Below are 57,671 nucleotides of genomic sequence, written 5' to 3' on the forward strand. Positions count from 1 at the left end.
AATGAGTGATTTTCTAGGGCGAGGCATGGTTATGAATCAGCAGTAATAGTGAGTTTTCTATATTTGCGTGAAAGGGAAAAGAAATCTACTGAACTTGGGGATGGTTTGTGTGGGTGTTTATGGATAAAGGATTGTGGGTGTCCACGTCTAAAAAGTGGGTGTCTAATGTTTAGGGCATTTACATTAACTGTGGGGGTCCAATTTAGGGGAGAGGGGAGTAGGGAGAAGAAGCCACGCCAATTGGGTAAAAAAAGCCCCAATGGCGGGGCTGTTTTGTTTCTGTTAACTTGACTTAAATCAGTATCGGCTTGAGCTATTTTTGCTCAGGTAGCTTGTCTGGCTCACGGACAATAGGCGCTTCTACCACAGGAGCGTTAGCGGCGGTGCCTGTCAGAATCTCACTTTTACCAGTGAGTAAGTCATCAAGCGTGCCGTTTTCACTATTAACTAAACCTACTTCACGTAGCATGGCATCAACTACTGGTGCGTTAGCGCGATAGCTTAGGGCAGCTTGAGTAACCTGGTCGGCTAAACCTCCGCCTGTGGCAACGGTTTGGCCATTAACAGACTGACTATTACCCTGTCCGTAACCTTGAAGAATTTTAATACCCTCAATATTTTCAAGTGGCTTAACCGCTTGTTCAATCAGTTCAGGCAGAACTTCCATCATAGCTAACGATTTTTGAAGTTCAATTTGCTCATCTTTAAGGGTGTTTTCAGCCTCATATAAGGCTTGCTTACCCGCTGCTTCTACGGCGAGCACTTTCTCGTCGGCCTCAGCTTGCAGCATTTTTGCATCAGCACTGGCTTTTGCTTCCGTTAGAATGGCTTCAGCAGTATTCTCAGCGGCTTCTTTTTTGGCAGCAGCTTCGACGGTTATGTTCACTGCATCTCGCTCAGCTTCTTTCTGCGCGTCGATTACTTCGATTTGCTTCTTACGCTCAGCATCAGCGACTAACTTAGCGGTAATAACCGCCTCTTCTTTTTCTACTTTAGTTTTTTCAGCTTCAGCGGCTTTTGCTCGAGCAGCCGATTCTTCTTCCGACTTATTGGCAACTGCTATTTGTTTTATCTGTTCGGCAACTTCAACTTCTTGCTGCTGACGAATACGCGCTTGTTCAAGAGCTTGGCTTTTTGCAATTTCTTGAGTTTCTATCTCACGAGACTTTTCAATTTCAGCCGCTTCAATAGCACGGTTTTTAGCAATTTCAGCTTCCCGCTCTTCACGCTCTTTCATCTCTCGCTGTTTCGAAATTTCTGCTTTTTGTTCTTGGCGTTTAAATGCAAGGGTTTGCTCCTGCATCAAGCGTGCTTCTTCTTCATCGCGCTTCACTTCAAGGGACTGTTTCTCAGCAGCCAAATTACGTTGTTCAATAAGAATACGGTTTTCTTGCTGAATATCATTAGTTTCTTTACGCTTCTCTTCAATGATTTTGGCAAGACGGGCTCTACCTTCGGCATCAAATGCATTGTTTTCATTGAAAAATTCAAGGTCGGTTTGATCGAATCCCGTTAAGCTTACAGATTCCAACTCCAATCCATTTTTTTCAAGATCGTTGGCTACACTCTGTTGTACTTTTTGCACAAAATCGGCACGTTGCTCATGCATTTCAGTCATGGTCATCTCAGCTGCTACCGCGCGTAGCACGTCGACAAATTTTGACTCCATTAACTTTTTCACTTCTTCTGCTCGCGTAGTACGGGTACCAAGGGTTTGAGCAGCCATAGATATACCTGCTGAATTTGGCGCTACACGAAGATAAAAATCAGCTTTAACATCAACTCGCATGCGATCTTTCGTAATAAGCGCATCTTTCTGCGTTTTCTCTACTTCAATACGCAAGGTATTCATGTTTACGGGAATAATTTCATGTACCACGGGAAGTACAATAGCGCCGCCATCTTTGATGACTTTCTCGCCGCCAAGCCCGGTCCTAACAAACGCCGTTTCTTTTGTGGCGCGAGTGTACAATTTGGCAAATATGAGCCCAACAGTGATAAGGGCTACGACAATAATGCCTGCAATAAAAAGCATTGAGGGCAGATTAGATGTTTGAAGTGTTTCCATACTCATTCTCTTAATTATTATTGATAACGGGTTGCTAACCAGCTGTGGGTGGTTTTCTTAACAAGGATGACTTGTTCACCTTGTTTGAAAAGTTCATCGTCTTCAAAAGGTTCTACAAGCACATAGTGGGGTTGTGAATAATTGTCGGTAAATTTAGCCTCCGCCGGATTTCCTTTTGATGCGGTCCCAATTGTAATATGCGCTACAGCGCCAATAAATTCGTCGCTGTGAATTGCTGAGGTTTGAAACTTAGGAATGATGCTGGCGATAATCAGACTTACTTTTGATGTAATAAGTACACCAATTAACGCGGAAAAGGGGAGTGTTACCCAAACGGGTAAGGTGAAGCTAGCAATGGACTCGGTGGTAAAGTTCGCCGCAAAGCCAAGCAAACCGAAAGTCGTCAAAAATACTACCAACCAAATTAACAGAGGTACTCTATCTAAATTGAGCCAACTCCCTAAGCTGAGGATAGAGCTACTTTCGATATCAATATTCGAATTTGGCATATCGTCCAGCAAGCCTATTAAGCTTATGCCAAAGACAAGCCCAGCAATTTCTATGATGAATAATATGGCTACAGTAGCCAACGCAATGCTAAACCAAAAATTAGCATCACTCAGCAAAACGTCCAACATTTACACCGTCCATGATGATCTTTCTATTAACCTTTTTATATCACACTCTGTTTATATATCCAGTGAAAAAATCATTTTCGAGGGACAGTTTTAAGCAACAAAATAGGTACTTGGGTCGATGGGGAGAAAATTTTTATACGTTCGAAAACGATCACTTACGGATGCTTTCTGGAGTGAAGCCTCGTAGAGGTATGCAGATATAGTTTGGCTTTGTTTGATATTGGGTTGGCAAATTTTGTGGATACCTAGGTTTCGGCCCAGGCGTTAGCTAATTATAGGGAGCCCAAGGCATCTATTTTGACTAGGGTTGCTATTTTTTATCTAGTTTACCAGAGAGCTTAAACATTTCGGGGGAGATCTTATGGGTTAATATTCATAAGTTATTAAAATATAATTATGTTTGGAGTGAGTGTCCTATATTAAGGGGGCTATTAAGAAAGGTGGGCGGCGGCTCGAATTAGGGATATTTAATGTGGGTGGCCCATACAAGGCTGGTGTCCCATACAAGGCTATATCAGGCCCCCCATACCGAACGCTTTATTAATCATCGGACTTTACTGAGTGAATTTGTGATTTTGCAATGCAACGTCTGTACTAGACACACACAAAGTGCTGCCTTGATCATACCAATCTCCTAATACTATTCGGGTGGCTGGTTTACCGTTAGCGGTCAGAGTGTGAATGTTGGGGCGGTGTGTGTGTCCATGAATTAAGCGCTGCACTTTATGTAGTTCCATTACTTTCACCACTTCTGTGGGTGTCACATCCATAATGTCTTGCTTAAGGTGCTTTTGATTTTCTTTACTTTCTGCACGGCCATTGCGTGCAACCCGGCGTCTGTACCATAGAGGCAAGGCCAGCATTAGCCTTGGCCACCACCAACCGCGGGATTTTTTTCTGAATTTTTGATAGGCCACATCGTTGGTGCACAGCTCATCGCCATGGGTGATAAGTGTGGGTGTCCCGTATAAGTCTATTACGGTGGGTTCGTTAATGAGTGTCATGCCTGCCTTGTTCGTCCAGCCTTCGCGTATGGCGAAGTCGCGGTTACCGTGCATGAAATAAATAGGGATGTGCTGGCTTAAGGTTTTAAACGCGTCTGCAATAGCGGTATTAAACGGGGTAACGTCGTCATCACCAATCCATACTTCGAATAAGTCGCCCAGTACGTATAGCGCATCGGCATCTTTTGCATCATTTTCTAAGAACTGCATAAGGCACGATGTTATATCGGGGCGATCTGCGCTTAGGTGTAAATCTGCAATGAAGTAAGTAAAAGGCATAGAAAAGGACAACTTTGAAAGGCGTTTCGAAAAGAAGAGGCCGCTTTAAACTAATACGGCCTTTGCTTAGGATGTAGCGATAGTGAGCGTTTAAAGTTTTAAATGCTCACTTAACAGAACTAAGCTACAACTGCTTTTTCAATAATAACTGGCTCTGCTGGCACATCTTGGTGATAACCGCTCGAACCCGTTTTAACGCTTTTGATTTTCTCAACTACGTCCATACCGTCGGTAACTTTACCGAACGCACAGTAGCCCCAACCATTTACAGATTCGCTAGTGTGGTTAAGGAAGCTGTTGTTACCCACGTTAATGAAGAATTGTGCAGTTGCTGAGTGCGGATCGTTAGTACGTGCCATCGCAATAGTACCAATTTCGTTAGCAACGCCATTGTTTGCTTCATTTTCAATGGTATCTTTAGTGTCTTTCTGATCCATATCTGCAGTGAAACCACCACCTTGAATCATGAAACCGTCAATTACACGGTGAAAAATAGTGTCGTCGTAAAAACCTTCTTTAACGTAAGCTAAAAAGTTTTCTACGGTTTTAGGGGCTTTGTCTTCAAATAATTCTAGGGTGATATCACCAAAGTTTGTTTTGAGAGTAACCATTTCTTCGTGTCCTGCCTTTAAATAAGTAAATACTCGGTAATATTAACGCATAACCAGTCATGCGGGGAAGTAGCGATGCTAAAAAGCAATGCAAAATTTTACCATTTACCGACATACAGTGCTAAACTTTGCGGCCATTTTTATACTTAGGAATTCACTCTATGCTACACCTTTACAATACCCGAACCCGTGACAAGGCGAAATTCGTGCCGCTTCAAGAAGGGAAAGTGGGCTTGTATGTGTGTGGTATTACTGTGTACGACCTAAGCCATATGGGGCACGCTCGCACTTACCTTAGCTTCGATATACTCGTTCGTTACCTTCGTCATTTAGGTTTCGATGTGAAGTACGTTCGTAACATCACCGATATAGACGATAAAATTATTGCTCGTGCGAATGAAAACGGTGAAACCTTCGAAGCGTTAACTAAGCGCACCATTGGCAAAATGCACGAAGACTTTGCGGCTATTAATCTGCTTGAGCCAGATGTAGAGCCTACCGTTAGCGGCCATATGGATGAAATTATCGATATTATTAAGATATTGATGGAGAAAGGTTTTGCGTACCAAGCATCAAGCGGCGATGTGTTATTTGATGTAAGCAAATTCCCAGATTACGGCAAGTTGAGTAAACAAGACTTAGAGCAACTTCAATCAGGTTCGCGAGTTGAAGTGGCATCGGGCAAAGACGATCCATTAGATTTCGTATTATGGAAGCCAGCGAAAGCAGGCGAGCCAGCTTGGCAATCGCCATGGGGCGAAGGCCGCCCTGGCTGGCATATTGAATGTTCTGCCATGAATAAAAAGCACCTAGGTGCACACTTTGATATTCATGGTGGTGGTTCTGACCTTACGTTCCCGCACCATGAAAACGAAGTGGCTCAGTCATGCTGCGCCTATGATACGCCGTATGTGAATACATGGATGCACGCCGGCATGGTGCAAGTAGACGACGAAAAAATGTCTAAGTCACTGGGTAACTTTTTTACCCTTCGTGATGTGCTACAAGAGCATGATGCTGAAACCTTACGTTTCTTCTTAATGTCGGCACATTACCGCAGCCAGTTGAGTTATTCGCAAGATAACATCACCCAGGCGAAAGCGGCATTAGAACGTTTATACACTGCGTTACGAGGTGTGGTAATTGATGAGTCGACCGATCTTAGCTACGGTGGTTATTTAGCGCGCTTTGAAGCTGCTATGGATGATGACTTAAACGTGCCTGAAGCATTCTCGGTATTGTTTGATGTGGCACGTGAAATTAACCGCAATAAAGACAATGCTGAAGAAGCTAGCAAGCTAGCTGCGGTACTTAAAGGCTTAGGCGCTATTCTGGGCATGCTGCAAAGCAATCCAGATACTTACCTAAAAGGCGGCAGTGAGAACGACGATGAAACTGTTGAAATTGAAGCGTTGATAAAACAGCGAAATGATGCCCGTGCAGCTAAAGACTGGGCTGCCGCAGATGCTGCTCGTGACGCGCTTAATGCTAAAAATATAGTATTAGAAGATGGGCCTGCAGGCACGACTTGGCGCAGAGGCTAGGCGAATAAGCTAGGCGCAGAGTTTACGGGCCAGAGATTAGTCGAAAACGCTTTGAGATACTTTAAAGGTCAGCTAGGTAGCTGGCCTTTTTTATACCAAAGCTTCGTTCTAATAAGCTAGGCTTTAGCAAACGTTGGACTGTTATTTTAGAAATTGCAAAAGTACCCAATTATTAGCCATTTGGCACTAGTCTCTAAAAACAAAAAAGGGCTTAGTTGAAACCTTCAACTAAGCCCTTACTATCAAATAACAATCAGCTTAAAAACGCTTTTCTATACCAATTTCAAATCTACGTTGTGCACCATACCAACAGTTGTTGGTGTCGTAGCACGAACCTACGTATTCTTTATCAGTAAGGTTGCTTACGCTTCCCGTTAGTTTCAAATCGTACTGTGGCATGTCGTAAGACAGTACCGCATCAACCAAGGTGTACGACGGTACCGTGTCGGTGTTGTATTTATCTGCTTGAGTTTCGCCTACGTAGCGAACGCCAGCACCTAGCATTAAGCCATCGAGTGAATCATCGAAGAAGTAGTTAGCCCATACAGAAGCACTCTCTTCCGCTACCCATACTGGCGTTTTACCAACCACATCTGGGTCTAGCGAATCTTCGGTCACTTCCATATCTAGGAAAGTTGCGTTTGCTTGTAGTGAAAGCGCGCTAGTAACGCGGGTATTTAGTTCTAACTCGATGCCTTTAGATTCAACTTCGCCATTTTGCGTGTATTGGGCAAAATCGGACGTATTTACCACTACGTTTTGTTTAGTCAGTACGAAGTAAGCGCCCGTAAATGTGGTTGCACCATCACCGCTGATATACTTAGTTCCAATTTCAACTTGGTCAGCCGTAGTCGGTTTAAAGGCTTCTCCAGTAACCGAATCGGTACCTGAAACAGGTTCGAAAGACTCTGAGTAATTCGCATACATACGCCAGCCTGAATCGAATGTGTACATAGCGGCCACACGGCCTGAAAACTCATTCTGGTCAATTTCTGTGGTGCTACCATACTCAAATCCAGCATATACATTTTCAGCTACATCGGTACTTTCAAATTGATCGTAGCGACCATTTAATAAGAAGGTGAAATTATCGATGCGAATTTCGTCTTGAAGATAGAAACCGATTTGCTCTATATCGATAACATGGTCTTCTTGATAAAAATCCAGTGGAAGCGAATCGACATCGAAAAGGTCGTTATCAACATTGCTTAAATCAAGTACCGGCGTGTCTGTCGTTAATGTGTCGCGATACGCTACCGTTGAATCAGAATTTTGATAATCTATACCAAACAATAGGTTATGCGCTATATCACCGGTTTGCACAAAACCAGCCACTTGCGTATCGACAGTTACGCCGTCAATTTCTTCATCGGTAAGATAAGCAGAGCGGGTTAAATAAATACCATCTGTTGGCTCACCAGAATGATAACTGTTTTGTTGTAGCGCATCGGCATCGGTATAGCGAAACTTCTGTAATACCGACCAATTGTTATTAAATTCGTGGTTTAGCTTATAACCAAGCATAAGCACTTCACGAGAATAACTGTTCCAGTTTTCGTCACCGGCGTAAACGCTAGCGTCTAACTTTCCATAGGGCGCATCGTAAAGCGTACCCACACCAGGTAGTGGCGTAGATGGCACCATTTCAGGGTCGTCCTGATAATAGGCAGATAGGGTAAGCTCCGTTGCCTTGCTAAGATCAACAGTAACTGAAGGCGCAATGGTGTAGCGCTCGTTTTCAGTGGTATCTTGGAAGCCGTCTTGTTTTCTACCTAACGCTACCACGCGATAACGCGCGTTGTCGGTTAGTTGGCCGGTAGTATCTAAGCCGAGTTCGAATAAACTATCAGAACCCACAGCCGCACGAACCAAAGTTTCATCTTCGTCTTTCGGGTATTTGGCGACTTGGTTAACCATACCGCCTGGAGGAACTAGGCCGTAAAGTGAAGATGCAGGGCCTTTTAAAATCTCTAGTGATTCAGTGGCAAAAGAATCTACTTGAGGGTAAAGATTCCAACTGTTATTGCTTAGAAGTGGTAAACCATCGTAAAAAGTTTGATAAGTATCGAACCCTCGGATTGTGAACTGGTCAAAAATGGTGATAGTAGGGCGACTTTCAGTGGTTACCCCAGAACTATAGCGAAGCGCTTCTGATACGGTTTGTGCTTGGCGTAGCTGTAAAAGCTCTTGATCGATAACACTAATGCTAACTGGCGAATCGATTGGGCGCAAAGAAGACTTAGTTGCAGTACTTCTATACGACTGCATAGGGTTAACTTCAATGTGCTCAAGGCTTTCATCGTCTTGTTCTTGTGCAACAGGTGATGTAGCTACTGCTATCGCTAATGCGGTTAAGGAAGGGTAAAACCATCCTTTACGACCGTTCAACATTCTTTATTTCCTCAAAATGTAAGACTAACAACCATTGTTATTAGCCGGAAGTCTATCATATGAGTGTTGAAATAATAATAGTTATCATTAAGTTTTGATGTGAGAGTAATAACTTGGCTGGTGTATCTACAGATTTCTGTTTATTGGGGTTTCCTCAGTTGGCTCTGGCTTTGTTACTGGCATAGTAGCCTCTTTTTGAGCTAGCTCAGATTTCCAGCGCTGCTGTGCAATATGACCTTTTATCAATTCCAAGCATTCATTTACAACCAGTAAAACTTCTTTATCGAGTGCATCAGAGGTAGGCGTATAGTCATTCAAACCTACTGAAATAAACTCATCGATACGCTGGGCATCTATATCAGATAATAAGTTTACCAGTGACATGGTGACAATATCGGTTACCGACTCTTCAAGTGTGTTCTCAATCGTTTTTCCAATAATGGGTAAGTAATTCAAGGTTGATACTTGAGAATTTCCACGCACCGCCTTACCTACGCTTTTACGTACATGCTCGCGTATTACTTCGCCATGTTCATCGTTACTTATCGATTGCCCTAAGTGATTTATAACGCCAGCCATCCACTGCGTAATAACCGGGCGGCGTGGGGCAAGTACTTGCTCGGTAATTTCGTCTACCAGCGGCGAGCCTGCAGCAATGTCTTTTTGGGCATCGCTAAGTACTTTTACGACAATTCTGTCACTGAGTTCTTCTACAAATACATCGTAGTAAAAGGCAAAGAAACGAAATATAGCGGTACGGTTTAAATCGATAATTTGATACTTGTGCAATCGGTGCAAAATTGAAAATATGCGTAAAAAGCGGAACAAGCGTGTAGCACCAAGGGGAATAAGGCCCACTAAATCGTACCAGTGTAGAAAGGGAAAGAAGTACCAGCGCAAGTGCTCTTTACGCATGATGGCTACTATCCATCTAAAACAAAATTCGGTAAGAAAAATACCGATAAAGACTAAATCAACCAACAAGAAGTTGTGATGAATAGGGTCGTAGGCATTGATTAACGCGGGGAAGAAGGCATCAATTTGAGAGTAGATAAAATCGGTAGCATATAGGGCATCGAAAATTAGCCATGCTAGGTTTAAAAATAAAACACCTAGCATGACTAAATCTAAGATTAACCAGGGGGTTTCGTGACTATTACGTAAATTATCCCGGTTAACTCTTAGCATTGCTCTTATCCTGTGCTATCTAGCCTAGTTACGTCTACAAGCAGCTTCAGTTTTTGGCCTGGCTGCAAGTAACGAGAGGTATTGATGTTATTCCATTTACCAATATTGCTAATGCTAACATTGAATTTATTTGCAATACGCGACAGTGAATCACCATTTCTTACCGTATAGGTGACGCGCTTTGTAATAGCATCAGCATTTTTTGAGTTGCTATTGGAATTTTGCCAAACCACTAATTTTTTACCAAGACGAAGCATATCGCCAGGCGCCATGTTATTCCAACTTGCTAACTTTTTCGTGGTTACCCCATATTTACGGGCGATATCCCATAACGTATCACCCGAACGAATGGTATGGGTAATTTTATATGCACCTTGCTTCTTGTTTTGAACACTAGCTAAACGCTGACCCTGCGATAAATCGTAGTTGTCTAAGGCTTTTAAAGCCACAGGTACCATAATGGGTTGGCCAATACGAATCACATTAGAGTCGAGTTCGTTTACCTGCTTAATCACTTTCACTGTGGTGTGATATTTATTCGCAAGCTTGCCTAAACTGTCGCCAGATTTCACTGTGTGGCGTACCCAATTTAAACGGTCGGTGCGATCAATTTTAGCAAGTGCATCACTAAAATCAGCGGCTTTTGTTAACGGCAACACTAATCGGTGGGGGCCTTCGGGTGCTGTGGCCCAGCGGTTAAAGCCTGGATTTAACGCATGTAATTCTTTAAGCGTCATACCTGCAAGGTCGGCAGCAAAGGCCAAATCTACTTGTGAACCAATATCTACCACTTCGATAACTGCTACGTTTTCTACTTCAGGCCATGCAAAAGCGTATTTATCGCGGTGTTTTAAAATATCGGCTAACGCTAATAATTTCGGTACATAGGCGCGAGTTTCACGAGGTAAGTTTAACGACCAAAAATCAGTAGGCTTACCGGCTTTCTTATTCGCGCGGATGGCTTTTGACACACGACCTTCGCCACTGTTGTAGGCTGCTAGGGCATGCAACCAGTCGCCATCAAACATGTTTGATAAATAGGTTAGGTAGTCTAAAGCACCTTTGGTAGACGCTATAACGTCACGACGGCCGTCGTACCACCATGTTTGATCCATACCGAAACGTTTACCCGTGCCCGGAATGAATTGCCACATCCCAGCAGCACGACCATGAGAATAAGCGAACGGATCGAATGCACTTTCAACGATGGGCAATAAAACCAATTCCATTGGCATATCACGCTTTTCTATTTCATCGACAATGTAATAAAGGAAAGGTTTTGCGCGAGTAACGACCCGTTTCATGTACTCTGGATGTTTCAAATACCAGTTTCTTTGCACATCAAGGCGGTGGTCATCAGGTAAATATAAATTAAGCCCGTCACTAACGCGTTGCCACACGTTGGTGATAATGGCTTCGGTTTCTATAGCCGGATCATCAATAAGCTCTTCTGCTTCCGACAGTAAGTTATCTTTCGGGTGCACTACATCAATAACGCCATCACGCGCTATTTCACAGTCTTCTATTGCTTCTTGAGCCTGGTGTAATGTATTGCAAGGTTCAGCTGAAACTTCAACATTTTGAACATTCACCACGTCTTCTTTTATTTGTTCTTCGGTGATTTGACACCCACTTAGCCCTAACGCTAATAGTACGGGTGACAAAACAAACAACTTCAACTGCATGTAGAAGGGACCTCTCGAATATCTGCAAACCGCACATTCTACCTTCAGTGCGTTAGTTTTGCATTAAAACTCATCTTTCCAGCGTCGAACGGCAGCAAACACTGCTACATCGTCGACCGTGTTTTTTTCGCAATAAGCTTCGGCAGCAGTTTGTACAGAAAGTTCATGAGAACGTAAAAAAGGATTAATTTGTTTTTGCTCAGCTAAGTTCGAAGGCAGGGTAGGCATGCCCATTTCCCGCTTTTCATCTACCCAAGAAGAATAGGCTTGAAGGGCCTGGTTTTCTGGTTCTACTTCCAGCGCAAAGCGTACGTTCGATTGGGTGTATTCGTGGGTGCAATAAACCAGCGTGTTGTCGGGTAAGCGTTTAAGTTTGTTTAGGGAGTGCAGCATTTGTTCTGGCGAACCTTCGAACAACCTGCCACAGCCTGCTGAAAATAAAGTATCACCGCAAAATAATACGCCGTGGCCAAAAAACGCAATATGATCGAGTGTGTGTCCTGGTACTTCCATCACCTGAAACGCTAAATCTAATAGAGGTAGTTGTATTGTGTCGCCTTGAGAAACTGATTTAGTGATACCACGAATATGGCCGCCTCTTGGGCCGATAACAGGAAGGCCTGGCTTTGCGGAAACTAACTTGGCAATGCCGCCAGTATGGTCGTGATGATGATGCGTAATTAATACTGCTGCTAACTGTAGGTTTTCACTTTTTAAAAACGTGAGCACTGGCTCTGCATCGCCTGGATCGACAACGATTGCGTGCTCGCTATTGTGAATACACCAGATGTAATTGTCGCTAAATGCTTCGATTGGAAAAATTGAAATGCCGTGAGGAAGAACGTCAGTAGCCATGGTGCACCTGCTTGTGTAGGTATAATTATGCGATACTATAAGAACTTGTTGTACACAGAGCAACCTTAAGGCACGTTTAGCACCTATGAGATCAGCATTTCGCTCCCAAGCCCCCCGTTATCCTGAAGACTGGACCGACTTTCCAGCAGGGGAACAGATTAAGCAAGCTATCACGCAAGTGTGCGACGACTATACCCAACGCATTTTTGGGTATCATTTCGTGAAGCTGGGTAGTTTAAGTGCGCAAATACCGTTAAAGCAAAGCCCTATACGCAACATTATTAGCCAAGTCCCATTTAGTGCAATGCGTGTATCGAGTGATAATTTAAGCGACAGCGCTAGCAGCAGTGCTGAGGGGAGAGAAGGCGCTAAGCATCAGCATGGTAAGTTATCAGATGCCACATTATCGGACAGCCACACATCTACAGGCAAAGACAGTTCAGTAAGCCCTAAAGTAGTAGGACAGTCACATCAACTGCCTTTTTCAGAAAACAGCATAGACGGCTTTTTGTTAGCCAATGAATTGGACTTTGCGCAAGACCCCCACGAAATTTTACGAGAAGTAGACAGAGTTATTACCCAAAGTGGCTACGTGATAATTAGCGGGTTCAACCCGCTGAGCTTAGCCGGCATCGCTAAGTTCTTGCCGGTTAAGCGCGATAACAAGTTGCATGATGCACGCTTCTTTACCTCGTATCGCATAAAAGATTGGTTGCAGTTATTAGGGTTTGAAATTGTAGAACAGCGCCAAATTATGTTTTCTACCTTATTTTTCCAACCCCGCTGGGAGTATTCGAAAAATATTCAGCACTATTTATCTGCTTACTTTCCGTGGTGCAGCGCCATGTACGTTATTTTAGCCAGAAAGCGGGTGATGCCCATGACAGCCATTCGTCCCAAACTACAATTGAAGCGACAATTCTCACCCGTAGGCGCAGCCAGTGCCAGAACCCAGTCCTACAACAAAACCAAAAGCTGAGACACCCGTAGTTTTATCTTAAGCTGAAACTGAAACTTGGACACCCACCTTTTGTTGGCATTATTAAGGTGTTCAAACTGGACAGCCACAAAGAACTCAAAACTAGACACCCATGCTAATGACAGTTGAGTACTGGTAAGAATAGTAGGACACCCACAGCTAATGGGGTTATTTCTAACTGGATAAAACTTGGACACCCACGGCTGACCAAGCTATTTCCGAAATGGGCAGTCACACTTTCACCGTGTTAACGTGAGCCGATAACTAGACACCCACAATTCAGCTGGCCGTTCCAAAAGTGGGTGTCCACTTTTAAACTAGTGGCGTTAAAACATGAATGTCCATTTTTAAACTAGGCAGAGAAACAAGAACCCCCCATCTTTTTTCCAAAAAAAAGCCATGTTGAGATTATCAACACGGCTTTCAAATTTTATAGCGGTTAGCTTGCCTTAAAGCAGCAACCCCATATTATTTAACGCGCATACCAGGCAATGCCCCTTCGTGCGGCTCTAAGATATAAAGCTCATCGCCACCAGGGCCCGCAGCTAATACCATGCCTTCAGACATACCAAAGCGCATTTTACGTGGTGCTAGGTTAGCGACCATCACGGTATGCTTTCCAATTAACGCTTCAGGCGAGTAAGCAGACTTAATACCAGCAAATACTTGCTTCGTTTCGCCGCCTAAATCTAGCTCTAATCGTAAAAGCTTATCGGCTTTTTCAACATGCTCAGCGTTAGCAATACGCGCAATACGTAAATCTACCTTAGCGAAGTCGTCGAAAGAGATTGTTTCGCTAATAGGATCTTTACCTAGCGGGCTGTCTAGGCTAACCGCAGGTTTCGTTGGCTCTAGGTTTTCTTTTGAATCATCAACCATAGCGTCTACTTTCTCCATTTCTACACGTTGCATCATTGGCTTAAACTTGTTGATAGCGTGGCCGGTAAGCACGGTTTCAAGAGACGACCAAGTAAACTCATCGTTCAAGAAGCCTTCTGCTTTTTCTGCCAGTACTGGAAGCACAGGTTTTAAGTAAATGACCAACAGGCGGAACATATTAATACCCAACGAACATACATCGTGAGTGAACTGCTGTTTGGTTTCGTCTTTAATCGTTACCCAAGGGGCGTTGGTATCAATGAACTGGTTGGCCTTATCGGCCAATGTCATGATTTCACGTATCGCTTGGTGGTAGCGACGGCGCTCGAATAAGTCAGCAATGGTATCGGCTGCATTTTGGAACTCGGCAATAAGCTCGGGTTCTAAAACGTTGTCAGACAATTTGCCGTCAAAGCGCTTAGTAATAAAGCTGGCACAACGGCTAGCAATGTTGACTACTTTACCTACTAAATCTGAATTCACTTTTTGTGCGAAATCGGTAAAGTTTAAGTCGATATCCGTTACGCTATCGCCAAGCTTAGACGCAAAGTAATAACGTAAGTATTCTGGGTTCAAATGGTCTAAATAAGTACGACCTTTAATAAAGGTACCGCGAGACTTAGACATTTTCGCACCATTCACAGTAACAAAACCGTGAATATTCACACCAGTAGGCTTACGGTAACCCGCACCTTCTAGCATGGCAGGCCAAAATAGGCAGTGGAAGTAAGTAATATCTTTACCGATGAAGTGGTAAAGCTCGGCTTCTGAATCTGCGCCCCAGAAATCGTCGAATACCAAATTGTTTTGGTCGCAGAAGTTTTTGAAGCTGGCCATGTAACCAACTGGGGCATCTACCCACACATAGAAAAACTTGTTCGGCGCACCAGGAATTTCAAACCCAAAGTAAGGCGCATCGCGGCTGATATCCCACTGCTGCAAGCCTTCGGTAAACCACTCTTGTAGTTTATTGGCCATCTCTTCTTGCAAGGCACCAGAACGGATCCAGCTTTTAAGCATGTCTTCAAACTTAGGTAGGTCGAAAAAGAAATGTTCAGATTCTTTCAATACTGGCGTAGCACCAGATACCACACTGCGAGGGTTTTTAACTTCAGTAGGGCTGTAAGTCGCACCGCACACATCACAGCTATCGCCGTTTTGATCTTCAGCACCACAGCTAGGGCAAGTGCCCTTAACGAAGCGGTCTGGCAAAAACATTTCTTTTTGCGGATCGTATAATTGATTGATAGTGCGCTTGCTAATGTAACCAGCGTTATCTAAACGGGTGTAAATTTCTTCACACAAAGCCTTGTTTTCAGGTGAATGGGTTACATAGTAGTTGTCGTACTCTACGTGAAAATCGAGCAAGTCTTGATGATGCTCTGCACGGGTTCTTGCAACCATTTCTTCTGGCGTAATGCCGAGTTCCTGTGCTTTAAGCATAACAGGTGTACCGTGTGCATCATCGGCACAAACACTGTAACATTCGTTTCCACGCAGACGCTGAAACCGTGTCCAGATATCGGTTTGAATGTGTTCAAGCAAGTGGCCTAAGTGAATAGAGCCATTGGCGTAGGGCAACGCACTGGTTACCAGAATGCGGCGATTTTCAGACATAATAACGTATAGATTCTTCGCGTTTCAAAATGGCTGCAAATACTAGCGGAAATCCGCGTTTTTTGCATTACGAAATTCACAAAATACCCCTAGACAGGATAATTTATGTTCTTTTCCCGTAAAGCTAGGCCACTCATCGACAGAGTTGCCGCTATTTTAGCCAGCTATTTCAGTATTGAGGCCACCATTACCGCGAAATGGTGTTCAGATAAGCTAGATGCAGATAAAGCCATTGATGCAGTAAAAGTTGACGACACAAACCCTGCCAACATATTCACCATCACCTTACCGTTTTGTTATAAAACCCAGCAAGCGAACGTAAAAGCCCACGTGCTAGAAGCGCTAAAAGGCGAGCTTACCGAACAGCAATTGATTGTTACCCAGCACATAGCGTCGGGTGAAACTAAAAACCCTGCGGTAAACAATATTAAAAATATTATTGCCGTGGCCTCTGGTAAAGGCGGGGTAGGAAAGTCGACAACCAGTATTAATTTGGCCTTTGCGCTGATGCAAGAAGGGGCCAGTGTAGGCATTTTAGATGCTGATATTTACGGCCCATCGGTGCCTATTATGCTGGGTAATACCGATGCACACCCGCATAGCAGTGATAACAAACATATGCAGCCGTTAAGTGCTCATGGTTTGGTGGCAAATTCCATTGGTTATTTAGTGCCTCAAGAAGACGCTGCGGTATGGCGCGGACCAATGGCAAGCAGGGCATTAAAGCAGCTTATCGATGAAACATTGTGGCCGGTACTGGATTACTTAATTGTAGATATGCCACCGGGTACAGGTGATATTCAGCTAACCATGGCACAGCAAGTGCCGCTGACAGCTGCCGTAGTAGTAACCACACCGCAAGACTTAGCCCTAGCCGATGCCCAAAAAGGCATTAGCATGTTTGAAAAAGTGGGGGTGCCGGTATTGGGACTGGTTGAAAATATGAGTTATTACCAATGCCGCGCCTGTGGCACCAAAGACTATGTATTCTCAAAAGATGGCGGCGAAATATTGGCCGAGCGACACGGCTTGCCGTTACTAGGCCAATTGCCACTCGATATTACCGTACGCGAACACGCCGATGCGGGTACACCTTTGTTAGTAAGTGCGCCAGACAGCCCATTAAGTGAAAGCTACCGCGAAGCGGCTAGAGCGTTGTCGATGCAATTAGCGTTAACCGTTGCCCCTAGAACGCAGCAAAACAAGCATATTAAAGGCGACCCAATTGGGGTAGCCAGCAAGCTTTAGACGGTAAGCTATAAATTACAAATTTAAACAGAAATTAGTCACTTTTAACCGTTTCAGTTATTAATTTTGATATTTAAAGTAAATAGCGCTTATAGCCAGTTGATTGGCGAGTGCTACATACGCATAATACCGCACACTTTATAGTAAGGACTTACCGCTCATGCGCCTTTGCGACCGCGATATATACGAACATTTGAAAGCTGGGAAAATAAAAATAGACCCAACGCCCGACTACGAAGAAATTAGTGGGGTGACAGTAGATATTCGCCTAGGTAATAAATTTCGCGTATTTGAAGATCATCAAGCGCCTTACATCGATTTAAGTGGACCTAAAGCGCAGGTTCAAGAAGCGCTAGACCATGTAATGAGCGATGAAATTGAGTTAGAAGAAGGCAAAGCATTCTTCTTGCATCCAGGCGAACTTGCATTGGCCATTACGCATGAATCGGTTACCTTGCCTGATTATATTGTTGGCTGGTTAGATGGGCGTTCATCGCTAGCACGCTTAGGTTTAATGGTGCATGTAACTGCACACAGAATCGATCCAGGTTGGTCGGGCAATATCGTGCTGGAATTTTACAACAGTGGAAAGCTACCTTTAGCCCTTCGCCCAAAAATGAAAATTGGTGCGTTAAGTTTTGAAGTGTTATCGAACCCCGCTGAAAAGCCATATAACGCGCGAGTTGACGCCAAATATAAAGGGCAAGACGGCGCCGTAGCTAGCCGTATATCGTCAGACGATAAAAACAGCGCATAAGCTCTATAGCGCACAAACTCTATAAAGCAAAGCATGTAGCAAAACATGAAGTAAAGTATAAAAAAGGGTATGCAATGAGTGTTAATAAGCCGTTCGACAAAAGCTCGTTTATTATTCTTATTGCCCTTGTTACTTCGCTAGCGCTTGGCTCAGGTATTTATTTTTCAAATATAAGCGCTGATATTGCACTTACCGCAGGCATTACCTTGTTTGTGGCAATATTATGGGTAACGGAAGCGTTGCCCATACCCGCAACCTCCCTCATTCCATTTGCACTTTTTCCTCTAGCTGGTGTGTTAACCCACAGCGAAGCGGCTTCGTCGCTAGGTAGCCACGTTATTATCTTGCTAATGGCTGCGTTCATGCTGTCGAAAGGGTTAGAAAAAGCTAACCTGCATCAACGGTTCGCTATTTATATGCTGCGGGTAACTGGGGCAGGAAGCCCACTAAAGCTAATTTTAAGCTTTATGCTGACAACCGCTATTTTAAGCATGTGGATAAGCAACACCGCCACCATTTTGATGATGCTACCCATGGCCATGGCAATTATTAATGCTATGGAAAATCCTCGCTTTGGTGTTGCGCTTATTTTAGGTATTGCTTATGCCGCAAGCCTAGGGGGCGTGGGCACGCCCATTGGCACGCCACCCAATATTATTTTTATGAGTGTTTATGAAGAAACGCAAGGGCATGAATACAGTTTTATTGAGTGGATGAAAACTGGGGTACCCATTGTACTACTCTCTATTCCATTAATGGCGTTGTGGCTAGCGCGTGGATTAACGCAAGTGGGTAACATTGCTTTACCTGAACCGGGCAAATGGGCAGTAGCTGAAAAGCGCGTCTTAGCAATATTCGGCACTGTCGCCATGGCGTGGGTATTTAGGCCTTTTTGGAGTGCGTGGCTAGGCATTACCAACATTAGCGATAGCACCATTGCAGTAGCCGGTGTGGTCGCCATGTTCATGACCAATAACGGTGAAACAACGCCTGCCACCGAAACTCGCAAAAGCCAGCATGACAAATTACTCGACTGGAAAACCGCCAATAACATTCCGTGGGGCATGTTGTTATTGTTTGCCGGTGGAATTTGTATTGCCAAAGCGTTTAAAGCGTCAGGTTTAAGCGTGCTAATGGGGGAGTGGCTTACTGGTCTTTCAACTCTACCCGTAATCTTCCTTATTCTGGGTATCTGTTTATTTGTTACCTTCTTAACCGAGATTACATCGAATACCGCCACAGCCACGCTACTTATGCCTATATTAGCGGCAGCAGGCTTTGCGGTAGGCGTAGATCCTAAACTGCTGATGATCCCCGCTGCTATTAGTGCCAGTTGCGCCTTTATGCTGCCAGTGGCAACCGCGCCAAATGCAATAGCTTATGCCACCGAGAAGTTTGATATAAAGACCATGGCGCGAGAGGGCATAGTGTTAAACGTGATTGTTGCTTTGGTAGTAACAGCAGTGTGCTATTTAACGTTATAAAACGGCGTTCCACACCGGAATGTGCAATTTTATTTTACAAACTGATTAGCAATTAAGCGCTTAACCAAGGATTTGCACAATTGTCGTTGCATTGTGACTAAAAATAAGTAGACTTATCGGCTCTTTCGGTCGGTGTGTGGCGCAGCTTGGTAGCGCACTGTCATGGGGTGTCAGGGGTCGGAGGTTCAAATCCTCTCACACCGACCAACTTCTCTTCTTTTCAATGATTTACCCTGCTCATTGATTGTTTACCACACAAAGTCTTAAAACTAGCCCATATTCGTCGTATTCTCGACTCAATCGTAACATTTCTTGACAATTAAACTGCTTATAGAGATTTCATTTTGTGATATAAACGATAATTAATGCCGTTGTATTAATCGTTTAGGAGTAGGTAAATGGAATTAGAAACCTTATTAGGATACGTTTTTTCGTATCAAGTCATTTTACTTGTGCTTATTGTTATTGGCCTTAAATCGTCAATAAAATTCGTACCTCAGAACCGCGCGTACATTATCGAACGTTTTGGTAAGTACAACACCACCTTGGAAGCCGGTTTAAATTTTATCGTTCCCTTTATTGATACTGTTGCAGCAAATCGCTCGTTGAAAGAGCAGGCCGGTGACGTACCTGAACAGTCTGCAATTACTAAAGACAACATCACATTAAGCGTTGATGGTGTATTGTATTTTAAAGTCGTCGACCCTTATAAAGCCACTTACGGTGTAGAAGACTATACATTTGCGGTAACGCAGTTGGCGCAAACTACCATGCGTTCTGAACTCGGAAAAATGGAGTTAGATAAAACCTTTGAAGAGCGAGACTTATTAAACACGAATATAGTATCTGCGCTTAACGAAGCCGCTGCTCCGTGGGGCGTTCAGGTGTTACGTTACGAGCTAAAAGATATTAACCCGCCGAATTCAGTGCTAGATGCTATGGAACAGCAAATGAAGGCGGAGCGATTGAAACGCGCACAAATTTTAGAATCTGAAGGTGATCGTCAAGCGGCCATAAACCGTGCAGAAGGTGACAAGCAAGCTATAGTGCTTGCGGCGGAAGCTGACAGAGAAGAACAAATATTAAAAGCTGATGGTGAGGCTCAGGCTATTATTCGTGTGGCACAAGCGGATGCAGAAGCTATTGATACCGTAGGTAAAGCGGCAGCCACGGTAGAGGGCCAAAAAGCGGTGCAGCTTGAACTGGCGAAAGGCGCTATTCAAGCAAAAGAGAAAATTGCCAAAGAGTCTTCAATTGTATTGTTGCCTGACAGCGGAACAGAAATAGGCAGTGTTGTGGCACAAGCAATGACGATTGCGAACGCAATAGGTAAAAAGGCATAGCAATGGATAACATGTTTACCAACTTACCTCATTTTTTAATCGGCATAGGCTTAGCATTGCTTATTCTCGAAGTAATGATGGGGTTCACCACCATATTACTTTTGACGTTGGGCATCTCCATGATGCTCGCGTCAGGCCTTATGTATATTGGGATTTTAGATGAGGAATTGTTAGACGCATTCATAGCTATAGCTGTTATCGATTCAGTACTTACCTTTGTGCTGTGGCGGCCAATGAAGTTGCTACAACGAGATCGAGCGCCGAAAGAAGTGAAGTCAGACTGGATTGGTACCCAATTCGAATTGGAAAGTGATGTAGCGCCTGGCGAGCCTGGTAAAGCGCGCTTTTCTGGCGTGGTATGGTCGGTTAAGTCTTCGTCTATTTTGAAAAAAGGCGCAACAGCTGAAGTGGTGAAAGTGGAAGTAGGTGTTCTTCACGTTGAGCCGGTATAACAAAACCAAAAAAGGGTCAGAGTTAATTTAACGTTGAAGTACTTTGACCTTGAAGTACTCTGACCTTGTTTCCTCCTCTTATCTCTTGGCCTCTTCATATTTACCCTCCTTAACCTAATCCTTCCTTACTAACTGCCGGCAGTGGGTGTCCATAAAGTCTCCAGCAAAATTTAAATAGATTTCGACATCATTATTTACATGTTTGATGTAAAATAAGGGTATTGCACAAAATGTGCTGTCCTAGCTTTTTTCGGTGTTAAATGGGGAGGGTGGATTACCCCTATTTCAATGTTCACATTAAGCTTTGTGATTAAGCAGAAAACTTCTCCGTTACATGCCTACACATTTTGAAGCTAGTACCGCAGTAATATTGAACATACAAAATATGAGACTTATAAATGACAAAATTTGATGACCGAGTTAAAGAGTTAGTGACTAAACATCCTAACTTAACGCAAGAAGAAGCTATCAAGATCGTAACTGAAAAGAACGAGCGTAAGAAAAAGAAAAGAGCTGAGAGATCTGACAAGAAGTAATAAAGCTGTCCGCTGTTAAAAAGGCAAGACTAAGCTCGCACTACTAAGCATTTGCGCCCCATGCTGGGCGCGAAGCTTGAAGTAACTACCTCCCCCTAGCGTAACCTATATACCTCTAAAATATATAAATTCTTACACTTCTTGATTTGATTCAGGTTGAGTTCAGTAAGGTTTGAATATAGTCTTCCTCGCGTTTTCAAAAGCATCAAAAACAGTTTGAATGCTATAATATATAAGGATATTACATGTTGTTTCGTACTACAGTCGCGTGTGCTCTCGCGCTATCCGCTTCTTCTTCTTTTGCTCAAAACTCGTCTTCTCAAAACACATCTATACAACACGAAATAGGTGTTGGTATTTCTGATATTAGAGATACAGATGACAACTTCATTGGCGTAAGCTATCGCTATTATTTCGATGCCGTAAATATTGGCGAGCAACCTTGGGCTATTAGCCCTTACCTTCAACGTACTAGTAGTTTATCAGTCGATTACTTTGGCATTGATGACATCGATAGCATCAATGTAAAGGGCGAATGGTTTTATTCTGATACTTGGGTGGTAAGAGGCCGATATGGGCGTATTACTGATGATAGGGATTACTATGACGATACCCTACAACGATTTGGTGCAGATATTTCAACCTTTGCGAACGAGAATTGGGAATACGGTGCCGGTTTCGACTTTTACGATGTAGAGGAACGTTTTTATGATATCAATGGTTCATTAGATTCAAAGAGAAGCGATTCTGACTTTAGCTTTAATGTATTCGCCCGCTATACAAGCTTCGGCACCAGTATGCAGCGCTTTACGCCAGGCTGGGATATTCAACTTAAAGGCACTACGTTTGATGATGAGTTTTCAGTTGAATTAGATGCTGACTATTACTTTAAACCTAACTGGAGTGTAGGTGTAATGGTCATTCATGAAGATAGCGACTTTAACGATTCTGAGAATATTGTAGAGTTGGGTACAAATTATTGGTTCAACCCACATGCTTCAATAAGATTCGGTCTAGGCTATGATACCGATGAAAGTACGCTTGGCTCGGCCACGCTTTTAGGTACATTTAGGTTTTAATTATAAAGGCTAAGTAAACTTATTAGCTCATGATTTAGTGTTAAAAATTTGGGCTATAAGTCTTGTTGAGCTAATAAAACAATAGCTTATAGGAAAAGCCCCGAACACAACGTCTATCACATCGTGTCCGGGGCTTTTTTACACCGCTATTTCATAACAAGCGACACGCATACAGCTTAACTATCTTCGATAGGGGTATTTTGCGTAATAGGTACCGTATTAACGTCAGTGTCTAAACTCTCTACGGCATTTTTCACACCCGCAGCGTAATCTGGGTGTACTTTTTCCAGTACCGCATACCAGCGCTCTTTCACGCTATCTGAACACGGCCCCATTGCCGCAGCATAGTTTTTATACAAGCGCCCCTTTTGACCATTATCGAACATCTCATAAAGCTTGCGTGGTTGAACGTAATCAACGTCGGCATCTTCTTGATGATATTTGTCTGCATCGCCATCAATGCGCAGTGGCGGTTCTTTCACAGAGAAATCTGCCACAGGGCCTTCATACTGATTAGGCTCGTAATAAGCATCTGGATTGCCAAAATCGTTGGTAAAGAAGCGCATAGCACCATCTTTATGATAGTGATTTACCTTACTGTTTTTGGGCGCATTAGCAGGTAGTGCTTCGTAATGCGTACCTAAACGATATCTGTGTGCATCGGCATACGAAAAGATACGAGCTTGTAGCATTTTATCTGGGCTGAAACCAATTCCTGGCACAACGTTAGATGGACTGAATGCTGCATTCTCAATCATTTGGAAATAATTTTCGGGGTTTTGATTCATTTCCAACTCGCCTACTTGAATAAGCGGGTAATCATCGTGTGGCCATACTTTTGTTAAGTCGAAAGGGTTGAAGTCTTGCTTGCCAGCATCTTCTTCCGGCATTGCCTGAATATACATTGTCCATTTAGGGAAGTTTCCTTTATCGATGGCGTTGTACAGTTCTTCTTGATACTTCTCTCGCGTACTACCAATGATCTGTTCAGAGGTTTCATTGGTGTAGTTCTTAATGCCTTGCTGGGTTTTGAAGTGAAACTTGACCCAATGGCGCTTGCCATCTTTATTCCACATACTGAAGGTATGACTTCCGTAGCCATTCATGTGCATGGGCGACACTGGAATGCCCCTGTCAGACATAAGAATGGTCACTTGGTGTACACTTTCCGGCTGGCCAGCCCAAAAATCGAACATAGCTTCTGGAGAACGAAGGTTCGTTTTAGGGTGGCGTTTTTGAGTGCGAATAAAGTCTGGGAATTTGTAACCATCGCGAACGAAGAAAACGGGCGTGTTATTACCCACCATGTCCCAGTTACCTTGTTCGGTGTAAAACTTCAAACTAAATCCGCGAACATCACGTTCAGTATCGGCCGCACCCGATTCGCCCGCTACTGTCGACCATCGGCTTAGCACTTCGGTTTGCTTACCCACTTGCGAGAAAATATCTGCGCAAGAATAGTCACTAATATCATGTGTAACTGTGAATATGCCTTGAGCGCCCCAGCCTTTAGCATGAACAACTCGCTCTGGAATTCGTTCACGGTTCTGGTGAGCTAGTTTTTCTAATAATTGATAATCTTGAAGAAGAGCAGGGCCGCGCTCTCCTGCTGTTTGCGTAGTTTCGTTACTTACCACTGGCGCACCAGCTGATGTAGTTAACTGTGGTTTTTTAGCCATTTATAAATATCCTTCAAGGCTTTAAGAAAAAGCCGATGTCCATTGTAATCATGGTCGCTTGACCTTGGGCTTGGTATTGCTACGGCACAATGCGTGAAAGAGTTTATAAGAGAGATTAGAAAAGAGACTGGAAGCGATTACGTAGATATAAAATAAAAACAGAAGCAGGCGTTATAAACGTCTCGGAAGTTTTTGCTAAGGTTTCTGGCTTACCACCTTAAAAATCCGCCGTTATAATGGACTCTAGGATGGTTTGAATAATATTGGGAAAAGGTTCATTGATAACTTGCTCGGCAGCGAGCGATACTTTGTAATTGGCACTTAGCCCCTGCATAATAAGGGCTATATTGAAATCTTTCTGATAAATAGGGCTCTACAAAAGTTTGTACATCGTTCCAAGCAATATCTTTGCATTCCACCACCACCTTGTGTGATTGCAGTGCCTGCTTAGGATCAAAAGCATAGCCATCGACTGAAATTGTCATTAGTAATAGTGTAAACGCAAAGTACTTCAATGTTGGAGCCTTATGTATGAAATCACTTTTTATCAATTTACCAATGTTTTAAACAGTTAAACAGTTCGAAGTAACCCATCCCCAGTGGCAAGTCTTTTGCTTTCTCTTTAACAATAATGTTTATGAACTCAGCGTCTTGTATGAAAGCCTGAAAATAAAACAAAAAGAGAAGTGGGCATGGTAAATAAAAACCTAAAACGTCGTGAGTTTTTACAAGGTGTTGGAGCGGGAACTTTGGCTGCATCGCTTGTAGGCTGCTCTGCATCATCTAGCGGAACTTCAGGGAAAACCCTAGCGAAAACGGCATTTCAGCGCCCGTTTTCTCGCAAGCCCATGGTGGCGCCTAAAATTTCCGCCAATAATATTGTAACTGAAATTGTAGGGCATAGGCCTTATCGGCCCGAAGGCTTTGTAGTAAACAGTGAAGTATTTGGGAATAAAACCCTAGTGCACAATTACGGGCATGGTGGGGGAGGCATTTCACTATCATGGGGCTCTTCGGCACTGGCAGTGAATGAAGTTGCTAATTCTGAAATTAAAGAAGCGGCTATTATAGGTAGTGGCGTTATGGGGTTAACTACGGCGCGCTTGCTACAAGAAGCGGGTTGGAAAGTAACGCTATACACAAAAGCGATGCCGCGCTTTACTACATCGCAAGTGGCTGGTGGAGAGTGGGGGCCTTACAGTGTTCACGACCCTCTACTATCCAGCTTAGCGTTTAAATCTCAATTGCAGCAAGCCGCTAAAATCGCCCATGGTACGTTTGCTAAAATGGTAGGAAGTGATTACGGCATTCAATGGAAAGAGTTATACACCGCAGTAAATACTAAACCTGATGATGAAGGCCCTTTTAGGCAATTCTACCCCTACACTCAGGTGCTTGGGCCTAATGAACATCCATTTCCAACCAATTACTGCATCTCTTCTTTAACTATGTTGATAGAAACCACCACCTTTCTTAGGCGTCTAGTTAGCGATATTAAATTGTTTGGCGGTGAGTTTGTTATTCGTGAATTTCACGACCAAGACGATATCCATTCGTTATCTCAGTCAGTATTGTTCAACTGCACTGGTTTAGGTTCAAGAGCGTTATTTAACGATGAAGGTATTTTGCCTGCGAAAGGGCAGCTGGTATTGTTACCGCCAGACCCAGCGGTAGACTACTTAACGGTGGGTGGCGGTACAGGCTCGCTTTATATGTTCTCTCGAAATGACTACATGATTTTAGGTGGTACATTTAAACCTGGTGATTGGTCTACCGAGCCCGAGCCTATCGAAACCGCCCGAATACTTAGCGAAAGCCAAGCTTTCTTCTCTTTAATTTAATCGCTAGAACTTAATAGCAGATAATAAAAACTAGATTTGGAAACGACGTGAAATTCATAAGTACTTTACTACTTATTTTAATCGTAAGCGGCTGCCAAGCGCCTCATAAAGGTCATGACGAGCCCAAAAAGCAATTACAAACACAACTAAGCCACTCTTCCCCTGCCTTTGAAGTTGTCACCCTAGGTGATACGGGCGGCATTGAAGATGGCAATTTAAGTTCGTTTTTACTACGTAGCGTAGACGATGAAAACTTCATTGGTTTAGACGCGGGGTCGTTAGTTAATGGTATTAATGTGGCGCTTCAAAACAATGCGTTTGATAGTTTAACTACCACACCAGACGCTGCGTTAAATCCAACCGGCAATATTCTGCAGCATCATATAAAAGCCTACCTACTTAGCCATGGTCATCTCGACCACGTAGCTGGGCTTTTGATTGCATCTCCAGGTGACAGCAGCAAGCCTATTTATGGCCTTCCTTCCGTAAACCAAACTATGAGCGACACTTATTTTAACTGGCAGGCGTGGGCTAATTTTACTAACCGTGGCATAGCGCCAATGTTAAATAAGTACGACGTTATCGACTTAGCCCCTCAAAAAACGACAGAAATTAAAGATACCGCACTTACGGTAACGGCATTTAGTTTGAGTCACCCACTAGAGTCCACTGCATTCGTGATTGAGCATGATAACGATATGTTTGTGTATTTTGGTGATACGGGGCCTGATGAAGTAGAAAAGCAAGGAAAGCTAGATACAGTATGGCGTTATCTCGCGCAGCAAATGCAGCATAAAACCCTTCGCGGTATTTCGATTGAAGTGTCGTTCGATAACTCACGGCCAGATAACCTGTTATTCGGCCACCTTACACCTAAATGGTTGATGCAAGAACTCACCAAGTTTCACGGGTTAGTAGAAGACAAAGCGCAGCTTACCAACATGAAAATTATCATCAGCCACATAAAATACAGTTTAAAGAGTGGGGCTGATCCGCGCGCTGTAATTGCACAAGAATTAGAAGGTGCTAACGCATTAGGCTTTAACTTTGTACTAGCGAAACAAGGGCAGGTGCTAGCCTTATAAAGTGATTTTTTGACTAAATGGTCAATATTTTTGTGGGTGGCATTGTTGTTTCGGTTTTAACTAGGTATAAAAGAGTATTACTAGCACCTAGGTCTTAGAATTGAATCGAGTTTTTCTTACCGCAATAGCGTTCATTAGCTACATGATAATGTCGGGTTTACTTACCCAAATTGGCATTATTTTGAATGCAGTATCCTCTTCGTTAAATGCCACACCGGCAGCCACCGTTGGTGTGTTCTCATGGCTTACTGGCGGTGCGTTGTGCGGTACATTCGCATCACTATTTTTGTATGCTCGCCATTCACTGAAGCAAGTACTGATTGCAAACTACACGCTATTTTTGTTGATCATGCTGGTATTGGTTGTAGTAGCGCCTACTTCGTATTGGCCCCTTGCCGTATTGCTTTGGGGGCTTGGAGTAGGCTGTGGTTGCGGCCTCGCTGGTGGGGCGGTCATTTTATCGAAAATTTATCATGAAGCTAAAAGAGCGTCGGCATTTTTAGCTACCGACTGCGCGTTCAGTGCTGCAGGATTTATCTTCCCTTCTTTAGCGGCAGCGATTATTGCCAAGCAATTTGATTGGGTTTATAGCTATGGCGTTGTGGGTTTGTTGGCATTATTACTTTGGGCAACGCTATTCTTTGTTCACTTTCCTGCCACAGAGGCTGACGATACCAATGCTGCCTCTGCATTCTCACAATTTAAAAGGGTATTAACCCCTAGGGTATGTTTAATCGCTCTGGGCGTTTGTGCTTATTTAATTGCGCAAACGACCTTTTTAACTTGGTCTCCTAATTATTTACAATACACGTTCGGGTTAAGCGAAAAAGTATCGGCGCAGGCCGTTGGGAATTATTGGGGGATGTCGATATTTGGGTTAATTACCGCGGCTATTTTCGTAAATAAAATTCCGCAGCGGCAACTATTGATGTTGGTTACCGTTTTGGCAAGTCTGATCACCTTCACATTCATATTCGCTTCATCGGCCGAGTGGTTTTTGTTTACCAGTTATCTATTTGGATTTACCACTACCTGCATTTATAAAATTGCGATATCTGTTGGTTCCCAGCAGCTTGTATCAGCGCCCGCCGTGCTCGTCACCTTTTTGTTATTTAGTGGCAACGTAGGCAGCACTATTGCGCCCATGTTATCTGGTTGGGTAGTGCAATTATTTGGGGTACAAAGCGCAATCATAATGACTTGGGTAGGCTATACCTTTGTGGCGCTTGTGTTCGGTTTATGCTTATTTTTGGAAAAACGTGAGCTTCGCGCCCACGCTTAAGGAATAAAAAATGGAAAAGATTATTTTTGATACCGACCCTGGTATTGATGATGCGATGGCAATTTTGTTTGCACAGGCAAGCGCTAATATTGATTTGGTGGCTATAACCACCGGCTTTGGTAATGCGAATATCGACACCGCTACGCGCAATGCTTTGTATCTTAAAAAACGCTTTAATTTAAGTGCCGATGTGGCCCGCGGTGCAAAAGAGCCGCTCGTTATTCCAGTAGACGAACCTGCCGACTTTGTTCATGGCGATAACGGCTTGGGTAATATTGATATTGATGAAACCGACTTGCCGAGTGAAGTGGAATTAGCCGCCCATGATTATATTATTGAGAAGCTGAAAGCCAGCCCAGGTGAAATTACATTAGTGGCTGTTGGCCGCATGACTAACCTAGCACTGGCGCTTCGTAAATGCCCTGAAATTGTTAAGTTAGTGAAACGTGTGGTGATCATGGGCGGCGCGTTTGGTTATCATGGTAATACAGGCAACGTTACCCCGTATGCCGAAGCGAATATTATTGGCGACCCTCATGCTGCCGACGAAGTACTTACCGCTGACTGGCCGGTAACTGTAGTGGGTCTTGATGTCACTAAAAAGGTGATAATGAGTAACGATTATTTGGCAAGCCTTGCTGAATGTTCGCCTAAATATGGGCCGTTCATTTATGACATTACCCGCTTTTACGCGAACTTCCATCAACAGACCGACCAAGTTGACGGTATATACGTTCATGACTCATCAGCAATTATGCAGGTGATAGCACCTCAGTTATTTAAAACCGTAGATGGCCCAATTCGTGTTATTACAGAAGGCCCAGCCATAGGCCATACTATACAAAAGACCGTAGCAAAGCGTTTTCCTATCGATGAGTGGGCCGATTATCCAGCGCAATCTGTATGTTCAGAGGTAGGTGTAGATGCCTACTTGGCTAAGTATAAAGACATACTTAGCCAAGCGGCTTTTGAATAATGAGGGGCTAGGTTACTTATTCTAAGGGCTAAATTAACTAACGAGTTGCGCCGCCACTGCCCGGTGGCGCGCCATGAGCGTCTGGGTATCTAACCCAATAATTTGCCCTTCTTTTACCCGCCATTTTCCGCCAATCATAACCTGTTCGGCTTTATCCGCACCGCATAATAGCAGTGCAGAAATAGGGTCATGGCTACCACTAAAACGCAGCTCATCCAGTTTGAAAAAGGCAAGGTCGGCTTGTTTACCTACGGCAATCTCACCAATGTCACTTCGGCCAATAAGCGATGCAGAACCCTTAGTCGCCCAGCCTAAAATTAATTCTGGGGTAATTTTCGCTGCACCATATTTTAAGCGCTGTAAGTAAAGTGCCTGGCGAGCTTCATACATCATGTTCGATGCATCGTTAGAGGCAGAACCATCTACACCTAAGCCAATAGGCGAACCCGCTTCAATCAGTTCAAGGGTAGGGCACATGCCAGAGGCTAAGCGCATGTTAGAAACAGGGCAATGGGTAATACCTGTGCCTGCAGCGCCTAAACGGCGAATTTCATCTTCGTTAAAGTGAATCCCATGTGCCAACCAGGTTCTATCGTTTAACCAGCCCACACTTTCTAAATAATCGACGGTGCGCATGCCAAACATCTTCAAACAAAAATCTTCTTCATCTAAGGTTTCAGCTAAATGGGTATGCAAACGCACGTCTTCGTCTTTCGCTAACTGCGCGCTGTCGGCCATAATTTCTCGAGTCACCGAGAAAGGGGAACAAGGTGCCAAGGCTATTTGCATCCACGCGCCGTCACCGCGTTCGTGATAGGTACCTATTAGCCGTTGGCTGTCTTTTAGTATTGCATCACCGCTTTGTACTGTATGGCGTGGAGGTAGCCCACCTTCGTCTTCACCCAAGCTCATTGAGCCTCGAGTAAGTAGGGCGCGCATACCCATACGTTTTACCGAATCTACTTGTACGTCTATGGCATCTTCCATACCGGTAGGAAACAAATAATGATGGTCGGTAGTGGTCGTACACCCCGACAGTAACAATTCAGCTAACGCTACATCGCAGGCTAGCGACAATGCATTAGGCGTAAGTTTTGCCCACACCGGGTATAAGGTTTTAAGCCATGGAAATAGCGGCTGATTAACCACTGGCGCCCATGCACGGGTAAGGGTTTGGTAAAAGTGATGGTGAGTATTAATAAGCCCAGGAAGCATAACCAATTGAGATGCATCTTCTGTTGCATCGATAGGCGTTACTGGGGTTTGACCCGCACCCACAAGCTCTACGATTTTGCTGCCTTGCACCACAATACCACCGGCGGCATCGAGATCATTTCCCGTAAAAGCGGCTTGCGGGTTTTTAATCCATAGTGTTTTAGAGGGGGATTGCGTTTGGACATTAACGTGGTTCGACTTAACGTCAGACATAACTAGGCTCCATAAAATAATAAAATTAAAGATGCCAGCTCAGTTATGCCCTGTCTGCTGATCCAGGGAGCGTTTGTTTTACAAATCTTTGTTAATTATCACGGCAATCAACACTGTTAATTACCACTACTAATAAACAAAGACTATCAACGATTAACGCAACGTAGAATTGTAATGCTAATGCATTTTGGGGTTGAAATAAAGTACTGCTATAAAGGGACAATTGTACTGTTGTGGTATTACGCTAAACTTCATTTTAACTGTTACACTAAAAGCAGTAGCCCAATTAATAGATGGAATTCACATGCCTGATAATAAATTTAGACTAGTTACTCGAAGCGACTTTGATGGATTAGTTTGTGCAGTACTTTTGAAAGATTTAGATCTTATTGACGATATCTTATTTGTGCATCCGAAAGACATGCAAGACGGCAAGATAGACATTACCGAGAATGACATAACGACTAACCTTCCGTATGTGGCCGGCTGTCATATTGCGTTCGATCACCATCTTAGTGAAACCGTGCGAAACGCTAGCGATATTAAAAATCATGTTATTGATCCAGAGGCACCTTCAGCGGCACGTGTGGTATACGATTATTATGGCGGCGCAGAAAAGTTTCCTAATATCTCAGTTGATATGATGGATGCCGTAGATAAAGGTGATGCAGCGCAATTCTCTGAAGAAGAAATACTCGAGCCCACTGATTGGGTATTGATGAACTTCATCATGGATGCCCGTACTGGTTTAGGTCGTTTTCGTGATTTCAAAATCTCAAATTATCAGTTGATGATGAAGCTCATTGATGCCTGTAAAGATCAAAGTATTGAAGAAATATTGGAAATGGAAGATGTGGCAGAGCGGGTTACTCTTTACCATGAGCACAATGAGCTAGCAAAATTACAGATATCTAAATGCGCTACTGTTCACAAGAACCTTGTGGTGCTTGATTTAACAGAAGAAGAAACGATTTACGCGACTAACCGTTTTGTAATTTATGCCATGTACTCCGATTGTAATATCTCTATTCACAAAATGTGGGGTCTTAAGAAGCAAAATGTGGTTTTCGCTATTGGCAAATCAATCACGAATCGTAGTTCAAACACCAACGTAGGTGAACTATGCCTTAAGTATGGCGGTGGTGGCCACTTAAACGCAGGCACGTGCCAAGTAGAAACCAGTAAAGCGGAAGCAGTATTAAGTGAGCTAATTGAAACCATCACTAATGATGGTTAATTACTAACGACGGTTAATTAGTCGCGGTGGTAAATTTTCCGCCGTAAAAAAATTCTGGGGCGTTGTTACCATAATAAACAGCGCGCTCAGTACTTCGCTTCGTATACATATCTATAAAAACAAACAATCCAATATCTGCTTAGCGCTTATTGCATACCTACCTTGCGATGTTTACTCTGTTTTAACAATTTAAAGTATGAACTTAAGAATGGAGTAAGTATGAATTTTGCTGAATTTGCTGCATCACGTAAGAGTGTGCGTGGTTTTACTAAGCAAGCTGTTACAAAAGAAACCGTGGATGCGATTATTAACGCTGCGAAATGGGCACCTTCATCTTACAATACCCAAACGTGGAAAATTCATGCTGTGGCCGGTGACGTTCTTGATAAAATTCGTGCGGGCAATACAGAAAGAACGCTAGCTGGAACCCCTTATGTAAGAGACTTCCCGTATAAGGAAGATTATGACGGCGTACATAAACAGCGCCAACGTGATGTTGCTATGCAGTTATTTGATGTAATGGGCATAGCCAGAGAAGATAAAGAAAAACGCATGGATTGGATGATGCGTGGTTTTAGGCAGTTCGATGCGCCAGTATCGCTGGTATTAACCTACGATAAAGCCTTAGAGCCAGCGGGCATCACGCAATTTGGGTTAGGCTCTTTGGCTTATGGCATTGTGTTAGCAGCATGGGATTTAGGTCTTGGTTGCGTGATTAACGGCCAAGGTATTATGCAATCAGACGTTGTACACAAGCACGCACAAATTCCAGACTCTGAAGCTATTATGATTTGTATTGCGTTAGGGTACCCCGATGAAAACTTTGCTGCTAACGAGGTAAGGTCGGTACGTGCCGACAATGAAGAGTTCGTCACGTACCACGGGTTTGAATCCTAGATTAAAACTAAACTAAGCCCTGACTAATCTCCGGCGGTTAATATTTAGAAGTTAACTTTCGGAAGTTAGTCTTCGGATGTCAGTCCTCGGAAGTTAATCTTCGGAAACAATTACTCCGTAAGCCGGCGTTCCCCATAGAGGCACTGTCGATAAGCTATGTTTGTAACTTCCTGATGTTTCTTTTGTAGAATACGAAAGATACATCAGGGTTTGTGACTTAGCGTCGAATATGCGTCTCACTTTCATGTTCTTAAAGAAAATACTTTTCGATTTTCTAAAAATAATGTCGCCTGAATCTGACTTGTCGATATCTCGTAGCATTTGCGCGGTAATTTCACCGGTTTGACGACAGGCTATGGAGCTATCGGAAGGATCAGACACATCTAAGTTCGCTTCGATGCTAGAGATGTGGCAAGTTACGCCTGTAATGATAGGGTCTTGCATGGCATCTAGTTTAATATCTTTTGTGGTGAATACGCCCAACGACACATCTCCCACCTCATTGTCGGTACATGCCGTTATACTCATTGCAGCTAAAAGTGCTAACGCTATTTTCTTCACGATTTATATCCTTAAACGCTTAATTCGGTAGCGGGTACGCCAAGCTGATTCATGCCAGCCAGCGCCCCTTAATAATGACTACGTTAAATATACCGAAGTGGAGCATTGAACGTAACCGCCGTCGTTATTTCAATGTGTATTATCTGGCGGCCTTGGTATGAGCTGAGGCACTAAATATACTATTAAACAGCATTATATTTAGCCCGTCGACATACGCCCTTGTAGTTTGCTCGTAAGGAAATGCTATTACCATTCCCTTGCCTTGAGGCTGGTGAATAATGAAAGGCTTGTAAGCCAATTGTTCTTTGTTTTCTTGCCACATATAGCCGCTGGCAAGCACTTCATCTTTACCTTTGAACCACGCTAGGTTCTTTCCAGAAGCAAGACGAATTGGGGTATAAATGTCTTTGCCCCGTACTAGGCCTACCACATCTTCAGGAACACCAGCGGTTAGCCAATGTTCTTGATCTACACTTACATTCGCTAAAATACCTGCCAAATCATCTGGGCTTTCTTCTATGTTCTCACTGTCTTTCACCATCTCATCAAAGGCGCCATAAGCTTTACCCGCTACCATGGCTGCAGAGGAATCTTTCGTTACTTTCTTATCTTGCTGTTCTTTCACCGCAAGCTCGCGTTTCACGTTCAATAGTTCTACATCTGGATCGGCAGCAAATTGAGTCGCACCACCCAAGGTAATTAATACGCCGCCAGATTTCACCCACTGTTTTAAGTTTTCGCCGCCAGCTTTACCTAGGGCGCTTTTGTAATTGCCAGCAGGCAGTATAAGTACCTGATAATTGCTTAAATCGGCCTTCACTAAATGGCGAGTGCGAATAGCGGTAACTGGGTAGTTAAATTCTTGTTCTATCACAAATCGAGTATTGCCTGCACTTAGCGCTGAGGTTGGGGCATCCCATGCTATCGCAACATTCGGGGCTTTTAGCACAAACGCTTCGCCACTACCAAAACTAGGACCTTCTGTAACCCAACTGGTATTAACACCTTGAACGAGAGCACCGGTTTCTTGCGCGATAGATTGAATTTTAGTGGCAACATCTTCAATGTGTTTATTGGCCAAAACTTCAATCACTAAACTACCTGCAGGGTAGCGAGTGTTATTGTCTAGTGTGAAGGCTCTATCGAGTGTCTTTATCGCAATGCCTTGTTGTAACGCAGCAGTTAAAAAACGGCCTGCGGCCATGTCGCCCCAAGGTACGATGAATGCGACAGAGGCGTTAGGGTTGGTGACGTCGCCCTCTAAGCTATCTGTAAGTTTTACTAAGCGGTGCTCGCCCGAAACCGCCTTGCCACAGGTTTGAACGTCAAGGTTGTACATCAAAGGAAGTGACCAACCTGTTACATCGTAAATTTGATCTTTAAGTTTTTGTTCTCGTCGGCGCTCTTGTTCAGATAAAAACGACTCACTCATGTTTACTTGTTGTGTGAACGTGGTTTTAACCAGTTTTCCTCTAGGTTGCGCACTGTCAATAAAGTAGCTGCCAGCCTCATAGGTATTTCCGCACACCTTAACTTTGCTGGTGGTCTGGAAAACTTCTACACCGTGTTCGGTCATCAATTTTGCTAATTTAAAATTTCCTGCACGATCGCGCTGGTTAGGCAAAATATAAACCCGTTCTTTTTTATCAGACTTGCCGGCATCTATGGCATCAATTTGGTATTGGTAGTAATCCTTTAGGTATTTTTGGCGATTATCAGCCACCGACTCAGCGGTAGAAATCGATGCAATGAAGTGTTTGAACACAGTATCTTCGTAAGTAAAGGTAGTGCCGTTTAATCGCTTAAATTTCTCGCCACTGGCAGAGGCTACTTCATACGTAGATGTGGCCGCGCCGGTGAAGGTTGGCCAACTCACTCCGTAACCGGGATAGAAAGAATCGAAAATTTCACGGGTAAAGTAATCGATACCGTTCTTATCGAAGTGCTTCGCATTATTACGGCCAATAGCGTCGATATTATCTTTTTGTGCTTGGGATAGGTTTGGCGTAACAGGTTGTGCTGAAGGGGCAAAGTAGTAGCTCTTGTCTCCGCGCATTTCGTGCAAATCTACCACCACAATTGGGTGATATTTATTAATACTGGCAATACGACCTTTAGTTTCAGGTTGGGTTATCGGCAACCAGTCTCTGTTTAAGTCGAATAGGTAATGATTAGTTCGGCCATTTGGCCAAGGTTCATTATGCTCTGCTGATAGCCTGTCGTCGCTGTGCATTATGCCTACGGTAGAGTAGTAATGGGCGATGAAACGGCTGCGACCATCCGGGTTTTGAAGCGGGTCGATAAACACCAGATTATTTTCCATGATGTTATCGACAGTAGCATCACCTGAGCCTGCAAGCAGGTGATATGCAGTCATCATGGCAGCATCTGTACCGCTTATTTCGTTTCCATGTACGCTATATTGCAACCAAACAGAGCCAGGAAGAGTATCAATCAGGGAGTTGGCTTTACTCGATTTAATGCTGCGAGGGTCAGATAAGGCCTGCATATCACTTGTGAACTGGGTTAAATTGGCAATGTTTCTCTCGTTTCCAATTACAGCGTAAATTAGTTTGCGACCTTCCCAGCTTTCACCGTATTCAAACAGCTTAATGCGTGCTGGTTGAGCATCTTGAAGTGCTTCGAAATAGCGAAGCATGTCGGCATGGCTACTAATACGTTGGCCAATTTTGTAACCTAATTCAGCTTCTACACTTGGGACAGCATTATCGTAATTAACTTGTGGCCAGTTCGCAGAGAATCCTCCGTCTGCTGCTGCCACTGCTTCCGCATAAATTGCGCCGCTGGTGCTCAATATGCTGGTGCCCAAAATGCTGGTAAATATGAACGATTTTATTATTCTTTTAAAAAACATTGATTTCCCTTGTTGTATAAAGCGATAACTCTGAAGCTATTATTATTTTTTAGATTTCCCAAGTTTAGTGACAATGAGTTCTGCCACTTGGTCACAAAAATCGAAACCTGAATAGTCTGGGTTGAACCCACTAATATACGGTACAGCCATAACAAAGTAGCGCTCATTCAGACTACCGTTGGCTAAAATGGGTTGAAAGTCATCGTTAATAGCAAAACCACCTGTTTCTAAATAGTATTCATCGTCAGAACCTATGCACACGCTTTTGGGGTTTTCTTTTAAGTGGTGTTTACCTTGGTGTTTATCTTTAAAGCGTACCTTAGCCACTAATGGCTCGGCATCTTCAAACATAGATTTAAAGGGAAATGCGTCTATTGGCAGCGACTTTTGCCCGGTGCAATCGATAAAGGTTTTATATGTGTTTACAACCGGCTTGTTATCGCTGTCCTTATAATAAAAATGAAAATCGCAGTCGCCTTCAATCCCAAGGTGGCTGCTGCTATCTACCGCAATAATATCGAGGACGCCGCTATTGTGTAGGGCAAGCAATTGTGCCGCGGATGACTGTGGAATGTTCGCAATCATAAGGCCAATGAGCGGTAGCAGATGGTTGCGCAATCGTAAGGTATCTTCTGCACTAAAGTATTTAGCTGGGTGGTTTATGGTGAAGCTCAGCAGCGCGATGGCTTCTTTCCATTGCAATGTGTTTTCTTGTTTAATCGACTGTTCAGCTTGCAGATACTCAATTTTAAACAAGGTGAAGGGTTCATACGCTTTACGCGACTCAAGCATCCATTGGCAAAACGCTTCTATATTTTTGTTCGCTATTTTTTGATAAAAATCCGCGTCCAATTGTTTCAAAGCTCTTTTGAAATTGTGCTCAAAAATAAAATCTAAACTTAAGAAACCGTCGTTATCAGCCCTATGTTGAGCAATCTCTTGCTCACTTAGCATGCCCTCATCAGATACCAGCGGATCGTCTAAGTGAAAGCGGATATTGGGTAATAAGCCCTCTAACGAGTGCATGATTATCTTAAAATTTGGTACTTCGTCGAACAAACGATACTGCAATTGGTTTTCAGTTTGATAAAACTCGCCATTAGCTTCGCTTAGCGTTCGAATTGCATCAATAGCGGTAAGGGAGCTGCCTTTAAGCGCTATGGTATGGTTGTATTTTCGCTGCAATTTGGTGGGCGGGTAGGGAGAGTCAAAATACCCTTTTACTTTACCTTCATGGATTTTCGGCCAAATGTGGCCAGTGCACACCACCACGTTATCAAACCCAGTCACCCATCCGCTGTCGGTCAATATGTTAGTGCCTGCATGGCTATCGCCGTCTTGAGGCTCAGGGCTGTTTATAAGCTCAGAGCTGTTTTCACGCTCAGGGCTGTTTTTGCGTTCAAGGCTGTTTCCATCCCCAGCGCTGGGTTTAATATCTAACACGTTACACTGAAGGTGCACGTTAACGAGTATCCCTGCTGTACGACATTTACCAATTAGCTCGGAAAATTGTGCCTCTAAATAATCACCAAACAGCAGCCGTGGTACCACGTGTTTTTCATGCAGGTTTTCCTTGGAAATGTGATGTTTCGCGAGGTACTCGGGGCTTTGCTGGCGCAGCCATTCAAGTAAGGTTTCATCAAACGGCGCCAGCTCATCGGAGGAAACGTTGGTAATATGTTCCCACGACGCCCCATCTTTACTGTAGGGCATGCCTTTGCCAAGGGCGGTGTTTCGCTCAAAGATATCGAAGGATAAGTGGGGAGATGCTCTGCCATGTGAGCTCTTGGCATCAGAGGTCTCGCCATCAGAGCTCTCACTATCAACAAGCTGCTCGCTAAAAAAGCTCAACGCTTTTTTAAGAATAGAAAGGGCGCTGGGGCCGCCACCAATTAACGCAATCCTTGTTTTATTCATCATCATCCTACTCAAAATAAGACACGCAATTTACTAGAAACGTTTTAAAAACGGATTAAAAGCCCAGCGCTGGCGAAGTCGGTACTTAAGTCACATATCCAGACCGATTCGCGGTAGAAAACACGAGCTACCTATTTGATAAGCAGGTTATATGCCTTATTTTTAAGCTTAGCCATGCTGAATAATGTGGGTTTACCGAGGACAAAGCGAGTTTACGCAATCCAATGGGGCTTTTGATTATGATAAGTTACGGCTAACGCGCGTATTCTGCTGGAATAAGGTTGGGGTATGGTCAAGCTGGGATATGGGGAAGCTGGAATCTGGGGGGAATAGAGCCGAGCTACAACTAATTTAATCCTATTGAGAGGGGGGAGGACTAAGCCAGGCTTCCGGCCTGTGCCTTAAAAAATTACCGACTTTTACGAGGTGGACTTTTGATTCACTGGCAGCAACATTTCTACTTTCAAGCCACCATCAACCGGGCTAGACATTCGTAAGGTTCCACCATGTTTCTCAATGGCTTTTTTCGCAATACTCAAGCCTAGGCCAAAACCTGATGTATGCATTTGATTGCCTGCACGGTAGAAAGGTTGGAGTAGTTTTTCTATTTCATCACTATCAACACCAGGGCCATGGTCGCGTACGGTAATAATCACAGTGTTGTGCTGTTTTTTTGTGGTTACTTCAACAAGCTCGCCCTTAGCTGAATACTTACAAGCGTTGCCGATAATATTTTCTAATGCTTGATGCAGGGCTTCTTCATACCCTGAAATGGCTACATTTGGATCGCACTCAATATTGAGTGGTATACCAAGGTAATTTACCGCCATGTCATCAGCTATACGTTCGCAAAGGGCGTTAATATCGCAATCTTCTGGTACCGGAGTCCCTTTTTCTAGTTTTGAATAATCTAGAATTTGCTGAATAAGCGCATCCATACGCAAACAATCATTATGAATTTGCTTCACGTGCCGACTTTCAGGCGTGTGTTGCTCAATAATGGCAGCGGATGCTTGTAAACGAGCAAGCGGCGCACGAAGCTCATGAGATACATCGTGCAACAACTGTTGCTGAGTGGTAGCGGCTTGATGAGTTTTGTTTACCATAAAACTAATATCAGCAGCTAAATCTCCTAGTTCATCACCACGAGCCATGATGGCTTTAGGGGGCGTAGCAACTTCTTGTTGATTGGCATAACGGCGGCTAAATGCGCCAAGGTAGTTAATGGGACGGACAATTCCCCAGCTTAACAACGCACTTACCAAGGCAGAGGCAATAAAAATGAGCACAAATTGCAACGATTGGAATCGATACAACACCTGTTTATAAATTCGGGGTGTTTCTGGCAAGCGAGTTTCAACCCGATAAGGCAGTTCAGATAGGCCGTAAATTAATTTTACCGTGCGATCCCTTTGGGGCACTTTGTTCATGCGAAAGTGATAAATGGTTCTTCCAGTGTTATCCGAGATTGACATAGGGATAAGCTCGCTACGACGCCGGACGTTCTGATTCATCCAGTCTTTTATTTTGCCTTTGGGTACGTTCCCGCTAGCTAAATCTTGTTCATAACGCCATACAATTCGCTCGGCTTGGCTAATAACACCATTAAAATAACGCTGGTTGTATTCATCAGAAGTGTACTTGCTGACCAAGACATACCCTGTGGCAGTCATCACCAATAAACTCGCCAACCAGAATGTAAGGAATATTCGCCAAAACAAACGCTTGAAACCGAAAGTGTGTTTTATTGAATGCCAAACTTCTGCTCGCATTATTCTGCTAGCCTTATTGTTCTTGATCTGAAGGGGTTGAATGTGCAGAGCCTGACGATGCAGAACTTGAAGGCACAGTCAGCATTTGATAGCCCACACCACGCACCGACTTGATCACATCATTAATACCCGCCGCAGATAGCTTTTGACGTATACGACTTACGTGTACGTCCATGGCGCGATCATACGCTTCAAGCGGTCGGTTAAGCACTTCTTCTGTCATTTCTTGCTTAGTAATGGTTTGCCCAACGCGTTCCATTAATAGGCTTAATGCATTGAATTCTGCACCGGTAAGTGGAAGAGGTGTGTTATCTACTAACGCCGTTCTAGCGCCACTATCAAGTACAATGCCGTGAAGTTCAGCATGCACTACTGCCTGTGTTGGTGCGTTGCCATTTTGGGTACGGCGAATAATGGCGCGGATGCGTGCGCCGAGTTCTCGTGGGTTACAAGGCTTCGCCAAGTAATCATCGGCCCCCATTTCTAAACCAAGAATTCTGTCTATGTCGTCACCACGACCGGTTAGCATAAGAATAGGAGTCTGTTTTTTTGCGCGTACATTGCGCAGCACATCAAGGCCTGACATGCCGGGCATCATAATGTCTAACACTACGGTGTCGAATTCATCGCTTTGCAATAAGCGCGCAATAGCAGCATCGCCACTGTTTAAGGTTTCAACTGCAAAACCGTCGGTCTGCAGAAATTCACTCAGTAGCGCGCAGAGTTCTGCGTCGTCATCTACCAATAAGATTTTATATTTTTCATTTTCCATATATTAAAGATTAACCGTTTTATTTTAGAGGCTTTTCAACTTTACTGAACTTTACACTAGCTTAACCCTACTTATCGAATCGTTTATGCATACTTAGCTCCGTTGATGAAACAAAACGTTTCCCCCATGTCATGCAGCATCATGACCAAAACAAGTAGGAATATTAAGATGAAAAAATTAATTGCCGGTGTTTTATTGAGTGCATGTATCGCCACTACTGCTTATGCAGGTGGTAAACATTCTGATGACCGTAAAGGTTCTGATTTCTTCCCCATTCACAAAATGACGAAGGTTCTAGATTTAACTGACGAGCAGCAAGATGCGCTAAAAGCCTTGAAAGCCGAACTTAAAGCGGACCGTAAAGCAAACCGCCCAGAGAAAGGCAGCGAAGACTCTTTCAGAGCGCAATTTAAGGCAGTCGATCCATCAGACGCTAATTACGAGCAAGATCTAAACGAACTTGCAGACTTAAAAGCAGAAAAAGCGAAAGCACGCTTCCTTAAAATGGCCGATGTACGTGCAAAAGTGAGTGAAATTCTAACTGACGAACAGCTTGAAAAGTTTGAGTCGATGAAAAACAAACGTGGCAAGCGCGGCGACCACAAAGGCGACCGTGGTGACAAGCGAGAAAGAAACAGCGAGTCGTAATATAGACATTCGTTAGTCTCAAAACCCGGCGTCATTTTATGATGCCGGGTTTTTCTTTTTCAGTGTTAAAAGCGTGCGCTCTGCTGAACAAAGCACAAGACGATTAATTGTAAGTACACCAGTAGTTAACACGTCAGTAGGGTAACTTTTTCACGCGAGAGCGTGAAAGCCTTTCAACTGCCTCGCCCTATTGAACCCAGTAATAATACATCGTCAATTTGCTATAACCCAGTCTTTGCAAGGCTTCCGCGCTAGTTTTTGCTACATGCTGAATAAGTGGTTTGTTTTATGCTGCTATCTAACTAAGCCATTTGAAAGAATGAATTTTTTAATGGAGAAGGAGAACACCATGAAGAAGCTTAAATTATCAGTATCTAAATTATCAGCACCAAAACTGTCATCACTGAGCGTGCCAGCCCTTGTGGGCGCTATTTCGCTTGCGTTAAGCGCAAGTAGTTTCGCAGCCCATCATGAAGAAGATGGTAAAAAGATTATGATGAATAATCTAAAAACAGGTGAAACTATCGGTAGTGTGATGGTAAGCAGCTACGATGACGATGGTGTAGTATTTACGCCTAAGTTATCAGGATTAACCCCAGGTATTCACGGTTTTCATGTGCACGAAAACGGCGATTGCTCACCAGCAATAAAAGATGGTGAGAAAGTGCTAGGCGGTGCTGCCGGTGGTCACTTTGATCCCGAAGATACGGGTAGTCATAGTGTTCCTTGGTCAGAAGAGGGCCATGAAGGTGATTTACCTACCTTGTATGTTGATGAAGATGGTAATGCCACACAGCCTGTATTCGCGCCAGAATTAGAGCTTGAAGATATTGAAGGTCGCGCCATTATGATTCATGCAGGCGGTGATAATTATTCAGACTTCCCAGCTAAACTAGGCGGTGGTGGTGAGCGAGTAGCTTGCGGCGTGATTGGTAAATAATTTCTTGTATTCAACCGGTTGCGGTGATGTGGGTGGTTTAAGGTAAAGTTTTAATGCATTATTGTTTAAAGACTTGTGCCAATTGCTCTAGAGCTAACCGAGCTGATTGAGCGAAATTTATATCAGTATTTTCACTAATCCGAACGGGTTGTAATACATTGTTAAATTTAAAAGCGGCAGAAATGCCGCTTTTTTGTGTTTGGGAGTATGTGTCATCAGTCTCTACGCTCCAGTGGAATTCAAAGATGCCGTTATACAAAGGAGCCGTTGTACAATGCCGTTATACATAGATTCTGTTATACAAAAGTGCTTGCTATTAAATGTATGGATTTACAGATGCTAAGTGTTAAGAGATGTTTTGAGATTTAAAAATACTCAGGATTTTGAAGAAAGTTTTTGGAGTGAAACGACACGCTTGCGTTTTATAACAATGCCCCATTTAATAGAAGAAGTGAACACAAAACGTGATTCAGAGAGTGATTACAGAGAGCCTCTACAAGGAGAATGATGGTGTTAAAAAATAGATTTGTGCCTAACGTGTTAAAGCCATTGGTCGCGATGTTGGCGTTAGCGCTATTTGTAAGTGCTGCAAGTGCAAGTGCAAGTGCCATTGTTGATTCCGGTGAAGCGGCAAGCGATGCGGCGGGCGTCATAGCGAGCAGCACGGAAGCCGGTGTTGTAGACCAGGCACCAGACGCGGTAGGGGAAATCAGTGGCGAAGCATTACTAGCCCAGTTTCCTGCATTTATGAACGAATATAAGTCGTATCAGCCCAGTAAAGCAGAATTGGAGGCAGTAGCTGCATTAGAGGATGACACGCTTTTGATACTTTTCGGCACTTGGTGTCACGATAGCGAAAGAGAAGTGCCGCGGCTTTTAAAAACCTTAGATGCTAGTGGGTTGGATGTGCCTAGGTTCACGTTGTTTGCTGTAGATAGGACAAAGCGCGATCCAGAAGGCATAGCAAAGAAACATGGGTTGAAATACACACCTACCTTTATATTGTTACGAGATGGTGAAGAAGTAGGGCGAGTAGTAGAGCGGGCCGATACAAGCTTGACGCAAGATTTGAAGGCATTAGCAGCTGCCGCTGAGTAGTTTTTAGACCTTTCATAAAGTCGTTCTCGTAGGTTCTTGTGCACACAATTGTGACAAGTAACCAGCGTAAAAAAGCAGCCAAACTTGAATTAAGCTTGGCTGCTTTGTGTTAATAAGAGCTGTATTTACAGTAAGCTACTGATAAGACGGGTTACCTGTAAGCTTCACATATAGCTAACGATATTACTGGTTTAGCTTGTACTCAAGGGTAATCTTGGTATCTAAAAGCTGTGAAACTGGGCAGTTATCTTTAGCTTCCTGCGCAATTTTAGTGAATTCATCTTCGCTGATCCCCTCGACTTTAGCATCTAAGCTTAGTGCTGATTGACTAATCTCGTAGCCATCGTCTGTTTTATCAAGGCTGATTTTAGCTGTGGTATTCAATTCTCCATCGTCATAGCCTGCGCCAGATAATGCGAATGATAAAGCCATTGTGAAGCAACTGGCATGAGCAGCCCCAATTAACTCTTCAGGGTTGGTGCCTTTGGCATCTTCAAATCGTGTATTGAAACCATAAGGTTGGTTCGACAGTGCGCCAGTTTCCGTAGAAATACTGCCTTTGCCTTCTTTACCTAACGGCTTATAACTAGCGCTTCCAGATTTTACTATGCTCATTAATTTAATCCTTAATTGTGGTAAACCAACGAAATATGTTGGTTATAGAAAACATGTGATTAAGGTAATGCAAGTGCTCTGCCGAGCGGGCGAATCGCCTATAACCCTTGCCATGCCCGCATTGGTGGAATGTGCTGGAGTATTTGTAAACACTGGGCAACGGGGTGTTAGCCACTACCTTACAGGGCGCCGTGAAATAATTACTTGCGTGGCTGCATCGTTTTTTACTGGTGCCACGTAATAAATATTGAAGGCAAATTGCCTAATGTGTAAACCGAAACAAAAGCCAAGTGAAAGATAAAACGGATATTCCCGTTCTACTAATACAAGGCAAAGTTAATTTGCAGTGCAGTTTAAAATGATAGGGGCGTTATGAAACACATTTTACCTTTTGCAATATTAGTCGTATCGATGAGCAGCTTCACCAGTAAGGCAGATGAAACTATTCTGGCTGGAGGGTGTTTCTGGTGTATGGAGTCTGACTTTGAAAAGTTAGACGGCGTGACCGATGTGGTATCGGGCTTCACTGGAGGCAGTGTATCGAACCCTACCTATAACGGTAATCACAAGGGGCACTACGAAGCGGTAAAAATCACATATGATGAAAACAAAGTATCGTATCGAGAAATACTTGATCATTACTGGGTGAATATTGACCCTTTCGATGCCAAAGGGCAGTTTTGTGATAAAGGGGCTAGTTACTTAAGCGCAGTATTTGTGGCCAATGAGCAGGAGCGCGCTATTGCCCAAGAAACTAAGAGTGCAGTAGAAGCGAAATTCCCAAACCAAACGGTGGTTACGCCAATTTTAGATGCATCTAAATTTTACCCAATTAAAGGTGATGAAATTGGCCATCAAGATTTTTATAAGAAGAGCCCTGTACGCTATAAGCTATATCGCTGGAACTGTGGCCGCGATCAGCGATTAGAAGAAATTTGGGGTGATAAAGCGACTGGGAAGTCATAGGGGCTGTATTAATTTAACTCGAAATAGACGCTGTTAAAGTAAATTTATTCAGAGGTCTGCTCTCTTTAACAGCGGTCTGTTTTTACTTTTATATAGTTATTTTTTCTTTATAGTTACACCTAAAGTATATGCCTTCGTCATTTAATACTAAATAGCGATGAAATTATAAAAGCGGCTGGAAGTAGTACATGAAGAAGTATGTTGTAATTAAGCTTATCTTGCTGTGTTTTAGTTTTTCATCCTATTTTGGCGTGGCGGAACAACACGAAAGGCCCTTGCCGCTAGATACAGACACGCTATTAACGACAGGCGGCAGCTACTATCCCTACGTCGATAAGAAAGCACACGACGGAGGCTGGTCAGTCTCTTTGGTAAAAGCTATTTTTCGGCATATGGATACGCCTATTTATATCGACAACTTGCCGTGGCAACGTGGTTATAAATGGGCTTTAGAAGGCAAGTACAAGGGCACCTTTCCTTACGTTTACACAGAAGAGCGAGCAAAGCTGTTTGTTTACTCTAGGCAAATAAACTCAATTCCAGTCAGAATATACACTTCGAAAGACATGGTGGTTAACTCACTATCGGATATAACGGGGGCGCGGCTATGTTTGCCTTATGGACATAGTTTAAGTAAAGAACAGTCTGAATTTATCGAAAAATATAAAATTGCTGTACAAAGAGCGGTTAACGCAGGTGGGTGTATTGCTCAAGTTTCAAAGGGTTGGGGGGAGATAGGTTTTACAAACGGATATTTACAGGGCGACCATAATTCAGAACTTTTTAACGTATTGGATGAGGTTAATATTATTGATATACCCGTAGCCACTATCCCGCTTTATTATATTGTGTCTCGAGAATTAGAAGATGCCCAAGCGCACATCGATGAATTTAATGCCGCGCTAGAATTTATCGAACGCTCAGGTGAGCGCCTCTTAATTGATGATCACTACGAATCGATCACTACGAATCGATAACCGCTCACTCTCCGGCTGACTAAGTACCACAGAAACCAATTACTACCGCAGAGACTAATTACCACGGTGACTAATTATTACAGAGATTAAGTATAAGAGTGCCTATTTACCAAAGCTTCTATATACAAGAGCGTCTAGGTTTATGAGAAACTATATGCTAGAGGAATGATAAAGAGGGAAGAGAACAATGGTAGTTGATGGTGTTGTATTAGCCGGTGGGCTTTCATCAAGAATGATGCAAGATAAAGCACTATTGTACCGTGATAAGCGCGACATGCTTACTTTTACCATTGAGTTAATCTCAACGCTGCCCATAAATGAGTTGTTCGTTAGTAGGAATGACGGAGTAGGCGATGATGCTTCGGCATATCAATTGGTCAGTGATGAAGTCGCAAATATTGGGCCTTTGGGCGGCATTTATTCTGTGGTTAAACGTAGCACGGCCGATGCGTTAATAATTACTCCAGTAGACTTACCGCTTCTACTACACGATGACTTATTAAAATTAGTGGATGAAGGAAGGGAAAGCCAAACGCCTGTGTATTACGCTCACCATTATTTGCCATTATTTTTGCCTATTACTCCTCAGCTAAGACACTATTTAGAAGACGTAGCATTTGAGAGAATACCTCAGCGCTCTGTTCATGCGCTGTGCTCAAAATTTAATGCAAAACAGATACTTCCTTCAGATAAAGAAAGATTAACCAACGCGAACACGCCTGCACAGTGGAACGCAGTAAAAAAGTTGATAGATTAGTCGCCCCTCAATACCCACTCACCGCACTCGGCATTATAAATAGTGTAAATAAAATTTACGTAGCTTATTATTTAAACTCCTTTTTAGCGCTGTTTAAAACTTTTTTTACTCGTTTCACTTACTAATAGTGTCTACTAAATTAGCGCAATGAATTCGCTCTACAACGTAATCCAAGAATTTAACTCAAGAGCTTAGCCCCAACATTTTGCAAAAGGTGCCCAAGATATGCTTCGTACATCCAATCGCCACTATTTTTTCTTAGTAGGTTTGCTTTGCCTTTCTTTCACAAGTTTGAAACTGTTCGCAGAAAATTCAGATAAGGATATGAAGGATTCAAAATCGGGTATCAAGTTGCAATCACCAAGTCTAGTTAATGTTGAACGCTATCCTGAAGCTGATATTGCTCACCCGGTTCCTCAATTTAGCGTAGATGCTAGCTGGCCTAACATGCCTGAAACATGGCTTATTGGTCAGGTACCAGGCTTATCGGTGGATAAAAACGACAATTTATGGCTGTTACATCGGCCTAACTCGCTGAGTAGGCTAGATGTAGGGTTAACCAATAACATGGGACTTTGTTGTGAAGCTGCGCCACATGTTCTGCAGTTTTCGCCAAAAGGCACGTTACTAAATGCATGGGGCGGGCCTGAAATAGCGCCTTCAATTGACGGAGAAACTCAATGGCCAGCTACGGTACACGGGTTATATGTGGATGATGACAACACGGTATGGTTAGGCGGTAATGGTGACGGCGATCATGTGGTACTTAACTTTACCGAAAAAGGTGAGTTTATTAGGCAGTTTGGTACTCGCGGAAAAACAGAAGGCAACTTGAGTAAGTCAGCCTTGGGTAATCCTGCGGATATTTTCCATAATACCCTTACGAACAAAGTATTTATTGCCGATGGATACATCAATAAACGCATTACTGCATACAACACCGATGCCAACGAATTTGATCAGTTATGGGGAGCCTACGGCACTGCCCCTGGTGGCGGCACACGCGAAGGCGCTTTTGATGTATCGCAAGCTACTGCTAATGCAGCGTCTACCAGTACGCAAGCGCAAAACTTCGGTGACATCGTGCATTGTGTTACTCAAGCAAGTGATGGCAGATTGTATGTATGCGACAGGCGTAATAATCGTATTCAGGTGTTTAAAGCCGATGAAGCAGGCACGGTTAAATTTGTTCAAGACGTTATAGTAGCAGGGGAAACAGGCGGGTTAGGTACGGCGTCTGATATCGCTTTCTCGCCGGATAATAAATACATGTATGTAGCCGATATGATGAATGGCCGTATTTGGATTTTATTGCACGAGAATTATCAAGTACTCGGTAGTTTTGGCCGCCCAGGCCGTTATCCGGGCCAGTTTACTTGGTTGCATAGTGTGGTTGCTGACAGTGAGGGTAATTTGTATACCTCAGAGGTGAACACGGGCAGACGGGTTCAAAAATTTGTGTTAACAGGATTTGAAACCAACTAGACGCCAGCATACAGTCTGCACAACGGTTAGCTACTCATAAGTTAGCACTGATAGTAAGCACAAGCATGAAAATACCCTTTTAAAATAAAGAAAATAGAGAAAAGAATGATAATGACTGAACATAAAGGGCTAAAAATAGGCGTTCGTGGATTTTGCTTAAGTCTTTATTTATTGAGTGCGGTAACTAGTTCAGCCTTCGCATATACGCTCAATACATCAAGCAATAACGCCACTAGCCCTAACAATCAATCCGCAGTAAGCCAAGATCTTACGTTAAGTTCGGGGGCTAATGCGGTATTAGAAAAGCCCGAATGCATTACAAAAAGTGGAGCTGTACTTTTTATCCACGGTTGGGCGGGGCAAAAAGATGAAGTGGGCGATTTATATAAAGATTTAGCCAAGCAATTAAGTGCCCATTGTATTGCTTCATTGCGATTTGACGTAAGGGGTGAAGCTGAACGTGAAGCCAGTAACTATTTACTCGATAGTACGTTTGCAAGCCGTGTTGAAGATGCCCAATCTGGGCTTGATTACTTACAAGATAAATATCCTAAATTACCGTTAGTGGTCGTAGGGTTTAGCTTGGGCGGCGCTACTGCAATGGAATTAGTCAGTGAACACCCCGATACATTCGATGGTGTGGTGCTATGGTCTACCGCATTAAACCCAAATGAAATAGTAACGAATGCTGACACTTTCAAAGAGGTACGCGAAGCGCTTAGTGAAGGGGAAAGTATTTTAAAATCATGGGCCGATTTTACCCTTACACGAAAGCACCTTGTGGGCATGCTGGGCTATAATCCCATCCGAAACTTAGGCGCATTTAAGGGGCAAATGCTGGCAATACGCGGTTCAAATGACTATTTGCCAGCCCATGAGAAAACTATTTTTGAAGCAAGTAATGCGGTGCGAGAAGATGCGTATTATATAGGTGGGGCTGACCATATTTTTAATGTGTATGAGCCAGAAAAAAGTAAAAAAGAGGATGTGCTTAGTTTGTCGTTTAAGTGGATTATCCAAGTGCTTAACTGAGTGAGTACTTCGTTACCGAGGGCTGATTAATCGGGGGGTAGTTTAAGTTTAATCAAAGGCTTAGTTAACCATTTCTTGGCTTAATCTGAGCTAGATAGTTTCAATGAGGCAGTTTCAGCGCAGTAATTCATCAAAAATGCCGCAAGGGCATCTTCGGGCAACGGCTTCGACCAATAATAGCCTTGCCCGATATCACACCCAAGTGAGATTAACTTTTGTAACGTAACCTCATCTTCAATCCCTTCAGCCACAGTTTTTAAGCCCAAGCTACTGGCCATATTAATAATGGCTTCAACCAACGACTCATCGTGTTTTGAAAAACATAATGGGCTAATAAAAGACCTGTCTATCTTAAGCTTGGTAGCATTGAAGTTGCGAAGGTAGACCAAGTTAGAATACCCGGTACCAAAGTCGTCGATAGCAATGGTGGTGCCTAACTGGCTAAGGGATGCTAACTGCTGTTGAATTTGTTCAGTTTCGTCAATTAACAGCGATTCGGTAAGCTCTAACTCTAACGCCTCCGGTGGTAAACCTGCTTCGTATAATGCACTTTCTACCGTATGTTGTAGTTGACCATCTTTAAATTGCATTACCGATAAATTAACCGCTATTCGAATGTTTGGGTGGCCTTGTCTACGTAATTTTGCGCAAAATTGGCAAGCTTGGCGTACCACCCAAGTGCCTAATTCATTGATTAAACCGCTACCTTCAGCTAAGGGAACAAATAAGTCTGGGGGGATCATGCTGCCATCAGGCTGTGGCCAACGTAATAACGCCTCAAGGGTATTAATGTCACCACTTTGCAATTCTACAATAGGTTGGTAGTGCAGTTCGAATTGCTGTTCACTTAAAGCAGGGCGTAACAGTTGCAGCATTTTAAATTTGTTTTCGCTGGCTTTATCTAGGCTCTCATCATAATGGTGGTAAGTATTGCGCCCATCTTGTTTTGCTTTATACATGGCAATGTCAGCTTTACGGCACAGTTGTTTAAAGTCGGTGCCATCTTTGGGCGCATTAGCCGTTCCTAACGATGCAGACACGGTAACTTGGGTTTGAAAAATATTAAACACAGATGCACATTGTAAAATCAGTGAGTGAGCTAGCTGATTTAGCTCGTCGCTATCTGGCGCTATTGGCGCAATAACAAGAAACTCATCACCGCCGAATCGAATAAGATATTGCTGAGGCATTAAAATTTCACTTAACTGCTGGGTGAGGAGTTTCAGCAATTGGTCGCCTGCGGCATGGCCTAGTGCATCATTTATTGGCTTGAAGTTATCAAGGTCGATGAACAGTAATGCGAGTGATTTACCCGTTGTTTCGCAACTTGCTAAAGACTGATTAAACAATGCTTCGCCGTATAGACGATTCGGTAAATTAGTTAAGTTATCGTGGTGAGCTAAATGCTGAATTCGAGTACGACTTTGTTCAACTTTTTGGTTTTCATGATGCAATGACAACATTAACCGTTTGATATCGCGAACCAGTATATAAACGCTAAAACCGGTAACGATAAAAATCACCAGTATGAAAATTAAATGTGGCCAACTAATACTTGGTACATTTGGGGTGATAATGCCTTGAAGGGATAACCAAGCAATGAAAATGCATTGTAAAATGACAAAAGAGAGTAGGGATAAGAAAAGTCCCACGCCGCCTAAAATTGCGGCAAATATGATCATGGTAGGGTAGCCAAGTACCGCAATGTCAAATAACCCTGCGCCAGTTACTGCTAATGCAAATAACATGGATGATAAAGACACAAGTAACGTAGACGCAGAGGCAAGTACTTTATGTCTATAGGCAAAACCAAACGCTGCAAGTAGACAACAAAGACCCACCGAAATAATAACAAAAGTAATGTTACGCGCCACAGCAAGCGAGGCCGCTAAGCCTAAGGCGCAGACACCACATATTTGCATGAGCCGGTGGCGACGAATATCGTTAAAAACGTCGCTTTTTTCTTTCGAAGAGAGGTTGCTGATACTTAACTCTTCCTGCTGGATAAGAAATTACCTACATACAGTAATAATAGCTCAATTTCCCAGATTGGAAGGTAAACCATTGTCTGGTATCAATACCTAGCCGTTAGCATCAACACCTTTGCTTTTGTTAGCGACTCGTCCCTATATTTAGCCCATATCAAACGTTTTTGAAGGTAATCTGTGTTGTTTACCGTTACCCGCTTTATTTAAGTACTTGTGTCACTGCATCCGACACGTTTTCATATTCCACCGATTCAATAAAGCCTATTGAAAACGTTTTCGGCGTATCTAAAAATTTGTTTTTACCCTGGCGACCGAAGCCGAGCACTGTCATATAAGGCCGGCTAACATAATCATCGGGATAAGTGTCATCGTCATGGTTTAGCAAGAAAAGCATTCTAGGGGATGATTCATCGCCAAAGGCATACCATTCGGGGCTAGGTAAATCGCCCTTGTGTGAATCATTTATCGGATGACGTGTATCAGTGGCAGAATTATACCAAAAGTCAGTGTCATCCATGGTACCGCCAGGTACGCCTTCATATTGCACCCAGTAGTGATACCCTTGGCTTATTTGTGTCATGGTGAAGTCACAATGGGTAGGGTAGAAGTCCCACTGGCCCACCCATTTTCCGTTTGCTGAGGTGAATGCGATGCGTACGTGATTTTTATTCTCGATAACAACTTCACTGTTGGCAGCGTCGGTACCTGCATTCATAGCATGGAAATAACTGCCGTCTTGCTTGTGAATTGCATTCGGGAAGCCGCGGTATTCGCCTTTCCAACCAGAGCCTTTAATGTTGTTAAAACCAATCCAGTCGATGCCGTCTTTATCAAGCATGCTGGAAAGCCCACCACCTTCTTTTTCAAGATAGTAAGTGGCGGAAGGGGTTGAAATAATATAGGCAGGTACAGGGCCTGCCGACTCATCCATCCCTTGGCTTAACGTTACGCTGTAACTTTCATTGCTTACTTTGCACCCCACCAGCGCCAACGTTAGGCCCAAAGTTAGCGCCAAAGTTGTTATCACGTTTTTTGGCAAGGTTATCGCCATGCATTGACGTTGAAGTGCCGCAAGTTTTTTTATTCTAAACATGGTTTTTTACTCATCGATGATGAAGGGGTTTCTGGCTCGAATTTGGCGCTGCGCCTAAGCAGCAGTCCAATAGCCAACATAATCAATGCACAGCCTAAAAACATAAGCCGTCCCCACAGTGGGTTGGGAATAAGCATCATCACGAGCATGCCTACGCTCATAATAATAACCATCACACCTAATTTATTACGTTGCTGGCGGTCGTAATCATCTTGTTCGAAATCAGCAATGACCGGCGTTTCTACATCTTCAAAAAAGCGCTCGGTTTCCGCTTTATGCGAATCTTTTTCAGGGTTATAAAACAACGACGTTGCACAGAAGAAGCCCGCGGTAATAACCAGTTGAGCAACGATGATAAGCATTAGGTTAAGGTCGATTGACTCTCGGCGGGTAAGTTCTTGCTCTAGCCCAATCCAGCCAGCAAATAGCTCAGGGGTGAAAACATTCATCATTAACCAAGACACCGTAAGGCCTATAGCGACGGTTACCCAAGGGGCCCATTGGGGTGTTCTTTTAATAAATAGACCAAATATTAATGGAATAAGCAGCGGCACTTGAATCATCGTAGATACATTCATCATCAACTCAAACAAGCTTAGTTCTTTTAACGACTTAAAGAACAAGGCAACGGCGATAACCATAATGCCGCTAACAAAGCTGATTAAACGGCTAACGTTTAGCAGGTGTTGATCTGAAACTTGTTTCTGTTTTTTCAGCAATAACGGCTGGTATAAGCTTCGTACAAAAATACCCGCATTTTTATTAAGCGCTGAATCCATAGAAGACATAGAGGCAGCAAATAAACCTGCTAGTAATAATCCTACCGTACCAAGGGGCATGGCATTACGGGTGAACACAAGATACACAGCATCGCCTGCTTTATTACCCAACTCGGGGTACGCGGTAGCGGCATCAGGATACAGAATGGCTGATGCCCAAGGAGGAATAAACCACACAATACTGCCTACACCCATTAATACCATGGCAAGCAGTGCCGCTTTACGAGCGTTAATCGTATCTTTTGCGTTTAAGAACCTAAAAGAATCGTTTAGATTCATGATAGTAATAAGTTGTTTGGCCAAAAAGAAAACGAAGGTGCCAACGAGTAATAGCCCGTAATTCATGTCCGGCCCCATAACGAAATCGACAGGGAAATCGGTTACTAAGGCAACGGGTCCACCTACTTTTACAAGGGCAACAATGGCACAGGCAATAGAAATAATTGCCACAATAAGGGTTTGCACAAAATCAGACGCTACCACGCCCCAGGCGCCAGACAATACCGATACAAACAGCACGGTAAGACCGGTAGCAATAATGGTTAAACTGATGTCGGCATTAAATACAGCACTTGAGAAAACACCAAGAGCGTTTAACCACACACCAGCGTTTATCATGCTAAAGATAATTAGCGCCCACGAGAAGAACTGTTCGTTTTGACTACCGAAGCGACGTTTAATACCCTCGGTTGGGGTGTCCACACGCATTTGCCTAAAGCGCGCTGAAAAATAGAGCCAGCCACAAAAATACGCAAAGGTATTAGCAAAAAATACTAGGCTTATGGCAAAGCCATCACTAAAGGCTTTTCCTGCTGCGCCCGTGAAGGTCCAAGCAGAAAATTGTGCCATAAAAGCGGTTGAGCCAACCATCCACCATAGCATTCTACCTCCACCACGAAAGTAATCGCTGGTGGAGTTTTTCGCCATCGATTTAAACGTAAAACCAATACCGAGGATCAGTAAAAAGTACCCTGCAATAACGAGATATTCATATACCATGGGACACCTTTAATTACAGTTGGCTAACGTCTATCCAATTGTCATTTCGACGAATAAGATCGATGAGTTGCTGGTATTGCGCACCTTCTTTAAAGGTTTGATAAGGCGCAACGGTTTCACCTTTCACATCGTTCACTAATTCGCGAATTAAATAGCGCCAATTACGTTCTGTGTCACCTTCGCCTTCGGGAGTATTGTCAATGATGTCTTGCGGTAGTGGCAATTCAGTCCACTGGTTGTTTTCATCATAATAATAAAGTGGGCCGCTGGCATAATGACCTTTAATAAAGATGGCACTCTTGCTGCCGTAAACAACGATATGGTCGTCGGTAAAGCGCGGTAGTAAACCACCATGTTTAAACAACACAGAGACAGGCTTTGCTGCAAGTTCACTTTTTAACTGTGCCAGTACGGTATACGACCATTCTACATTCGATTCACCCCATTTGAGGGTTGGGTCGTTAATATCACTTGGTATAAAGTCGCGGCGCTTTTTGAAGTTGTGTACGCCTTCAACAATAGGAGCTTTACCCAAATCATTACGGACTTCGCCCATCATGGATAAAATCTCTTCACCCACAATGGAAGTGACAATAGAAAGCTTATGGGTGAAATTATTATTTAAGCGCCCGCCACCGTCTTCTTTGCGGTGCGACCACCCAAAAGGAATGTCACGCTCTAAGTTAAAGTGTGAAATGCACTCTACTTCTAGTGGCTCACCAATCATCCCTTGTTCCACTAAACGTTTGGCGTGAATAACATGAGGCATATAGCGAAAGCTGGAAGCAAAAGCGGTTTTTACCCCTTTTTCTTTGGCTAATTCATACAGTTTTTTAGCAGAATCACCGGTGGTAGATAGGGGTTTGTCACTAAACACATGGCAGCCAAATTCAATGGCTTGAATAATGGGCGTTTCGTGGGCGCCGCCGGGTGTGGCAATCGAGACGATGTCTGGCTTACAGTCTTTAAGCGCTTGTTGCCAGTCGGTACTGAAATAGGGGATTGAAAGTTCTTTGGCTACACTTTCCACAACGCTTGGGGTTCTGCCCACTATGCCAACCACCTCTGCACCAGCATATCTAAAGGCCTCTGCATGCCCTTGGCCTGCAAATCCAGTACCTTGAATTAATACCTTGATAGGGTTACTCATGTTCTTTCCTTTATCGAATTTGTTATTACAGGGCAAAATAGCTTTACCAGTTCCACAGGGTGCCGTCTTCCAATCGACTTACCGGTAAGTAAGAGCGTTTGTAAGGGTATTTTTGCGCTGCAGATTCATCAAAATCTACGCCCAAGCCGGGTGCATCTAAAATGGCAACCGTACCGTCTTTAACTTCATATTTATGGGGGAAGATTTCATTAAGTTGTTCATTACCAAAGCCGACAAATTCCTGAATGCCAAAGTTAGGCGCCCAAATATTCAGGTGCATATGCGCAGCAAAGCACACTGGCGATAAATCCGGTGCTCCATGAGGTGCGGTTTTCACATTATAAATATTGGCAAAGTCGGCAATACGACGCAGTCCGGTTATACCGCCTGCATGGGTAGCGGCCGCACGGATATAATCAATAAGCTGGTCTTGAATGAGGTTTTTGCATTCCCAAATGGTGTTGTAGGTTTCGCCAATGGCTAGTGGGGTAGTGGTGTGATGCCTGATCACCTTATAGTTTTCTTGATTTTCAGCTACGGAGGCATCTTCAAGAAATAACAGGTTATAAGGTTCTAGTAGTTTGCCCAATCGGGCCGATTCAATAGGGGTTAGGCGGCTATGCACATCATGAAGTAAATGCACGTCATTGCCTAAGCGAGCACGAGCTTGCTTGAAAAGGTCTTCCACCATATTAAAGTATTTTAGGGTAGACCAAGGCTCTTCCGGAGGGAGAGGGCGGTTGCCTTGTAATTCAAAGTAGTCTTTCTTATCGCCAAGCACACCGTAAGTAACCCCTAATCCGGGGATGGCAGTTTGCAAGCGTACGGCTTTGAACCCAGCATCAATATGGGCTTGCGCTTTATCAATAGTGTCTTCAATAGTGTCGCCACTCGCATGTGCATACAAGGTGACTGCCGCACGGCTTTTTCCGCCCAGCAATTGATAAACTGGCATATTGGCAGCTTTACCTTTTATATCCCACAACGCCATGTCGATGGCCGCTATGGCGGCCATGTTTATGGGGCCTTTACGCCAATACACCCCTTTGTAGAGATATTGCCAAATGTCTTCAATGTCGTGGGCGTCGCGGCCAATCAAGCAAGGTGCAATATGCTCTTCAAGGCATGTGACCACCGCCATTTCTCTGCCATTTAACGTAGCATCGCCAATACCGTAAATACCGCTATCTGTAATGACTTTCACGGTAACGAAATTACGCCCCGGGCTACACACAAATACCTTAATTTCTTCAATCTTCACCAGTCTTCCCTCTCTCCATAATGAGATATAAAACGTTTTAGTAAAACGTTTTAGTTGACTAAACCTAGCATACAAATGCATAATGTCAACAAGTTGTTAACAATGGTTCAATGAACCACGGGCTCTTCGAAAAAGCTATGCAAAAAGTGAAATTGGCGGATGTGGCGCGCCTAGCCAAAGTGTCGAACAGTACGGTATCTCAGTACATTAATGGGCGTTTCGACTATATGTCGAAGGAAACCGAGCTTCGGGTTCGGGCTGCTATTAAAGAATTAAACTACACGCCTAACCGCTTTGCTCAAGGTTTAAAAGCCACTAAAACTAAGACAATAGGGGTTATTGTTCGAGATATTACTGGTTTTGATACCAGCCGAACCATTCGCGGTGTGGACGACTTCTGTAAAAAAGCGAATTACAACGCGCTTATTTACAATACTGATTTTGATCCCCATGTAGAAGCCAAATCGTTAGAGGCGTTATTTCAACTGCAAGTAGACGGAATAATCATTGCCTCATCAGGTAAAAACAATGGCCTTATTGAAGAGTATATTCATAAAGGTTTACCCATAGTACATGTACAACTAGAGCATGATGGCAGCGAGAAAAACCTTGTTTTATCTGATTACCGCAAAGCCGCTTTTGATGCTACAGATTATTTAATCGAACTAGGTCATGAGAGAATTTGTTTTGTGACGCAGGAATATCAAAACGTTAAATCGAGGAATGAACGGTACCTAGGCTATACCGATGCGCTTAAAAAGCACGGCATTCAATACAATGAAGCGTTAGTGCAATATTGGCAGCGAGAAACCGGTTTTGAACATTCTCCGCAAGAAATTATAAAATCGGACGCTGCGCCTACCGCTTTTTTTACGCAGCATCTTGCCATTACTACCGAACTGTTAGCGCACTTAAACCAAGAAG

Annotated in this window: 48 protein-coding genes and 1 tRNA gene (1 of these 49 running past the window's edge); 26 read left to right on the plus strand and 23 right to left on the minus strand. The window is 43.5% G+C overall.

The annotated features are described in order from the left end of the window. Positions 1-313 precede the first annotated feature (313 nt). The 4 genes from Q4561_RS10900 to Q4561_RS10915 all read right to left on the minus strand — a co-directional run bounded on the left by Q4561_RS10900 (position 314) and on the right by Q4561_RS10915 (position 4,600). Positions 314-2,068, minus strand: a complete 1,755-nt coding sequence (locus tag Q4561_RS10900) for a flotillin family protein (RefSeq protein ID WP_303460224.1) — start codon at positions 2,066-2,068, stop codon at positions 314-316. Between the two features lie 17 nt (positions 2,069-2,085). Next, positions 2,086-2,706: a YqiJ family protein gene (locus tag Q4561_RS10905; protein WP_303460226.1), complete on the minus strand. Its 621-nt coding sequence runs from the start codon at positions 2,704-2,706 to the stop codon at positions 2,086-2,088. Between the two features lie 554 nt (positions 2,707-3,260). After that, entirely contained in the window at positions 3,261-3,989 is a 729-nt protein-coding gene (gene lpxH, locus Q4561_RS10910; RefSeq protein WP_303460229.1) for a UDP-2,3-diacylglucosamine diphosphatase, read from the minus strand. A gap of 119 nt (positions 3,990-4,108) precedes the next feature. Continuing rightward, positions 4,109-4,600: a peptidylprolyl isomerase gene (locus Q4561_RS10915; RefSeq protein WP_057791020.1), complete on the minus strand. Its 492-nt coding sequence runs from the start codon at positions 4,598-4,600 to the stop codon at positions 4,109-4,111. Between the two features lie 161 nt (positions 4,601-4,761). On the opposite strand from Q4561_RS10915, the gene cysS reads away from it, so the two are divergent. Next, a complete protein-coding gene (gene cysS, locus Q4561_RS10920; protein WP_303460231.1) occupies positions 4,762-6,144 on the plus strand; it encodes a cysteine--tRNA ligase in 1,383 nt (460 codons plus the stop codon). A 258-nt stretch (positions 6,145-6,402) separates the two neighbouring features. On the opposite strand, the gene Q4561_RS10925 is transcribed toward cysS, so the two are convergent. From Q4561_RS10925 to gloB, 4 genes are all read right to left on the minus strand, one after another. Beyond that, positions 6,403-8,535: a TonB-dependent siderophore receptor gene (locus Q4561_RS10925; protein ID WP_303460233.1), complete on the minus strand. Its 2,133-nt coding sequence runs from the start codon at positions 8,533-8,535 to the stop codon at positions 6,403-6,405. 126 nt (positions 8,536-8,661) lie between these two features. Next, the gene (locus Q4561_RS10930; RefSeq protein WP_303460235.1) at positions 8,662-9,723 is read right to left on the minus strand and encodes an ion transporter; all 1,062 of its coding nucleotides are present in this window, start codon (positions 9,721-9,723) and stop codon (positions 8,662-8,664) included. Positions 9,724-9,728: 5 nt separating this feature from the next. Beyond that, positions 9,729-11,408 (minus strand): LysM peptidoglycan-binding domain-containing protein, encoded by a 1,680-nt coding sequence (locus Q4561_RS10935; protein WP_303460237.1) that lies wholly within the window; start codon positions 11,406-11,408, stop codon positions 9,729-9,731. Positions 11,409-11,471: 63 nt separating this feature from the next. Beyond that, positions 11,472-12,263, minus strand: a complete 792-nt coding sequence (gene gloB, locus Q4561_RS10940; RefSeq protein ID WP_303460238.1) for a hydroxyacylglutathione hydrolase — start codon at positions 12,261-12,263, stop codon at positions 11,472-11,474. Positions 12,264-12,348: 85 nt separating this feature from the next. On the opposite strand from gloB, the gene Q4561_RS10945 reads away from it, so the two are divergent. Next, entirely contained in the window at positions 12,349-13,242 is an 894-nt protein-coding gene (locus tag Q4561_RS10945) for a class I SAM-dependent methyltransferase (protein ID WP_303460240.1), read from the plus strand. A gap of 468 nt (positions 13,243-13,710) precedes the next feature. On the opposite strand, the gene metG is transcribed toward Q4561_RS10945, so the two are convergent. Next, entirely contained in the window at positions 13,711-15,738 is a 2,028-nt protein-coding gene (gene metG / locus Q4561_RS10950; protein WP_303460243.1) for a methionine--tRNA ligase, read from the minus strand. Between the two features lie 105 nt (positions 15,739-15,843). Between metG and apbC the strand changes: the two genes are divergently transcribed. From apbC to Q4561_RS10990, 8 genes are all read left to right on the plus strand, one after another. Continuing rightward, entirely contained in the window at positions 15,844-16,986 is a 1,143-nt protein-coding gene (apbC, locus tag Q4561_RS10955; RefSeq protein ID WP_303460247.1) for an iron-sulfur cluster carrier protein ApbC, read from the plus strand. A 160-nt stretch (positions 16,987-17,146) separates the two neighbouring features. Next, a complete protein-coding gene (gene dcd / locus Q4561_RS10960; RefSeq protein ID WP_303460250.1) occupies positions 17,147-17,743 on the plus strand; it encodes a dCTP deaminase in 597 nt (198 codons plus the stop codon). 74 nt (positions 17,744-17,817) lie between these two features. Further along, positions 17,818-19,227 (plus strand): SLC13 family permease, encoded by a 1,410-nt coding sequence (locus Q4561_RS10965; RefSeq protein WP_303460252.1) that lies wholly within the window; start codon positions 17,818-17,820, stop codon positions 19,225-19,227. A gap of 130 nt (positions 19,228-19,357) precedes the next feature. Beyond that, positions 19,358-19,434: transfer RNA gene (locus Q4561_RS10970), tRNA-Pro, on the plus strand. Between the two features lie 191 nt (positions 19,435-19,625). Further along, the gene (locus tag Q4561_RS10975; protein WP_303460255.1) at positions 19,626-20,570 is read left to right on the plus strand and encodes a slipin family protein; all 945 of its coding nucleotides are present in this window, start codon (positions 19,626-19,628) and stop codon (positions 20,568-20,570) included. Between the two features lie 2 nt (positions 20,571-20,572). Further along, positions 20,573-21,022, plus strand: a complete 450-nt coding sequence (locus Q4561_RS10980) for an NfeD family protein (protein ID WP_303460257.1) — start codon at positions 20,573-20,575, stop codon at positions 21,020-21,022. Between the two features lie 398 nt (positions 21,023-21,420). Next, a complete protein-coding gene (locus Q4561_RS10985; RefSeq protein WP_303460260.1) occupies positions 21,421-21,558 on the plus strand; it encodes a hypothetical protein in 138 nt (45 codons plus the stop codon). 245 nt (positions 21,559-21,803) lie between these two features. Continuing rightward, a complete protein-coding gene (locus Q4561_RS10990) occupies positions 21,804-22,637 on the plus strand; it encodes a hypothetical protein (RefSeq protein WP_303460262.1) in 834 nt (277 codons plus the stop codon). A gap of 176 nt (positions 22,638-22,813) precedes the next feature. Here the strand turns inward: Q4561_RS10990 and Q4561_RS10995 are convergent, their stop codons facing one another. Both Q4561_RS10995 and Q4561_RS11000 read right to left on the minus strand, forming a co-directional pair. Then, positions 22,814-24,316, minus strand: a complete 1,503-nt coding sequence (locus Q4561_RS10995; protein ID WP_303460265.1) for a catalase — start codon at positions 24,314-24,316, stop codon at positions 22,814-22,816. A gap of 275 nt (positions 24,317-24,591) precedes the next feature. Beyond that, positions 24,592-24,801 (minus strand): hypothetical protein, encoded by a 210-nt coding sequence (locus Q4561_RS11000; RefSeq protein WP_303460266.1) that lies wholly within the window; start codon positions 24,799-24,801, stop codon positions 24,592-24,594. A 207-nt stretch (positions 24,802-25,008) separates the two neighbouring features. Between Q4561_RS11000 and Q4561_RS11005 the strand changes: the two genes are divergently transcribed. The 4 genes from Q4561_RS11005 to Q4561_RS11020 all read left to right on the plus strand — a co-directional run bounded on the left by Q4561_RS11005 (position 25,009) and on the right by Q4561_RS11020 (position 29,500). After that, on the plus strand, positions 25,009-26,157 hold the full coding sequence (locus Q4561_RS11005; RefSeq protein WP_303460268.1) for an FAD-dependent oxidoreductase: 1,149 nt from the start codon (positions 25,009-25,011) through the stop codon (positions 26,155-26,157). 47 nt (positions 26,158-26,204) lie between these two features. Continuing rightward, complete coding sequence (locus Q4561_RS11010; protein ID WP_303460270.1) at positions 26,205-27,242, plus strand: MBL fold metallo-hydrolase; 1,038 nt, start codon at positions 26,205-26,207, stop codon at positions 27,240-27,242. Between the two features lie 100 nt (positions 27,243-27,342). After that, positions 27,343-28,524, plus strand: coding sequence for an MFS transporter TsgA (tsgA, locus tag Q4561_RS11015; RefSeq protein WP_303460272.1), 1,182 nt, complete (start codon positions 27,343-27,345; stop codon positions 28,522-28,524). A 10-nt stretch (positions 28,525-28,534) separates the two neighbouring features. Beyond that, the gene (locus Q4561_RS11020) at positions 28,535-29,500 is read left to right on the plus strand and encodes a nucleoside hydrolase (RefSeq protein WP_303460275.1); all 966 of its coding nucleotides are present in this window, start codon (positions 28,535-28,537) and stop codon (positions 29,498-29,500) included. A gap of 33 nt (positions 29,501-29,533) precedes the next feature. Here the strand turns inward: Q4561_RS11020 and Q4561_RS11025 are convergent, their stop codons facing one another. Continuing rightward, on the minus strand, positions 29,534-30,928 hold the full coding sequence (locus tag Q4561_RS11025; protein WP_303460277.1) for an 8-oxoguanine deaminase: 1,395 nt from the start codon (positions 30,926-30,928) through the stop codon (positions 29,534-29,536). Positions 30,929-31,232: 304 nt separating this feature from the next. On the opposite strand from Q4561_RS11025, the gene Q4561_RS11030 reads away from it, so the two are divergent. Both Q4561_RS11030 and Q4561_RS11035 read left to right on the plus strand, forming a co-directional pair. Next, on the plus strand, positions 31,233-32,165 hold the full coding sequence (locus Q4561_RS11030; RefSeq protein WP_303460278.1) for an exopolyphosphatase: 933 nt from the start codon (positions 31,233-31,235) through the stop codon (positions 32,163-32,165). A 219-nt stretch (positions 32,166-32,384) separates the two neighbouring features. Further along, positions 32,385-33,062, plus strand: a complete 678-nt coding sequence (locus Q4561_RS11035; protein WP_303460281.1) for a nitroreductase — start codon at positions 32,385-32,387, stop codon at positions 33,060-33,062. Positions 33,063-33,155: 93 nt separating this feature from the next. Here Q4561_RS11035 and Q4561_RS11040 read toward each other — a convergent pair whose 3' ends face one another. The 5 genes from Q4561_RS11040 to Q4561_RS11060 form a co-directional block, all read right to left on the minus strand. Beyond that, positions 33,156-33,623 carry a CreA family protein gene (locus Q4561_RS11040; RefSeq protein WP_303460283.1) on the minus strand — a complete coding sequence of 156 codons (468 nt, stop codon included), beginning with the start codon at positions 33,621-33,623 and terminating at the stop codon, positions 33,156-33,158. Between the two features lie 139 nt (positions 33,624-33,762). Continuing rightward, complete coding sequence (locus Q4561_RS11045; RefSeq protein WP_303460284.1) at positions 33,763-36,498, minus strand: M14 family zinc carboxypeptidase; 2,736 nt, start codon at positions 36,496-36,498, stop codon at positions 33,763-33,765. A gap of 42 nt (positions 36,499-36,540) precedes the next feature. Next, positions 36,541-38,415 carry an FAD/NAD(P)-binding protein gene (locus Q4561_RS11050; RefSeq protein WP_303460286.1) on the minus strand — a complete coding sequence of 625 codons (1,875 nt, stop codon included), beginning with the start codon at positions 38,413-38,415 and terminating at the stop codon, positions 36,541-36,543. A 419-nt stretch (positions 38,416-38,834) separates the two neighbouring features. Then, positions 38,835-40,187 carry a HAMP domain-containing sensor histidine kinase gene (locus tag Q4561_RS11055; RefSeq protein ID WP_303460288.1) on the minus strand — a complete coding sequence of 451 codons (1,353 nt, stop codon included), beginning with the start codon at positions 40,185-40,187 and terminating at the stop codon, positions 38,835-38,837. A gap of 13 nt (positions 40,188-40,200) precedes the next feature. Continuing rightward, complete coding sequence (locus Q4561_RS11060; protein ID WP_303460290.1) at positions 40,201-40,959, minus strand: response regulator transcription factor; 759 nt, start codon at positions 40,957-40,959, stop codon at positions 40,201-40,203. A gap of 168 nt (positions 40,960-41,127) precedes the next feature. Here Q4561_RS11060 and Q4561_RS11065 point away from each other — a divergent pair, with 168 nt between their 5' ends. The 3 genes from Q4561_RS11065 to Q4561_RS11075 all read left to right on the plus strand — a co-directional run bounded on the left by Q4561_RS11065 (position 41,128) and on the right by Q4561_RS11075 (position 43,645). Continuing rightward, positions 41,128-41,607: a Spy/CpxP family protein refolding chaperone gene (locus Q4561_RS11065; protein WP_303460291.1), complete on the plus strand. Its 480-nt coding sequence runs from the start codon at positions 41,128-41,130 to the stop codon at positions 41,605-41,607. A gap of 349 nt (positions 41,608-41,956) precedes the next feature. After that, positions 41,957-42,547 carry a superoxide dismutase [Cu-Zn] SodC gene (gene sodC / locus Q4561_RS11070; RefSeq protein WP_303460295.1) on the plus strand — a complete coding sequence of 197 codons (591 nt, stop codon included), beginning with the start codon at positions 41,957-41,959 and terminating at the stop codon, positions 42,545-42,547. A 510-nt stretch (positions 42,548-43,057) separates the two neighbouring features. Then, positions 43,058-43,645 carry a thioredoxin family protein gene (locus tag Q4561_RS11075; protein WP_303460298.1) on the plus strand — a complete coding sequence of 196 codons (588 nt, stop codon included), beginning with the start codon at positions 43,058-43,060 and terminating at the stop codon, positions 43,643-43,645. A 183-nt stretch (positions 43,646-43,828) separates the two neighbouring features. Here Q4561_RS11075 and Q4561_RS11080 read toward each other — a convergent pair whose 3' ends face one another. After that, positions 43,829-44,260 carry an OsmC family protein gene (locus Q4561_RS11080; protein ID WP_303460301.1) on the minus strand — a complete coding sequence of 144 codons (432 nt, stop codon included), beginning with the start codon at positions 44,258-44,260 and terminating at the stop codon, positions 43,829-43,831. 55 nt (positions 44,261-44,315) lie between these two features. Here Q4561_RS11080 and Q4561_RS11085 point away from each other — a divergent pair, with 55 nt between their 5' ends. From Q4561_RS11085 to Q4561_RS11110, 6 genes are all read left to right on the plus strand, one after another. Beyond that, on the plus strand, positions 44,316-44,501 hold the full coding sequence (locus tag Q4561_RS11085; RefSeq protein ID WP_303460303.1) for a hypothetical protein: 186 nt from the start codon (positions 44,316-44,318) through the stop codon (positions 44,499-44,501). A 131-nt stretch (positions 44,502-44,632) separates the two neighbouring features. Next, positions 44,633-45,226, plus strand: coding sequence for a peptide-methionine (S)-S-oxide reductase MsrA (gene msrA, locus Q4561_RS11090; protein ID WP_303460306.1), 594 nt, complete (start codon positions 44,633-44,635; stop codon positions 45,224-45,226). Positions 45,227-45,414: 188 nt separating this feature from the next. Continuing rightward, entirely contained in the window at positions 45,415-46,203 is a 789-nt protein-coding gene (locus Q4561_RS11095; protein ID WP_303460308.1) for an ABC transporter substrate-binding protein, read from the plus strand. Positions 46,204-46,390: 187 nt separating this feature from the next. Then, on the plus strand, positions 46,391-46,960 hold the full coding sequence (locus Q4561_RS11100; protein ID WP_303460310.1) for a molybdenum cofactor guanylyltransferase: 570 nt from the start codon (positions 46,391-46,393) through the stop codon (positions 46,958-46,960). A gap of 324 nt (positions 46,961-47,284) precedes the next feature. Then, positions 47,285-48,445: a beta-propeller fold lactonase family protein gene (locus tag Q4561_RS11105; RefSeq protein ID WP_303460312.1), complete on the plus strand. Its 1,161-nt coding sequence runs from the start codon at positions 47,285-47,287 to the stop codon at positions 48,443-48,445. A gap of 111 nt (positions 48,446-48,556) precedes the next feature. After that, a complete protein-coding gene (locus Q4561_RS11110; RefSeq protein ID WP_303460315.1) occupies positions 48,557-49,477 on the plus strand; it encodes a S9 family peptidase in 921 nt (306 codons plus the stop codon). 80 nt (positions 49,478-49,557) lie between these two features. Here Q4561_RS11110 and Q4561_RS11115 read toward each other — a convergent pair whose 3' ends face one another. The 5 genes from Q4561_RS11115 to manD all read right to left on the minus strand — a co-directional run bounded on the left by Q4561_RS11115 (position 49,558) and on the right by manD (position 56,747). Continuing rightward, positions 49,558-51,399 (minus strand): bifunctional diguanylate cyclase/phosphodiesterase, encoded by a 1,842-nt coding sequence (locus tag Q4561_RS11115; protein WP_303460316.1) that lies wholly within the window; start codon positions 51,397-51,399, stop codon positions 49,558-49,560. A 265-nt stretch (positions 51,400-51,664) separates the two neighbouring features. Continuing rightward, positions 51,665-52,558, minus strand: a complete 894-nt coding sequence (locus Q4561_RS11120) for a hypothetical protein (protein ID WP_303460319.1) — start codon at positions 52,556-52,558, stop codon at positions 51,665-51,667. After that, a complete protein-coding gene (locus tag Q4561_RS11125; RefSeq protein WP_303460321.1) occupies positions 52,546-54,336 on the minus strand; it encodes a transporter in 1,791 nt (596 codons plus the stop codon). The genes Q4561_RS11120 and Q4561_RS11125 overlap by 13 nt, the downstream gene beginning before the upstream one ends. Before the next feature lie 13 nt (positions 54,337-54,349). After that, positions 54,350-55,486, minus strand: coding sequence for a Gfo/Idh/MocA family protein (locus tag Q4561_RS11130; protein WP_303460322.1), 1,137 nt, complete (start codon positions 55,484-55,486; stop codon positions 54,350-54,352). 43 nt (positions 55,487-55,529) lie between these two features. Continuing rightward, the gene (manD, locus tag Q4561_RS11135; RefSeq protein ID WP_303460325.1) at positions 55,530-56,747 is read right to left on the minus strand and encodes a D-mannonate dehydratase ManD; all 1,218 of its coding nucleotides are present in this window, start codon (positions 56,745-56,747) and stop codon (positions 55,530-55,532) included. A 137-nt stretch (positions 56,748-56,884) separates the two neighbouring features. On the opposite strand from manD, the gene Q4561_RS11140 reads away from it, so the two are divergent. Continuing rightward, a protein-coding gene (locus Q4561_RS11140; RefSeq protein WP_303460327.1) for a LacI family DNA-binding transcriptional regulator crosses the window boundary here: on the plus strand, positions 56,885-57,671 show its 5' portion. The gene runs 260 nt beyond the window's last position; only the first 787 of its 1,047 coding nucleotides appear in the window; it begins with the start codon at positions 56,885-56,887; its stop codon lies off the right edge, out of view.

Source organism: Alteromonas sp. 1_MG-2023 (assembly GCF_030547075.1).
GTDB lineage: Bacteria > Pseudomonadota > Gammaproteobacteria > Enterobacterales > Alteromonadaceae > Alteromonas.

Excerpts from the sequence above, each read along its gene's own strand:
- dcd (WP_303460250.1), top strand. The coding sequence starts at position 17,147 with ATGCGCCTTTGCGACCGCGATATATACGAACATTTGAAAGCTGGGAAA.
- Q4561_RS11005 (WP_303460268.1), top strand. The coding sequence starts at position 25,009 with ATGGTAAATAAAAACCTAAAACGTCGTGAGTTTTTACAAGGTGTTGGA.
- Q4561_RS11050 (WP_303460286.1), bottom strand. The coding sequence starts at position 38,415 with ATGAATAAAACAAGGATTGCGTTAATTGGTGGCGGCCCCAGCGCCCTT.
- Q4561_RS11025 (WP_303460277.1), bottom strand. The coding sequence starts at position 30,928 with ATGTCTGACGTTAAGTCGAACCACGTTAATGTCCAAACGCAATCCCCC.
- sodC (WP_303460295.1), top strand. The coding sequence starts at position 41,957 with ATGAAGAAGCTTAAATTATCAGTATCTAAATTATCAGCACCAAAACTG.
- Q4561_RS11120 (WP_303460319.1), bottom strand. The coding sequence starts at position 52,558 with ATGTTTAGAATAAAAAAACTTGCGGCACTTCAACGTCAATGCATGGCG.
- Q4561_RS11065 (WP_303460291.1), top strand. The coding sequence starts at position 41,128 with ATGAAAAAATTAATTGCCGGTGTTTTATTGAGTGCATGTATCGCCACT.
- Q4561_RS10900 (WP_303460224.1), bottom strand. The coding sequence starts at position 2,068 with ATGGAAACACTTCAAACATCTAATCTGCCCTCAATGCTTTTTATTGCA.
- Q4561_RS10995 (WP_303460265.1), bottom strand. The coding sequence starts at position 24,316 with ATGGCTAAAAAACCACAGTTAACTACATCAGCTGGTGCGCCAGTGGTA.
- Q4561_RS10930 (WP_303460235.1), bottom strand. The coding sequence starts at position 9,723 with ATGCTAAGAGTTAACCGGGATAATTTACGTAATAGTCACGAAACCCCC.
- apbC (WP_303460247.1), top strand. The coding sequence starts at position 15,844 with ATGTTCTTTTCCCGTAAAGCTAGGCCACTCATCGACAGAGTTGCCGCT.
- msrA (WP_303460306.1), top strand. The coding sequence starts at position 44,633 with ATGAAACACATTTTACCTTTTGCAATATTAGTCGTATCGATGAGCAGC.
- Q4561_RS10925 (WP_303460233.1), bottom strand. The coding sequence starts at position 8,535 with ATGTTGAACGGTCGTAAAGGATGGTTTTACCCTTCCTTAACCGCATTA.
- Q4561_RS10915 (WP_057791020.1), bottom strand. The coding sequence starts at position 4,600 with ATGGTTACTCTCAAAACAAACTTTGGTGATATCACCCTAGAATTATTT.
- Q4561_RS11130 (WP_303460322.1), bottom strand. The coding sequence starts at position 55,486 with ATGAGTAACCCTATCAAGGTATTAATTCAAGGTACTGGATTTGCAGGC.
- Q4561_RS11110 (WP_303460315.1), top strand. The coding sequence starts at position 48,557 with ATGACTGAACATAAAGGGCTAAAAATAGGCGTTCGTGGATTTTGCTTA.
- Q4561_RS10965 (WP_303460252.1), top strand. The coding sequence starts at position 17,818 with ATGAGTGTTAATAAGCCGTTCGACAAAAGCTCGTTTATTATTCTTATT.
- Q4561_RS11125 (WP_303460321.1), bottom strand. The coding sequence starts at position 54,336 with ATGGTATATGAATATCTCGTTATTGCAGGGTACTTTTTACTGATCCTC.
- Q4561_RS11045 (WP_303460284.1), bottom strand. The coding sequence starts at position 36,498 with ATGTTTTTTAAAAGAATAATAAAATCGTTCATATTTACCAGCATTTTG.
- gloB (WP_303460238.1), bottom strand. The coding sequence starts at position 12,263 with ATGGCTACTGACGTTCTTCCTCACGGCATTTCAATTTTTCCAATCGAA.
- Q4561_RS11020 (WP_303460275.1), top strand. The coding sequence starts at position 28,535 with ATGGAAAAGATTATTTTTGATACCGACCCTGGTATTGATGATGCGATG.
- Q4561_RS10985 (WP_303460260.1), top strand. The coding sequence starts at position 21,421 with ATGACAAAATTTGATGACCGAGTTAAAGAGTTAGTGACTAAACATCCT.
- Q4561_RS11060 (WP_303460290.1), bottom strand. The coding sequence starts at position 40,959 with ATGGAAAATGAAAAATATAAAATCTTATTGGTAGATGACGACGCAGAA.
- Q4561_RS10980 (WP_303460257.1), top strand. The coding sequence starts at position 20,573 with ATGGATAACATGTTTACCAACTTACCTCATTTTTTAATCGGCATAGGC.
- Q4561_RS11035 (WP_303460281.1), top strand. The coding sequence starts at position 32,385 with ATGAATTTTGCTGAATTTGCTGCATCACGTAAGAGTGTGCGTGGTTTT.
- cysS (WP_303460231.1), top strand. The coding sequence starts at position 4,762 with ATGCTACACCTTTACAATACCCGAACCCGTGACAAGGCGAAATTCGTG.
- Q4561_RS11080 (WP_303460301.1), bottom strand. The coding sequence starts at position 44,260 with ATGAGCATAGTAAAATCTGGAAGCGCTAGTTATAAGCCGTTAGGTAAA.
- Q4561_RS11030 (WP_303460278.1), top strand. The coding sequence starts at position 31,233 with ATGCCTGATAATAAATTTAGACTAGTTACTCGAAGCGACTTTGATGGA.
- Q4561_RS10945 (WP_303460240.1), top strand. The coding sequence starts at position 12,349 with ATGAGATCAGCATTTCGCTCCCAAGCCCCCCGTTATCCTGAAGACTGG.
- metG (WP_303460243.1), bottom strand. The coding sequence starts at position 15,738 with ATGTCTGAAAATCGCCGCATTCTGGTAACCAGTGCGTTGCCCTACGCC.
- Q4561_RS10905 (WP_303460226.1), bottom strand. The coding sequence starts at position 2,706 with ATGTTGGACGTTTTGCTGAGTGATGCTAATTTTTGGTTTAGCATTGCG.
- Q4561_RS10935 (WP_303460237.1), bottom strand. The coding sequence starts at position 11,408 with ATGCAGTTGAAGTTGTTTGTTTTGTCACCCGTACTATTAGCGTTAGGG.
- Q4561_RS11105 (WP_303460312.1), top strand. The coding sequence starts at position 47,285 with ATGAAGGATTCAAAATCGGGTATCAAGTTGCAATCACCAAGTCTAGTT.
- Q4561_RS11000 (WP_303460266.1), bottom strand. The coding sequence starts at position 24,801 with ATGACAATTTCAGTCGATGGCTATGCTTTTGATCCTAAGCAGGCACTG.
- Q4561_RS10975 (WP_303460255.1), top strand. The coding sequence starts at position 19,626 with ATGGAATTAGAAACCTTATTAGGATACGTTTTTTCGTATCAAGTCATT.
- lpxH (WP_303460229.1), bottom strand. The coding sequence starts at position 3,989 with ATGCCTTTTACTTACTTCATTGCAGATTTACACCTAAGCGCAGATCGC.
- Q4561_RS10990 (WP_303460262.1), top strand. The coding sequence starts at position 21,804 with ATGTTGTTTCGTACTACAGTCGCGTGTGCTCTCGCGCTATCCGCTTCT.
- Q4561_RS11115 (WP_303460316.1), bottom strand. The coding sequence starts at position 51,399 with ATGCAAATATGTGGTGTCTGCGCCTTAGGCTTAGCGGCCTCGCTTGCT.
- Q4561_RS11095 (WP_303460308.1), top strand. The coding sequence starts at position 45,415 with ATGAAGAAGTATGTTGTAATTAAGCTTATCTTGCTGTGTTTTAGTTTT.
- Q4561_RS11100 (WP_303460310.1), top strand. The coding sequence starts at position 46,391 with ATGGTAGTTGATGGTGTTGTATTAGCCGGTGGGCTTTCATCAAGAATG.
- Q4561_RS11055 (WP_303460288.1), bottom strand. The coding sequence starts at position 40,187 with ATGCGAGCAGAAGTTTGGCATTCAATAAAACACACTTTCGGTTTCAAG.